The organism is Capnocytophaga sputigena (assembly GCF_900446695.1).
In the GTDB taxonomy this organism is placed as follows: Bacteria; Bacteroidota; Bacteroidia; order Flavobacteriales; family Flavobacteriaceae; genus Capnocytophaga; species Capnocytophaga sputigena.
In genome coordinates this window covers 403,700-461,370 of the sequence record NZ_UAVP01000007.1, presented here as the reverse complement: position 1 = coordinate 461,370, position 57,671 = coordinate 403,700, and the positions used below count along the sequence as shown (strand labels likewise).

55 protein-coding genes (2 of these 55 running past the window's edge) are annotated in these 57,671 nt (G+C 38.4%); 42 read left to right on the top strand and 13 right to left on the bottom strand.

The genetic code is table 11. The features are described from left to right. The 4 genes from DR017_RS06025 to lpdA all read right to left on the bottom strand — a co-directional run. Positions 1-653: the 5' portion of a BamA/OMP85 family outer membrane protein gene (locus DR017_RS06025; RefSeq protein WP_002677574.1), read on the bottom strand. Its footprint begins 1,879 nt before the window's first position; 653 of the gene's 2,532 nt are visible here — the first part of the coding sequence; the start codon lies at positions 651-653; the stop codon falls past the left edge of the window. 4 nt (positions 654-657) lie between these two features. Then, positions 658-1,380 (bottom strand): undecaprenyl pyrophosphate synthase, encoded by a 723-nt coding sequence (gene uppS / locus DR017_RS06020; RefSeq protein WP_002677251.1) that lies wholly within the window; start codon positions 1,378-1,380, stop codon positions 658-660. A 10-nt stretch (positions 1,381-1,390) separates the two neighbouring features. Next, a complete protein-coding gene (porG, locus tag DR017_RS06015; protein WP_002677145.1) occupies positions 1,391-2,089 on the bottom strand; it encodes a type IX secretion system protein PorG in 699 nt (232 codons plus the stop codon). 296 nt (positions 2,090-2,385) lie between these two features. Then, positions 2,386-3,792, bottom strand: a complete 1,407-nt coding sequence (gene lpdA, locus DR017_RS06010) for a dihydrolipoyl dehydrogenase (protein ID WP_002677570.1) — start codon at positions 3,790-3,792, stop codon at positions 2,386-2,388. Between the two features lie 141 nt (positions 3,793-3,933). Here lpdA and prmA point away from each other — a divergent pair, with 141 nt between their 5' ends. Genes prmA through DR017_RS05995 form a run of 3 tightly spaced genes read left to right on the top strand, consistent with a single transcriptional unit; the run spans position 3,934 to position 6,959 of the window. After that, positions 3,934-4,770, top strand: a complete 837-nt coding sequence (gene prmA, locus DR017_RS06005; RefSeq protein WP_002677352.1) for a 50S ribosomal protein L11 methyltransferase — start codon at positions 3,934-3,936, stop codon at positions 4,768-4,770. Then, a complete protein-coding gene (locus tag DR017_RS06000; RefSeq protein ID WP_002677324.1) occupies positions 4,770-5,456 on the top strand; it encodes an SMUG2 DNA glycosylase family protein in 687 nt (228 codons plus the stop codon). The genes prmA and DR017_RS06000 overlap by 1 nt, the downstream gene beginning before the upstream one ends. A 3-nt stretch (positions 5,457-5,459) precedes the next feature. Beyond that, positions 5,460-6,959 (top strand): phytoene desaturase family protein, encoded by a 1,500-nt coding sequence (locus tag DR017_RS05995; RefSeq protein ID WP_002677284.1) that lies wholly within the window; start codon positions 5,460-5,462, stop codon positions 6,957-6,959. Here DR017_RS05995 and DR017_RS05990 read toward each other — a convergent pair. The 3 genes from DR017_RS05990 to metK all read right to left on the bottom strand — a co-directional run bounded on the left by DR017_RS05990 (position 6,923) and on the right by metK (position 11,080). Continuing rightward, a complete protein-coding gene (locus tag DR017_RS05990; RefSeq protein WP_002677149.1) occupies positions 6,923-8,986 on the bottom strand; it encodes a M13 family metallopeptidase in 2,064 nt (687 codons plus the stop codon). The genes DR017_RS05995 and DR017_RS05990 overlap by 37 nt on opposite strands. Before the next feature lie 135 nt (positions 8,987-9,121). Next, entirely contained in the window at positions 9,122-9,700 is a 579-nt protein-coding gene (locus DR017_RS05985) for a flavin reductase family protein (RefSeq protein ID WP_002677385.1), read from the bottom strand. A gap of 132 nt (positions 9,701-9,832) precedes the next feature. Beyond that, the gene (gene metK, locus DR017_RS05980; protein WP_002677515.1) at positions 9,833-11,080 is read right to left on the bottom strand and encodes a methionine adenosyltransferase; all 1,248 of its coding nucleotides are present in this window, start codon (positions 11,078-11,080) and stop codon (positions 9,833-9,835) included. Positions 11,081-11,407: 327 nt separating this feature from the next. On the opposite strand from metK, the gene lepA reads away from it, so the two are divergent. The 18 genes from lepA (at position 11,408) to glmS (ending at position 30,229) form a co-directional block, all read left to right on the top strand. After that, positions 11,408-13,204 (top strand): translation elongation factor 4, encoded by a 1,797-nt coding sequence (lepA, locus tag DR017_RS05975; protein ID WP_002677564.1) that lies wholly within the window; start codon positions 11,408-11,410, stop codon positions 13,202-13,204. A 15-nt stretch (positions 13,205-13,219) separates the two neighbouring features. After that, positions 13,220-14,266 (top strand): hypothetical protein, encoded by a 1,047-nt coding sequence (locus DR017_RS05970; protein WP_002677197.1) that lies wholly within the window; start codon positions 13,220-13,222, stop codon positions 14,264-14,266. Positions 14,267-14,275: 9 nt separating this feature from the next. Then, complete coding sequence (locus DR017_RS05965; RefSeq protein ID WP_002677401.1) at positions 14,276-14,701, top strand: STAS-like domain-containing protein; 426 nt, start codon at positions 14,276-14,278, stop codon at positions 14,699-14,701. Continuing rightward, positions 14,677-15,174 (top strand): hypothetical protein, encoded by a 498-nt coding sequence (locus DR017_RS05960; RefSeq protein ID WP_040360606.1) that lies wholly within the window; start codon positions 14,677-14,679, stop codon positions 15,172-15,174. The genes DR017_RS05965 and DR017_RS05960 overlap by 25 nt, the downstream gene beginning before the upstream one ends. 158 nt (positions 15,175-15,332) lie before the next feature. Further along, positions 15,333-16,211, top strand: coding sequence for a hypothetical protein (locus DR017_RS05955; protein WP_002677195.1), 879 nt, complete (start codon positions 15,333-15,335; stop codon positions 16,209-16,211). Between the two features lie 37 nt (positions 16,212-16,248). Continuing rightward, entirely contained in the window at positions 16,249-16,611 is a 363-nt protein-coding gene (locus DR017_RS05950; RefSeq protein ID WP_002677606.1) for a DUF6331 family protein, read from the top strand. A gap of 71 nt (positions 16,612-16,682) precedes the next feature. After that, positions 16,683-19,085: a TonB-dependent receptor gene (locus DR017_RS05945; protein ID WP_002677580.1), complete on the top strand. Its 2,403-nt coding sequence runs from the start codon at positions 16,683-16,685 to the stop codon at positions 19,083-19,085. 109 nt (positions 19,086-19,194) lie between these two features. After that, complete coding sequence (locus DR017_RS05940) at positions 19,195-21,666, top strand: M1 family metallopeptidase (protein ID WP_002677375.1); 2,472 nt, start codon at positions 19,195-19,197, stop codon at positions 21,664-21,666. A 101-nt stretch (positions 21,667-21,767) separates the two neighbouring features. After that, on the top strand, positions 21,768-22,295 hold the full coding sequence (locus DR017_RS05935) for a GNAT family N-acetyltransferase (RefSeq protein WP_002677318.1): 528 nt from the start codon (positions 21,768-21,770) through the stop codon (positions 22,293-22,295). A gap of 2 nt (positions 22,296-22,297) precedes the next feature. Beyond that, positions 22,298-22,843 (top strand): protein adenylyltransferase Fic, encoded by a 546-nt coding sequence (gene fic, locus DR017_RS05930; RefSeq protein ID WP_002677463.1) that lies wholly within the window; start codon positions 22,298-22,300, stop codon positions 22,841-22,843. 21 nt (positions 22,844-22,864) lie between these two features. Continuing rightward, positions 22,865-23,599, top strand: coding sequence for a hypothetical protein (locus DR017_RS05925; protein ID WP_002677608.1), 735 nt, complete (start codon positions 22,865-22,867; stop codon positions 23,597-23,599). 6 nt (positions 23,600-23,605) lie between these two features. Next, positions 23,606-24,529, top strand: a complete 924-nt coding sequence (locus tag DR017_RS05920) for a DUF4300 family protein (protein ID WP_002677230.1) — start codon at positions 23,606-23,608, stop codon at positions 24,527-24,529. Positions 24,530-24,588: 59 nt separating this feature from the next. Continuing rightward, positions 24,589-25,893, top strand: a complete 1,305-nt coding sequence (gene der / locus DR017_RS05915; RefSeq protein WP_002677360.1) for a ribosome biogenesis GTPase Der — start codon at positions 24,589-24,591, stop codon at positions 25,891-25,893. A 50-nt stretch (positions 25,894-25,943) separates the two neighbouring features. Next, a complete protein-coding gene (locus DR017_RS05910; RefSeq protein ID WP_002677505.1) occupies positions 25,944-26,168 on the top strand; it encodes a hypothetical protein in 225 nt (74 codons plus the stop codon). Beyond that, positions 26,165-26,890 (top strand): ATPase, encoded by a 726-nt coding sequence (locus DR017_RS05905; protein ID WP_002677255.1) that lies wholly within the window; start codon positions 26,165-26,167, stop codon positions 26,888-26,890. Before DR017_RS05910 ends, DR017_RS05905 begins: the two co-directional genes overlap by 4 nt. Before the next feature lie 19 nt (positions 26,891-26,909). Beyond that, positions 26,910-27,887, top strand: a complete 978-nt coding sequence (locus DR017_RS05900; protein WP_002677240.1) for a D-alanine--D-alanine ligase — start codon at positions 26,910-26,912, stop codon at positions 27,885-27,887. A gap of 17 nt (positions 27,888-27,904) precedes the next feature. Further along, the gene (gene coaD / locus DR017_RS05895; RefSeq protein ID WP_002677379.1) at positions 27,905-28,357 is read left to right on the top strand and encodes a pantetheine-phosphate adenylyltransferase; all 453 of its coding nucleotides are present in this window, start codon (positions 27,905-27,907) and stop codon (positions 28,355-28,357) included. A gap of 30 nt (positions 28,358-28,387) precedes the next feature. Beyond that, entirely contained in the window at positions 28,388-30,229 is a 1,842-nt protein-coding gene (glmS, locus tag DR017_RS05890) for a glutamine--fructose-6-phosphate transaminase (isomerizing) (protein WP_002677496.1), read from the top strand. A gap of 59 nt (positions 30,230-30,288) precedes the next feature. On the opposite strand, the gene DR017_RS05885 is transcribed toward glmS, so the two are convergent. Further along, entirely contained in the window at positions 30,289-30,648 is a 360-nt protein-coding gene (locus DR017_RS05885; RefSeq protein ID WP_002677595.1) for a DUF6567 family protein, read from the bottom strand. A gap of 452 nt (positions 30,649-31,100) precedes the next feature. Between DR017_RS05885 and DR017_RS05880 the strand changes: the two genes are divergently transcribed. The 19 genes from DR017_RS05880 (at position 31,101) to metG (ending at position 51,271) form a co-directional block, all read left to right on the top strand. Then, positions 31,101-32,873, top strand: a complete 1,773-nt coding sequence (locus DR017_RS05880; RefSeq protein WP_002677307.1) for an AMP-dependent synthetase/ligase — start codon at positions 31,101-31,103, stop codon at positions 32,871-32,873. Next, complete coding sequence (locus DR017_RS05875; RefSeq protein ID WP_002677418.1) at positions 32,870-33,796, top strand: bifunctional riboflavin kinase/FAD synthetase; 927 nt, start codon at positions 32,870-32,872, stop codon at positions 33,794-33,796. The genes DR017_RS05880 and DR017_RS05875 overlap by 4 nt, the downstream gene beginning before the upstream one ends. Then, positions 33,759-34,199 carry a deoxycytidylate deaminase gene (locus tag DR017_RS05870; protein WP_002677567.1) on the top strand — a complete coding sequence of 147 codons (441 nt, stop codon included), beginning with the start codon at positions 33,759-33,761 and terminating at the stop codon, positions 34,197-34,199. Before DR017_RS05875 ends, DR017_RS05870 begins: the two co-directional genes overlap by 38 nt. A gap of 99 nt (positions 34,200-34,298) precedes the next feature. After that, positions 34,299-34,568, top strand: a complete 270-nt coding sequence (rpsO, locus tag DR017_RS05865) for a 30S ribosomal protein S15 (protein ID WP_002677173.1) — start codon at positions 34,299-34,301, stop codon at positions 34,566-34,568. 115 nt (positions 34,569-34,683) lie between these two features. Next, the gene (locus DR017_RS05860; protein ID WP_002677475.1) at positions 34,684-36,918 is read left to right on the top strand and encodes a polyribonucleotide nucleotidyltransferase; all 2,235 of its coding nucleotides are present in this window, start codon (positions 34,684-34,686) and stop codon (positions 36,916-36,918) included. Positions 36,919-37,043: 125 nt separating this feature from the next. After that, positions 37,044-37,463, top strand: coding sequence for an HXXEE domain-containing protein (locus tag DR017_RS05855; RefSeq protein WP_002677317.1), 420 nt, complete (start codon positions 37,044-37,046; stop codon positions 37,461-37,463). Between the two features lie 6 nt (positions 37,464-37,469). Beyond that, positions 37,470-37,622: a hypothetical protein gene (locus DR017_RS14105; protein ID WP_002677359.1), complete on the top strand. Its 153-nt coding sequence runs from the start codon at positions 37,470-37,472 to the stop codon at positions 37,620-37,622. 12 nt (positions 37,623-37,634) lie between these two features. Next, on the top strand, positions 37,635-38,660 hold the full coding sequence (gene mltG / locus DR017_RS05850; RefSeq protein WP_002677575.1) for an endolytic transglycosylase MltG: 1,026 nt from the start codon (positions 37,635-37,637) through the stop codon (positions 38,658-38,660). Between the two features lie 8 nt (positions 38,661-38,668). Then, positions 38,669-39,052 carry a hypothetical protein gene (locus DR017_RS05845; RefSeq protein WP_002677468.1) on the top strand — a complete coding sequence of 128 codons (384 nt, stop codon included), beginning with the start codon at positions 38,669-38,671 and terminating at the stop codon, positions 39,050-39,052. 8 nt (positions 39,053-39,060) lie between these two features. Beyond that, a complete protein-coding gene (locus DR017_RS05840; protein WP_002677294.1) occupies positions 39,061-39,600 on the top strand; it encodes a hypothetical protein in 540 nt (179 codons plus the stop codon). A gap of 46 nt (positions 39,601-39,646) precedes the next feature. Continuing rightward, positions 39,647-40,582 (top strand): phospholipase D-like domain-containing protein, encoded by a 936-nt coding sequence (locus tag DR017_RS05835; RefSeq protein ID WP_002677445.1) that lies wholly within the window; start codon positions 39,647-39,649, stop codon positions 40,580-40,582. A 10-nt stretch (positions 40,583-40,592) separates the two neighbouring features. Continuing rightward, on the top strand, positions 40,593-41,708 hold the full coding sequence (locus tag DR017_RS05830) for a DUF8184 family protein (RefSeq protein WP_002677553.1): 1,116 nt from the start codon (positions 40,593-40,595) through the stop codon (positions 41,706-41,708). A 62-nt stretch (positions 41,709-41,770) separates the two neighbouring features. After that, positions 41,771-42,823: a hypothetical protein gene (locus DR017_RS05825; RefSeq protein ID WP_002677151.1), complete on the top strand. Its 1,053-nt coding sequence runs from the start codon at positions 41,771-41,773 to the stop codon at positions 42,821-42,823. 143 nt (positions 42,824-42,966) lie between these two features. Beyond that, positions 42,967-44,445, top strand: coding sequence for a YfcC family protein (locus tag DR017_RS05820; protein ID WP_002677342.1), 1,479 nt, complete (start codon positions 42,967-42,969; stop codon positions 44,443-44,445). A gap of 13 nt (positions 44,446-44,458) precedes the next feature. Then, the gene (locus DR017_RS05815; RefSeq protein ID WP_002677143.1) at positions 44,459-45,085 is read left to right on the top strand and encodes a rhomboid family intramembrane serine protease; all 627 of its coding nucleotides are present in this window, start codon (positions 44,459-44,461) and stop codon (positions 45,083-45,085) included. Between the two features lie 4 nt (positions 45,086-45,089). Further along, on the top strand, positions 45,090-45,455 hold the full coding sequence (locus DR017_RS05810; protein WP_002677560.1) for a hypothetical protein: 366 nt from the start codon (positions 45,090-45,092) through the stop codon (positions 45,453-45,455). A 13-nt stretch (positions 45,456-45,468) separates the two neighbouring features. Then, positions 45,469-46,269, top strand: coding sequence for a hypothetical protein (locus DR017_RS05805; protein ID WP_002677486.1), 801 nt, complete (start codon positions 45,469-45,471; stop codon positions 46,267-46,269). A 130-nt stretch (positions 46,270-46,399) separates the two neighbouring features. Continuing rightward, a complete protein-coding gene (locus tag DR017_RS05800) occupies positions 46,400-49,129 on the top strand; it encodes a PD-(D/E)XK nuclease family protein (RefSeq protein ID WP_002677587.1) in 2,730 nt (909 codons plus the stop codon). Positions 49,130-49,204: 75 nt separating this feature from the next. After that, positions 49,205-51,271: a methionine--tRNA ligase gene (gene metG, locus DR017_RS05795; RefSeq protein WP_002677283.1), complete on the top strand. Its 2,067-nt coding sequence runs from the start codon at positions 49,205-49,207 to the stop codon at positions 51,269-51,271. Positions 51,272-51,348: 77 nt separating this feature from the next. Here the strand turns inward: metG and serC are convergent, their stop codons facing one another. Genes serC through DR017_RS05780 form a run of 3 tightly spaced genes read right to left on the bottom strand, consistent with a single transcriptional unit; the run spans position 51,349 to position 53,671 of the window. Then, complete coding sequence (serC, locus tag DR017_RS05790; protein ID WP_002677403.1) at positions 51,349-52,410, bottom strand: 3-phosphoserine/phosphohydroxythreonine transaminase; 1,062 nt, start codon at positions 52,408-52,410, stop codon at positions 51,349-51,351. Beyond that, on the bottom strand, positions 52,397-53,362 hold the full coding sequence (locus tag DR017_RS05785) for a D-2-hydroxyacid dehydrogenase (protein WP_002677343.1): 966 nt from the start codon (positions 53,360-53,362) through the stop codon (positions 52,397-52,399). Before DR017_RS05785 ends, serC begins: the two co-directional genes overlap by 14 nt. A gap of 27 nt (positions 53,363-53,389) precedes the next feature. Continuing rightward, on the bottom strand, positions 53,390-53,671 hold the full coding sequence (locus DR017_RS05780; RefSeq protein WP_002677435.1) for a GNAT family N-acetyltransferase: 282 nt from the start codon (positions 53,669-53,671) through the stop codon (positions 53,390-53,392). Positions 53,672-53,829: 158 nt separating this feature from the next. Here DR017_RS05780 and DR017_RS05775 point away from each other — a divergent pair, with 158 nt between their 5' ends. Continuing rightward, the gene (locus DR017_RS05775; protein WP_002677617.1) at positions 53,830-54,498 is read left to right on the top strand and encodes an alpha/beta fold hydrolase; all 669 of its coding nucleotides are present in this window, start codon (positions 53,830-53,832) and stop codon (positions 54,496-54,498) included. 3 nt (positions 54,499-54,501) lie between these two features. Here the strand turns inward: DR017_RS05775 and mraY are convergent, their stop codons facing one another. Both mraY and DR017_RS05765 read right to left on the bottom strand, forming a co-directional pair. Continuing rightward, positions 54,502-55,740 (bottom strand): phospho-N-acetylmuramoyl-pentapeptide-transferase, encoded by a 1,239-nt coding sequence (gene mraY / locus DR017_RS05770; RefSeq protein WP_002677282.1) that lies wholly within the window; start codon positions 55,738-55,740, stop codon positions 54,502-54,504. A gap of 204 nt (positions 55,741-55,944) precedes the next feature. Then, the gene (locus tag DR017_RS05765; RefSeq protein ID WP_040360614.1) at positions 55,945-56,643 is read right to left on the bottom strand and encodes a hypothetical protein; all 699 of its coding nucleotides are present in this window, start codon (positions 56,641-56,643) and stop codon (positions 55,945-55,947) included. Between the two features lie 145 nt (positions 56,644-56,788). Between DR017_RS05765 and DR017_RS05760 the strand changes: the two genes are divergently transcribed. Further along, positions 56,789-57,671, top strand: partial view of an ABC transporter permease gene (locus tag DR017_RS05760; RefSeq protein ID WP_002677519.1) — the 5' portion only. 374 nt of this gene lie beyond the right edge of the window; the window shows 883 of its 1,257 coding nt (coding positions 1-883); its start codon is at positions 56,789-56,791; the stop codon falls past the right edge of the window.

The window sequence follows — 57,671 nt, the reverse complement described above, 5'->3', positions numbered from 1 at the left end:
TGTATTTGTTTGGTTTTTTTGAGTTTTTTACGCAATTTGGCTGAACTGAACTGCTGGTTACCTTCAAAAACTATTTTATCTACTTTTACCTTACTACCTTTATCAATATGGATAAGCATATCCACTCCGTTTGCATCGGTAGTATCTACCTTAGTATCAATAGTTACTTTAGTATTTAGATAGCCATCTTTTCGGTATTTATTGGTGATATAGTTTCGGGTATTAGCAATCAAACTCTCATTCACTTTTGCACCTTTCTTAATATCGGCATCTTTGAGGAGGGTTTCACCTTTTTTCTGTCCAATACCTGATACTTTTACATTTACAAGGGAAGGAGTTTCTTTAATGGCTAATTCTAAAAATACTGTATCACCCTCTACCCTTTTGATATAGATATTGATATCGCTAAACAACTTATAACTCCATAATTTATGGATAATCGCACTGAATTTCTCACTAGGGATTTCAATTACATCTCCTACCTTCAAACCAGAAGTAGTGAGGATCGTTTGTTCGTTATAACGTTTGGCACCAGTAACTTCGATGCCGCCTATGGTGTATTTTTTTCCTTGTCCTAATGATATTCTTTCTTCTTGTGCATTCACAAGGCTTACCAAAGCCAAAAAGGCGAGTAATATAATTTTTTTCAGCATAGTTTTACGTAAGTTGTTCGCTTGTTTTTCCAAATCGTCTTTCTCTATTTTGATAATTGAGGAGAGCATCCTCTAAGTGTTTTTTTGTAAAATCTGGCCATAGTACCTCAGCAAAATAGAGTTCGGCATAGGCTATTTGCCATAACAAAAAGTTACTAATACGATATTCTCCACTGGTGCGGATGAGCAAATCTACATCGGGCAAATTATTAGTGTACAAATGTTGTTGTAGTGTTTGCTCAGTGATAGCATCGGCAGTTAATTCGCCGTCTTTCACCTTAGTAGCAATCTGTTTTACAGCGGTAAGCAATTCCTCTCGCGACCCATAGCTAAGGGCTAAAGTGAGGGTAACTCCGGTGTTGTGTTTTAGTTTATCAATAGTAGCGAGCAATGTTTCACGAGCTTTGGGTGGAAAGCGGTCTAAATTGCCTATAGTGTTCAATTTCACATTGTTTTTCAGCAAACTATCCACCTCTTTTTTTAAGAACTTCACTAATAATTCCATCAAGGCTTTTACTTCTAAAGCAGGACGATTCCAGTTTTCAGTAGAAAAAGCGTACAAGGTAAGATAAGGAATTTTGTGTTCTACACAATATTCGACTACCTGCCTTACAGTTTGTACTCCTTTTTCGTGACCAAAAGCCCTGAGCAAACCTTGTTTTTTTGCCCAGCGCCCATTGCCGTCCATTATAATAGCCAAGTGTTTCGGGTATTTGGTTATTTCCATTTAAATTTCACTAATTTCTACAATAACAAGGCCATTCTCCAAAAGTGTAAGTAAGTGTAAGTCCAGAAAGGGTATACCAATCATAACTTCTACCTATATTACCAAATATAAAAGGACGGTTTTTAGGAGCTGTACCATCTAAATTATTAGTAAAGGTAAAATGAAACATCACCTCACCTGCCAAAACCAATCGGTTTGTAATTTTAGCTTTTACACCAAAAGCTACAGGGACTGCAAAGTCGAAATCTCGTCGAGAAGTATCGATAGCATCTGTAGGTTTAGGATAAGCGGGATCAAAATACAAATCGTCATGCCAAAAGCCTGTAATACCTCCGAAAATATAAGGTGTAATAGGACGATCGAGCAAATTTTTGATTTTGTAGCTAAAGAAATGCCACTCAACTCCTGCGGTCATATCAGTAACATCTGTACGGAAAGAAAACTGACGATTGCGTTTTCCTGGTATATCCGATTGTGCATCATTACCGCTGAGGGCAGTTTTAGTTATCTGCACACGAGCAGACATACGTTCGTGGAAGTTCCATTTGAACAATCCACCAAAAGCAAACTCGTTAGGGTACACGTAGTGAGTGCGACCAATATCAGCAATGGGGTTACTTCCTCCTAAGAAGACACCTAACTCATATCGCTGTGCTGAGGCGAATTGCGCCACTAATACTATAAATAGGATGTGTAATTTTTTGTACATATATACTATTCTATGCAAGGCGCAAATATAGGTGTTTTATATGACATAACACTCATTATTTGTTATTTTTTATTTTATTTAACATTTCTACTTTTCTGAAAAATGTAGTTATTAAGCTGATTTTTAATCATATATAAAACAAATCACTCCTCCACAAAAAAATCGCACTATAAGGATGTATCCACCAAGATTGTGCCAAAATAGCAAAATTGGTATATAAAAATAACTTTGCCAAAGGTCATAGCATTACAAGCAATTAGTTTTGGCAAAGTTTTGTTAGTTATTAACCATCTGATTTATGCGTGAATAGCACGATTTTCGGTTGCTGCTAAGGCAGCTTCTTTTACAGCCTCGGTGAAAGTAGGGTGTGCGTGGCAAATACGAGCAATATCTTCAGCGCTAGCACGAAACTCCATAGCTGTAACAGCTTCTGCTATCATATCGGCTGCACGAGCTCCAATGATATGCACTCCTAACACTTCATCAGTTTGAGTATCAGCTAAAATCTTGACAAAGCCATCGGTATCCATACTGGCACGAGCACGCCCCAAAGCACGAAAAGCAAACTGACCTACTTTATAAGCAACTCCATCGGCTTTGAGTTGTTCTTCAGATTTTCCTACTGAGGCAACTTCAGGCCACGTATAAACCACCCCTGGTATGAGATTATAGTTGATATGAGGTTTTTGTCCGGCGAGTTGTTCCACTACCAATACCCCCTCTTCTTCAGCTTTATGAGCGAGCATAGCCCCTCGTACCACATCGCCTATAGCATAGATATTAGGCACATTAGTTTGCAAGTGATCGTTTACTACTACCCTACCCCGTTCGTCTTTTTGTACGCCAGCAGCTTCAAGATTAAGCTCACGAGTATAAGGAAGACGACCGACGGCTACCAAGCAGTAATCACCTTCTAAACTAATAGTTTCCCCTTTAGGAGAGATTGCTTTTACAGTTACTATATTACCGTCGCGAGTAACTTCGGTTACTTTATGGCTTGTATAGATGTTAAAACCTTGTTTTTTAAGCACTTTAGTGAGTTCACGCCCTAAACCTCTATCCATTGTAGGGATAATACTATCGGTGTATTCGACTACTGATACTTTAGCCCCAAGGCGGCTGTACACTTGTCCTAATTCCAAACCTATCACCCCACCCCCTATTACGATAAGGTGTTTAGGTACTTCTTTAAGTTTGAGAGCTTCGGTAGAGGTAATCACACGTTCTTTATCAAGTTTGATAAAAGGTAAAGTTGCAGGTTTAGAGCCTGTAGCGATGATGGTATATTTTGTTGTTATAGTTTCGGAAGTTCCATCTGAAGCTGTTATTTTTAGTTCCGTAGGTGATTCAAAACTACCAACTCCTGTAAAAACATCAACTTTATTTTTTTCCATCAAGAATTTCACTCCTGCACAGGTCTGTTCTACCACAGTAGCCTTGCGATCTATCATTTTCTCTAAGCTAAATTTTACCTCTCCAGCAATTTCGATGCCGTGAGCCTCAAGATGTTGTGTTACTTCCTCGTAATGATGAGAGGAATCGAGTAGGGCTTTAGATGGAATACAACCTACATTGAGGCAAGTACCTCCCAGAGTATTGTACTTTTCTATAAGGGCAGTTTTGAAGCCCAATTGTCCAGCGCGAATAGCAGCCACATAGCCTCCTGGACCTGAACCAATGATTACAATGTCGTACATTTTCATAATAGTTACTATTTAATTGTCAATCTGTTTTTTCAATTCTATTGTACACCCCGCAAAGATATAACTTTTTTCTTATTTATCACTTTCTTTTTGCAATTATTTCTTATTTTTGCGCTCTAAATAGATTTTACCCTTCATTAAATGAATTACATAGAATACACTTTTACCATTACCCCTATAGGTATTGCTTCTGAAATATTAGTTGCTGAACTCGCTGAAGTAGGCTTTGAGAGTTTTGTAGACACTGAAACTGGTTTGCAAGCTTATATACAAGAACCTCTTTGGAATGCTAATATACTCTCTGACATACAAATACTTCATAGCGAGGAGTTCCAAATTACCTACACATATCAAACTATTGAACAGGTGAATTGGAATGAGGAATGGGAAAAACACTTTGAGCCTATCACGGTAGATGATAAGTGTACTGTACGCGCTACCTTCCACCCAGAAGCACATACCCCTTATGAGATTGTAATTGACCCTAAGATGAGTTTTGGCACTGGACATCACGAGACTACTTATATGATGTTGCAATTCCTTCTAAAGGAAGAGCTCAAAGGCAAAAAAGTGCTCGATATGGGTTGTGGCACGAGCGTACTCGCTATTATGGCAGCCAAACGCGGTGCTACTGAGGTACTCGCCATTGATGTAGACGAATGGTGTGTAGAGAACTCTATAGAAAACGTAGAACGCAATGGTTGTAAGCACATCAAAGTAGAGCTGGGAGATGCTTCTTCATTGGCTGATGAAAAGGATTTTGACCTTATTATTGCGAATATCAACCGCAATATTCTCTTGAACGATATACCGCAGTATGTGCCAGCTCTCAAAGCAGGAGGTACCCTCTTGCTCAGTGGTTTTTACAAGGAAGATATACCTCTTATCCGCGAAAAAGCAGCAACATACGGTTTGCAATACATCGAGAACTTAGAGCGCAACAATTGGGTAGCGGTGAAATTCAAAAAACAAGCCTAATGAATACTTTTGCCGATAGAGTTATTAATTTCAACACACATTTAGCGTACAACCAATCCTTGCCTAAGGGTTTTGATGTGCTAAATCCTTATATGGATAATCCTGAAACTATGGAGGTAATGCGTGCTTTTTACCACAAATTCTACAACGATAACCGCCAGCGGAAATTCATTATAGGTATCAATCCCAGCCGACACGGTGCAGGAGTTACTGGTGTTCCTTTTACTGATACCAAGCGATTAGAAAGTGAGTGTGGTATTGCAATGAAGTCAGCGCATACACACGAAATATCATCTGTTTTTATGTATGATATGATACAGCAATATGGCGGAGTAGCTAAATTCTACAATGATTTTTATATCAACTCTCCTTTCCCTTTGGCTATTGTGCGAAAAGCCTCTGACGGCAAGTGGCTCAATGCTAATTATTACGATGAGGAGGTACTTTTTAAGTCAGTAAAGGACTATATGATAGCAACTCTCAAAAAGCACATCGCCTTAGGAGTAGATACTCAAAAGGTATTTGTGTTAGGTAAAAAGAACGCTACTTTCTTACAAAAATTGAATAAAGAAGCTACTTTATTTGGTGAAATGGTAGTATTAGAGCACCCTCGCTTTATTCAACAGTATAAATCAAAAGAAAAACAGTTGTATATCGATAAGTTTTTGACGAGTTTTGGAATATAGACAATGAAGCAATACGATGTTTTGGTGATAGGTAGCGGACTTTCGGGGCTCTTTTCGGCTTTGCTCTTGGCTAAAGCAGGAAAGAAAGTGTGCGTGTTGGAGAAAAACCAGCAGTACGGAGGTAATTTGCAGACTTTTGTGCGCAATAATACCCTGTTTGATACAGGAGTGCATTACATAGGAAGTCTCGCAGAAGGTCAGGTACTATATGAGTATTTTAAAGATGTGGGTATTGCCGCTCATCTTTCCTTAGAACGTCTTGACATAAACGGCTACGACCGCATTTGTTTTGGCGATACACCTAACATAATATATCCTCACGCTCAGGGGTATGAGAACTTTGTAAAACAACTCCTCTCCTATTTCCCTAATGAAAAGAAAGCCTTAGAAGAGTACGCCCACACAATGCAATCTATTTGCGATAAGTTTCCTCTCTACCACCATAAACAAGCAGTAGCCGATTACGATGTACATACACTTTCCTTAAAACTCTTAGATTTCCTTAATAGTATTACCAATAATGAACGACTCAAAGCCGTGCTATTGGGCTCTAACTTTCTCTATGGAGGCGCTGATGAGCAGACACCTTTATACGTACACGCACTTTCGATTAATTCGTATATAGAAAGTGCGTGGCGACTCACACAAGGAGGTAGCCAAATCACTGACTTGCTCATTGAAAAACTACGCCAGTACGGTGCTGACCTTTTCAACCAAAGAGAGGTCATAGGATTTGAATACAGTGAGGGGAATAGTATCAACACAGTACTCACCAAGCAAGGAGAGCGGTTTACTGCAAAACAAATCATCTCGGCTATAGATGTAAAGCAACTACTCAACATCACAGGCAAAACACCTTTTAAGCCTTCTTTTTGCAAACGCGTGCAGGGCTTACAACCTACAGTTGCTGCCTTTTCATTGCATTTGGTACTCAAACCAAATGCTTTTCGCTACTTGCCTTATAATGTGTATTGGTTTAAGAATAATAACAGTGTTTACCATGCTACTAATTACCCTACTAACGACTTCCCGATTTCGTATATGCTCTCTATGAATCCACCAAAGGACAGCAGGGAGTATACTAATAATGTTACTATCCTTACCTATATGAACACCAATGAATTGCATCGCTGGCAAGATAGTTTTACTACTAACACTGAGGGTAACCCAAGAGGCAACCAATATGAAGTTTTCAAGCAACAACGCGCTATGGATTTATTAGATGTAGTTGCTCAACAATTTCCTACACTCAAAAGTGCTATTGCTCATTACTACACCTCTACCCCACTTACTTACCGCGATTATATAGGCAACCCCACGGGAGCATTGTACGGCTACAAAAAAAACGCTAACCATATAATAGAAAGCGTTTTTATGCCACAAACTCACATCAAGAATTTGTATGTTACAGGGCAGAGTGTTGCAATGCACGGATTAGTAGGTGTTACTATCAGTGCGGTGCTCACCTACCAAATTTTGACGCGGTCTTCAGGTTTTTTATAGAGTTTATCACCTTCTTTTACATCAAAGGCTTTATACCAAGCATCTACATTCACAAGCGGACCGAATGAACGGAAATATCCTGGACTGTGAGGGTCGGTTTTTACTTGATTTGTAAGGTATTTATCAGTAGAAAGCGTACGCCATACAGTACCCCAAGAGATAAAGAAACGTTGATCTTGAGTGAAGTTGCTTATTTTATCTACATTGCCTTTGTCCTTTAAGTACATTTGCAAAGCATCAAAAGCGATATTCACCCCACCGAGGTCGGCTATGTTTTCACCACTGGTGAAAGTACCATTTACAAATACACCTTTTACAGGTTCGTATTGGTCGTATTGTTTAGCAAGGGCTTTGGTAGCGTTCTCAAAGTTCTTTTTATCTTCAGGAGTCCACCAATTTTTTAGATTACCATCACCGTCAAATTCAGCACCACTATCGTCAAATCCGTGTGTCATTTCGTGACCTATTACAGCACCAATACCACCGAAGTTCACCGCAGGGTCGGCTTCAAAATTAAAGAAAGGAGGTTGTAAGATAGCCGCAGGGAACACAATTTCATTATACAACGGATTGTAATACGCATTCACTGTTTGAGGCGACATACCCCATTTAGTTTTATCTACAGGCTTGCCTACTTTTTCCAAACTCTTTTGGTAAGCCCATTCACTCACGCGTTGCAAGTTAGCAAAATACACCGTTTTAGCAGCCGGTTCAATGGTCAATTTAGAGTAGTCTTCCCATTTATCAGGGTAACCTACTTTCACTGTAAATTTATTCAGTTTAGCCAAAGCCTTTTCTTTAGTAGCATCTGACATCCAAGTTACATCTTTGATATGCTGTGCAAAGCTCTTTTTGAGATAGTCTACCAAAGTAACCATTTCTTCTTTAGCTTTAGGTGGAAAATACTTTTCTACATACAATTTACCAAAGGCTTCACCCAAAATACCATTGATAACGCTTAGAGCGCGTTTGTTCATCGGACGTTGTTCTTGTTGTCCTTGTAACTCTTTGCTATAGAAGTTAAAAGAAAGCTCATCGAGTTCTTTGGTAAGGTTGCTCGCATTATCAGCTACTAATTGATATTTGAGATAATCTTTGATAAGAGGCAAGTTCTTTTCGTTGATAAACTTATCGTATTGTTTGTACAAACGAATTTCAGAAACAACCACTTTATCAGTGTTCACCCCTACGTTTTTAAGAAGTTGAGGCAAGTTTATATTCTTCACCAACTTGCTGAGCTCAGCCATTGTTTGAGGGTTGTAGCTAAGATTAGGATTGCGATCTTCCTCATTGGTGAGCATTAGTTTGGCTATAGAGCGCTCAAAATCTACCATTTGTTTAGCTTTTTCAGCTGCTTTATCGTCTTTGAGCACTTTGAAGATAGCCATTACATAATCTTGATACTTTTGTAAAGCCTCAGTATTCTCCTTGTTGTCTTTTTGATAGTAATCGCGCCCCATACCGATACTAAAGTTACCGAGATACACAGTATTCATATTAGAATCTTTCATATCGGCATATACACCCCAAGCACAAATAGGGTTTTCACCCTCAGGGGTTACCTCTTCTAGATATTTTTGAAGATCTGCAAGAGTTTTGATATTATCAATTTTAGTAAGAAGTCCCTCAATAGGTTTGAGCCCTTCGGCATCGCGTTTTTTCCAATCGATAAACGATTCATAGAGGTCTTTTATTTTCTGACCTTCAGTACCTTGAGCAAAGTTTTCTTTGAGGAGGTTATCCAAGATAAGCAAGCAATTCTCATCGGTTTTCTCACGGAGGATATGAAAAGAGCCCCACGTAGGTTTATCAGCTGGTATTTTGGCAGTTTTAGCCCAAGTGCCGTTCACATAATTGTAGAAATCATCTTGCGGACGCACCGTAGTGTCCATTTCAGCAAGGGAAAGCCCCTTGTCAGCATTTTTGTCTGTCATTGCATTTTCTGATTTTTTGTTATTTCCGCCACAAGCCACGATGAGTGCTGCCGACGAAAACAACAGTGCGGTTTTTACTGTTTTTCTCATCATCTTGTATAATGTTTTTGTTTAATGAAGCAAAGATAAAAAATAATTAGCAAATAACAATAATGAATATAAAAAAAGCTTTGCTAAACCTTGTAAGAGTTTTGCAAAGCTTTCTTTTTTCTTACCTTAGATAAGCCATTATCTGATACCAAAATTTACTCCTTTGTGTTCTCCCAATCCATAATAATGCTTGAAGTTATAGATAAGTGGTTCCCACTCTAATGGATTGATTTTGTCTCCCTCCATCACCAAATAGTCTTCAGCGTGTACTTGTACTATTTCCAACTCTACAATTGCATACGTATCGCGGTCATTCACTTGTTTTACTATAGCTTCTGCTTGCATAGGGCACTCGGCAATGCGCGGAGGACGTACTTTTTCTGAGGGTAATTGGGTAAATCCTCCAATACTAAACTTGTCGTTTGTATATGTGTATTTATCCTTTTTCACATCAGGCACAGGGTTTTGAGCGGTATAAGGACCTATTGTATCTACTTGCTCCCACATAGCCGCTGTAGGAAAATTGAATACCACTTCAGGCACTTCCATTACATTATGATAGACTTTGTTCAATTTAACAAGGGCTATTACAGCATTTGTACCTATAGTAAAACTACACGAAATAGGAGTTACATTAGCTTTTCCTTCTTTATCTATCGTGCTGAGAAGCACTATAGGAAAGCCATAATAAAACATATTGGGTAAAAAAGATTTCATACTATTTTTTATTTGATAGCACAAAGGTAAGAAAAAAATAACAATGAACAATGAAAAGAATAAAAAAAACTTTGCCAAAGTTTCAATTTTGGCAAAGTTTATCACTCGTAATTTATAATTTGTAACTCGTAATTAAAAAAATGCTGCTTTTACTTTTTCAACGAAATCTAATTTTTCCCAAGTAAAGAGCTCTACTTCTATCGTTTTCGTCTTGTGATAAGGCGATGAGAATACTTTGGTTACAACCTCAGGAGTACGCCCCATATGTCCGTAAGAAGCTGTCTCGCTGTAGATAGGATTGCGCAATTTTAGGCGTTGTTCTATATCATACGGACGCAATGGGAAGATTTCTTGTATTTTTTTAGCTATTTCACCATCAGTGAGGTTCACTTTGGCAGTACCATAAGTATTTACATACACACCTGTAGGCTCAGCTACCCCTATGGCATAACTCACTTGTACCAATATTTCATCGGCAACGCCTGCTGCTACTAAGTTTTTGGCGATGTGACGCATAGCATACGCCGCACTGCGGTCTACCTTACTCGGGTCTTTACCAGAGAATGCTCCCCCACCGTGTGCTCCTTTACCACCGTAAGTATCTACAATAATTTTGCGACCAGTAAGCCCTGTATCGCCGTGAGGACCTCCAATCACAAAAATACCTGTAGGGTTGATGTGATAAATAATTTTATCGTCAAAGAAAGGTGCGTATTGAGGATACTTTTTAATCACACGCGGAATGAGAATTTTCACGATATCCTCTTTAATTTTTTGGAGCATTTTCTTTTCGGTATTAAAGTCGTCGTGCTGGGTTGAAATCACAATAGTGTTCACACGCACCGGCTTGTTGTCATCGCTATACTCAAGAGTTACCTGACTTTTAGCATCGGGGCGCAAATAGGTAATCTCCTTGTTTTCACGGCGCAATGCAGCCAATTCTCTCAACAAAGCGTGTGAAAGGTCTAAAGCGAGTGGCATATAATTTTCGGTTTCGTTTACTGCATAACCAAACATCATTCCTTGGTCGCCAGCACCTTGTTCTTCAGGTTTTCCACGATCTACTCCTTGATTGATATCGGGTGATTGTTCGTGAATAGCCGAAAGTACCCCACACGATTTGGCTTCAAACATATAGTCGCTTTTGGTATAGCCAATTTTCTCAATCACGTTGCGCGCGATTTGTTGTACATCGATGTAAGTGTTTGATTTTACTTCGCCAGCCAATATAACCTGACCGGTAGTTACTAATGTCTCGCAAGCCACTTTAGAGTGGGGGTCGAAAGCGAGGAAGTTGTCAATAAGTGCATCGCTAATTTGGTCAGCGATTTTGTCTGGATGTCCTTCTGAAACGGACTCAGAGGTAAATAAATATCCCATTGATAATTATGATTTAGCAGGGGACGCCATTGTAAAGAAGAACTGTTTTAGCATTTTTTGGGGAGTGCCCCCAAGAGGTTGCAATCAGTACAAATTTGTCCTCTTTGTTATTAATTGGCGGCAAAATTACAAAATAAAAAACAATAGACAAATAACAACGAACAATTTTTAGTTACCAAAGCTCAGACTTCTCTGAAATCCTATCTTCTTCTAAATTTGCTAGTTCACTAATTATTTACTACCTTTGCGCCCTTAATTACTGATAGTTGTGGGATTTACCTTGTACTAACAACAATCAACTAAATAGCTAACGACTAATTTATTATAATGAAAAACATACGTAATTTCTGCATTATTGCACATATCGACCACGGCAAGAGTACTTTAGCCGACCGTTTACTCGACTTTACCCAAACCGTTACTGAACGCGAAAAACAAGACCAACTTTTAGACAATATGGACTTGGAGCGCGAGCGCGGTATTACTATCAAAAGCCACGCTATCCAAATGGAATATGTGTACAAAGGCGAAAAATATATTCTCAACCTTATTGATACCCCAGGTCACGTGGATTTCTCTTATGAGGTATCCCGTTCCATCGCTGCTTGCGAGGGGGCTCTTCTCATCGTAGATGCTGCGCAAAGCATTCAGGCACAAACGATTTCTAACCTCTACTTGGCTCTCGAAAACGACCTTGAAATCATTCCCGTACTCAACAAAATAGACCTACCGAGTGCTAACCCCGAGGAGGTGAAAGATGATATTGTAGATCTTCTCGGTTGCTCGCCCGATGACATTATCCCTGCCAGTGGTAAAACAGGCTTGGGCGTAGAGGCAATTTTGGAGGCGATTATCGAGCGTATTCCTGCCCCTACTGGCGACCCTAAAGCCCCACTACAAGCGTTGATATTCGACTCGGTGTACAACTCATTCCGCGGAGTGGAAACCTACTTCCGTGTAATGAATGGTGAAATACGCAAGGGACAGAAAATCAAATTTATGTCCAACGGCAAAATCTATGATGCCGACGAGGTGGGAACCCTCAAACTCAACCAAGTACCCAAGCAGGTAATTAGCACTGGTGATGTGGGGTACCTTATCACCGGTATCAAAGATGCGCGTGAGGTGAAAGTGGGTGACACGATTACCTCGGCAGTAGACGGTTGCAAAGAAGCTATTGACGGCTTTGAGAACGTAAAACCAATGGTATTTGCAGGAATTTATCCGGTAGACACCGAAGATTACGAAGAGTTGCGTGCCTCAATGGAAAAACTTCAACTAAACGATGCTTCCTTAGTGTTTACTCCTGAAAGCTCTGCTGCTTTGGGCTTTGGTTTCCGCTGTGGCTTCTTAGGAATGTTGCACTTAGAAATCGTACAAGAACGCTTGGAACGCGAGTTTGGTATGACCGTGATTACCACCGTGCCCAACGTAAGTTACCACGCTTTTACCAAAAAAGAACCCGAAAAAGCGATTATTGTAAATAACCCTTCTGACCTCCCTGACCCTTCTAAATTAGACCGCGTGGAAGAGCCGTATATCAAGGCGAGCATCATCACCAAATCGGATTTTATAGGTCAGGTGATGTCGCTCTGTATTGAAAAACGCGGTGTTATCACCAATCAGCACTACCTCACCCCTGAGCGTGTGGAGCTGAACTTTGATATGCCACTTGCTGAAATCGTATTCGACTTCTACGACCGACTAAAAACGGTGAGCAAGGGCTATGCTTCATTCGACTATTCGCCTATTGGGATGCGTGCTTCTAACCTCGTAAAGGTGGATATTCTTATCAACTCACAATCGGTAGATGCGCTCTCTGCCCTTATCCACGCCGATAATGCTTATAATATAGGTAAGAAGATGTGCGAGAAACTCCGCGAACTGATACCGCGTCAGCAGTTCGATATCCCGATACAGGCAGCCATTGGGGCTAAAATCATCTCTCGCGAGACTATTAAAGCCTTGCGTAAGGACGTTACCGCTAAATGTTACGGAGGGGATATCTCGCGTAAGCGCAAGCTCTTAGAGAAGCAAAAAGCCGGTAAAAAACGTATGCGCCAAGTGGGGAACGTCGAAATCCCACAGAGTGCATTTATGGCGGTGTTGAAACTGAATGACTAGTGAAAATATATAAAAATGAAAAAAATATCTACTACATTAAAATATAAAAAAATACTTATTAAGAGAGCTAGAAAGAGTTTAAAAAGAAGAAAGAAAAAAAGAAAAAAGTTATTTTTTAAAAAGTTTAAAAAACTAAATCAAAAGGAAAACATAGAAAAAATAATTTCTATAATAGCTCCGAAAGATTTTAGAATAATAGAAAATACAGAAGAATGTTTGCTTTTTTTCAGGAAAATAAGAAGTGATGAATCTGTTTTAAGAAGTGATAAAATTAATTTAATTAGATTTTCATTAAAGCAAGTGGAATCCATAGATTATGGAGCTATTAGTATTTTAACAGCAATAAGTGATGATTTAAAAAGTAAAAATATTATATTACAAGGAGACTTCCCTGATAATTATCCTTGTAGAAAATTCTTAGTAGAATCTGGATTTCTTAATCACATGTATGATCAATATAATAAACCTTTTCCTAAATCTAAAGAATCTGACTTAATATTTTTTGAAAAAGGTAAAAATGTTTTATCAGAAGAGAATAGTAGAAAAATAACAACTCTTATGAAGAATATTGTAAAACATTTAACAGGACAAGAAGGTAATCTATTATATATAAAATCAATTATATTAGAAATATGTGGAAATTCTATAGAATGGAGTGGTACTAATGAAAAACAATGGCTTTTAGGAATTAAATATGAAAATAACAAAACTATATTTACAGTAACAGATGTAGGAAAAGGAATTTTAAATACTTTACATAGAAAGTTTGGTAAGAAAATTGCTGATAAACTATTTCTAAGGTCTGAGAATGAAATTTTAGAAAGAGCATTTGATAAAAAATATGACTCTTCTTCTGGAGAGAGTAATAGAAATAAAGGATTACCATCTATAAAAACTCAATTTGAAGAAGGAAAGATATTAAATTTAAAAGTTTTGACTAATAATGTTATTTTACATTTTGATAATAAAAATAACTCAAAAACTTTTGTAAAAGGTTCTCCAAGATTTAAAGGAACTTTTTATCAATGGGAAATAAATAAAGATTGTATAAAAAATAAATAAAGTAAAAAGATGAATATTAGTATTAAAGATTTTTCAGAATATCCAGGACTTCGTCACTGCTCAATTAGTGAAAAATCAGGAGAAGAATTTTATCATTCTGTTTTAAATAATTCTTTTAAAGAAGCATATGAGAAAAATGAAAAACTCATTATAAATATTGACGGAACAGCAGGATATGCCTCATCTTTCTTAGATGAAGCTTTTGGTAATTTAGTATTTGATTTTTCATTAGATATAATAAAGAAAAATATTGAAATTATCTCCAATGAAGAGCCTCATTGGAAAAATATGATAGAAGAACAAACTTATCAACAATGGGAGCAAAGAAGAATTAAAAATGAAGAACCTGTTGTAACAAAATTGCACGAAAAATGGTTCCGTTTAGTTAATAATACAATTCAATCAAAAGTATGGAAACAACCACAGATTTTTTAGAGAGAGTTTCTATATCTGATTGGATTAGTATTATAGGAATAATTATAAATTCATCTCTATCTATTTGGCTTGTTATAACTATTCAAAACCGTCTAACAAATAAAAGAGTTTTAAAAGACCATTTTATTACTGAAATTAAAGATATAAGATCTGAATATAAGATTTTTTTAAATAACTTATATTCAAACAATACTAGAGTAAAATCGGTAATACCGTGGTTTAAATTGATGAATATAAAGGTGATAGATATAATGAGAACTATAAATGAAATCTATAAAATAGATGAAAATATACTAAACCCTTATCAAAATGAATTAAGGGAACTTATTACAGAAAATGAAGATTTTATTAGTAGTTTTAATTTGGAACAAAATATTATTTTTTCTGATAACTCAAAAACAAAAATTATTGAATTTCAACAAAAAAATAATAGTTTATTTAATAGATTAATTATTGAAATAAATAAAGGTTAATTACTTATAAATATCATTTTTGAAGGAAAATCAATCTGGAAAATATAAGAGAATTAATAAATACTAAAAACTTACATTTTATACCTATAAAATACAACATAATAGAGTGTAAGAATCTGTTAAATAAAACAGTAGCTACCAATAAAACTAATTTAACTATGGGATATCATATCATCAATATTACAGAAAAAGGCTTTTTTCATCACTTCTTTGAAGATGAGGCTGAATTACTTTCTTCGGAAATAATAATCACTGAAAATTCTATTATCTATCAAGGAGATCCTACAAATATTCCCATAAAACTAAAAGAATCAAAATTTAAAAATTATTCTCAATCTTGGTTTATTGCAGGCTTAAGAGCTCAAGAACTTTTTAAAAATCAAGGTAAAGAAAATGGACTTATTTTAGAACAAATATCCCAGGATCAAAAAAGTTTTGAGCAATATATAATTTCTAAAACACCATTTGAAGCAATTAAAAGAGGGGATTTTCTAGTTAGAAATTATGGTAATATTGAGATAGAAGTAAAATGCAAAACTTTTTATAAAAAAAATAATCAAGATGTTTTCTATTTTAATTGTAACGAATTTGAAAAGCATTTCAATATGCAAAAAATAATAAATTCTCCTGTTATAATCGCAATTTATAAAAGAGAAAATAACATTTTGAAAGAAGATAACCCTTATTTTATTTCTATAAATGAGATCTATAGAAACATAGGTTTATTAAAAAAAGAAGAAAATAAAGAGATAAATACAGGTGAAAGCTATCTAATTCCTCTTAGCCTCACTGTTCAAAGTTTTGATTACATAAAAAATTTTGACAAATACGATAAAAAGTCCTATTCTGTTGAAAAAATAAGGGAAGCTCATCCTAATGCTTATGCTAAATGGGCAAAAGAAGATGATGATAAGTTAGAGTTACTCTATTGTGAAAAGACAACGGTAAAAGAATTGTGTGACATCTTTGGAAGAAATAGGGGAGCTATTTTATCCCGAATTAAAAAATTAGAGCTAAGAGAAAAATATGATATATAGTGATTCAATCATTCTATAAAAACATTAATCTCCCCCTATGCCCATCCTCATCGGCAATAACCTTTTTATCGAAGAACTCCCAGTAGATTACAATGGGAAGCTGTTAGATCTCGACCCTTATATTGCACCGCTAAATACATTTTTTGATAAGTTAGAGGTAGAATGTGTTAGGGAGTGTTGTGGTATTCAAGCGTTTTCGTTTATGCCTGAGGATATCCACAAGGCACTTGTAGGACTCTCTGCCGAAACTATTGTAACACAACTCAAAGCAATGCAAACAGCTATTGAGGAACAATGGTGGTACAACGCTGTAGGCAGCACTATTCTAAACAATAATTTCGATAGAAAAGTATTTTTGCAACTATTAGCGCATATTATAAAAACCATTGAATCACAATAAAAACACATTTATTTTGTAGAGTGTGTTTTTTTTTTACATTTGCACCATTATTCACCAACAACTATTGTACAATGAAAAGATTGAGTTTCTTATTGTGCCTACTATGCACACTCACAACCCTTTCTGCACAAACACAATACACCGTAAAAGGTTTTGTGCATAACGCTTCACTCGAAGGCATTGCCAATGTGGCTATCAAAGTATTAGATGCCGATACAAACTTTATTGTAAGTGAACCTATTACCGAAGCTAACGGTCTCTTTAGCTTTACTTCTTCCCCTCGCAAATTGCGTATTTATATTGAAGGTACTAACGACTATCTGTCGTATACAGGCGAACCTTTTCAGCTGAACAAGTCTATTGAAATGCTTGCTATCGAACTAAAAACATCAGTTGCTTTAGAAGAAGTAGTCATTACAGCTCCTCAAAAGAAAGCTGTGGTATATATGGAACAGGGCAAGATTGTGTTTTCACCTAAAAACAGTCTAACACACGCCTCTGGAACGGCTCTCGATGCGCTAAAAAGTACTCCCAATGTAGTAGTAGATAGCAAAAATCACCTGAGCATTGGCGGGAAAAGCAATGTGTTGGTGCTCATCAATGGGAAACCTACCTATATGCAACCCGACGATTTGGCGAGTTATCTGAAATCTATTCCAATGACGCAAATCAAAAAAACGGAATTATTGCTCAACCCTCCTGCCGAGTACGAGGCTCAAGGGGGAGCAGGTGCGGTGAACATCGTATTAGATAAAAAAACGGTGGAAGGTACCTTCTTCTCATTGAACAATGGGCTGTCGTATTGGTGGAATCTGCGCCAAAATACGGAACTCCAACTGCAACACAGCGTAAAAAAAGGTATTTTGCGTTTGGGTTACAATCATCAGTTAGGGCATTATGCAATGGATTACGGCAGCGAGCGCCTACAAAATGGCTTGCGTTATGAAAGTCCCACCGATGATACCGAAAAACGCAAAACTATTGCAGGACATATTGGTTATGACTATTTGCCCGATGAACAGCATACTTTAGGTGTGCAACTCTCTGCCAACACCCTATTTGGCAAAGGAACTACTAGCACAACCACTCGCTTTTTCAATGCTGCCAATGTATTGGAAAAAACATTATCAGGCTACAACGATTACTTTATGCAAAAAGCTAACCGCTACAGTGCCAATGCTTATTACACTTTTGCACCTTCCGATAACGAACGTTACCAATTAGATATAGATTATGCTTTTTTCGATGGTGGTTCAGGAAATTGGCAACCTAATACTTATCGTTCACCTGCGGGCAATGTGCTTTCTCACGAGTTATATCTTTCCGAAAACGACCGCAAAATACATATCTTCGCTATTTCTTTTCGTTCGGAATTACCGCTATGGGGTGGCAGCCTTACAGCAGGAGCTAAGTACTCACAAGTGTTTTCGGACAATAGCTTTCAGTTTTACAGACACTTGGCTACCCATAACATTATAGATGTAAACCGCTCTAATGCATTCGACTTCAAAGAGCATATTTTTGCTGTTTATGCGCAATATCACTACCCTATTACCGACCACCTGTCTGCTGAGGTAGGCGTGCGCAACGAGACTACTTTTTCTAACGGACTTTTATTGCCTATTGAGGGCAGTGGAAACAGCCAGCAAGAGCATAAAAAACACTATACTAACTTCTTCCCTACCCTGAGTTTACAATACCAATACAACGATGACTTACAGCTGTTTGCAGGCTATAGCACTCGCATCAACCGACCTGAATACCAAAATCTCAACCCGTTTGAATACCTTTTAGACGAATTGTCGTATTGGAAAGGAAATCCGTTTTTAGCTCCCGAAAAAATACAAAAAGCTACGCTTTCAGCTTCGTACAAAAAAACTTCTTTCACAATGACTTACAGTTACTCTACCGACTTTTTCAGCAGTATCAGTGAGCCTTTTCAAAACAACAAGATCATTTCAATTCCTAAAAATATAGGCAGTCAGCACCATTTGCTCTTTTCACTCTATCAAGAACTGAATTGGGGTAACGGCTGCCAAACGACCCTTACTCCTAATCTCAGTTATATAGAGAACAAAGGCACTGTTTTGGAAGGCAGTGAGTTACACCTCAATCGTTGGCAGTACAGCCTAACAATGCAAAATTACTTTCGTTTGCCTTGGCAACTCAAAGGAGAGCTCACAGCGGTTTACAATTCGCGCAGATTAGCGGGCATCAACGAAATAGCCAAATCTTCAGGCGGTATAGACCTTGGGGTACAGCGCATTTTCTTAAACAATCGCCTTACAGCTACCCTCAGTTTTACCGATATTTTCCACACCCAGCGCTGGGATAGCGAAAGCCATTTGCCTAACTTAGACCTTTATGCTTATGGCAATAGCGAAAGCCGGCAAGTCAAACTAAACCTCACTTATCAGTTTGGAAAAGCCAAAGAAGTCCATACAAACGAACTTGAAGAAGTAGGGCGATTGTAATTTTTTAGCGTTTTATTTCGCTATAATAGTAAAAAGATATATCTTTGCGGTTGAAATCATCCCTTGAAAAATAAATTATCAGTATATTTCAAGCAAATAAGATAAACCGATGAAAAGAACACTTTTTACCATCATTGCCCTATTGCTCGCGGGCTACACTTTTGCACAAACCGATACTTCGGGTAGAAGTCTTTACCGTGCAACTCCTGAAAAGAAAACTGCCTTGAAGCACACCAAGTTAAAGGTAAGTTTCAACTTTAACAACCAAACCCTCAACGGGGAAGAATGGCTCACTGCCGCCCCTTATTTTTATGCTACCGATAGCCTTATCCTCGATGCTAAGGCAATGATTATCCACAAGGTAGCCTTAGACCAAAATGGCAAACAACGTGGGCTTTCTTACAGCTATAAAAACGATTTGCTAAAAATAAAACTCAACAAAACCTACCAAAAAGATGAAGCCTACACCATCTATATCCGCTACACAGCTCAGCCTGAGAAAGTAACCGATAAGGGTAGCTTAGCGATTACTGATGCCAAAGGGCTCTACTTCATCAACCCTAAAGGAGAACCCGATAAACCTATGCGCCAAGTGTGGACACAAGGTGAAACCGAAGGTTCTTCTTGCTGGTTCCCTACTATTGACAAGCCTAACCAAAAAACAACCCAAGAAATTGAAATCACTGTGCCCGAAAGCTTTGTTACCCTTTCTAATGGTCTGCTAAAAAGCAGTGACAAGAAAGGTAATATGCGTACCGACTATTGGGTGATGGATAAACCTCACGCTCCTTACCTCTTCTTTATGGGAGCAGGAGAATTTGCCGTGGTTAAAGATACTCCTTGGCGTGGTAATGTCCCTATTGAATACTATGTTGAAAAAGAATACGAACCTGTTGCTAAACAGATATTTGGCAACACAGGCGAAATGATTACTTTCTTCTCCGAACGTTTTGGCTACGATTTCCCTTGGTCTAAATATGCCCAAATGGTAGTACGCGAATTTGTGAGTGGGGCAATGGAAAATACTACAGCCGTTAGCCACGCCGAAAGTGCTTATCAAACAGCAGGTGCTTTAGCCGACCAAAATTATTGGGAGCCTATTATTGCACACGAGTTAGCTCACCACTGGTTTGGTGATTTAGTAACTGCCGAAAGCTGGTCAAACCTCACTGTAAACGAGTCGTTTGCTAACTACAGCGAGTACTTGTGGTTGATGCACAAATACGGCAAAGATGTCGCTGAATACCACTTGAGCAACAACACCCTCCAATACCAGCACCGCCCCAACGATTTTATAAAAGATTTAGTGCGTTTTGGTTATGATTCTCGTGAAGATATGTTCGATTTAGTTTCCTACAACAAAGGAGGAGCTATTCTACACATGTTGCGCAATTATTTGGGCGATGCTGCTTTCTTTGCAGGACTTACCGATTATCTCAAAACCAATGAATACGGTACTGGCGAAGCTCACCAATTACGCCTTTCATTAGAAAAAGTAAGTGGTAAAGACCTCAACTGGTTCTTCAACCAATGGTATTTTGACAATGGTAACCCTGTGGTGAATGTAGAAAAGAGTTTCAGCAGAGGCAAACTCACCCTAAAAGTGATACAAACACAAAGTGAAGACCTCTTGTTCCAATTCCCATTGGATATAGATTTATATATCAACAATCGCGTGATGAGACACACTGTTTGGGTAGATGCTCGCAAAGAGAATGTTTTCACCTTCCCAATGAGAAAGATGCCTACTCTCGTAGACATCAACCCTGAAGGTGTAATATTGATGAATGAGCAATACCAAAAATCGTGGGCTGAGTATTTATTCCAAATGCAACACGCCAAATCACTCAAAAGCAGATTGCAAGCTGTAAGTGCCCCTATGGAACCCGATGGCAAAGATATTCTAATTGCGGCTCTTAAAGATCCTTTCTTCCAAGTGCGCATACTAGCATTGCAAAAACTTGCCAACTACGATCTCAATACCAAAGAAATGGCTATAGTTGAAAAAATTGCTTCTTCCGATCCTCAAAACTTAGCTAAATCAGCAGCAATGTGGGTATTGGCAACCTCTAAGGACAAAAAGAAATATACTCCTATATTCGAGAAAAACCTTGAATCTCCTTCAGGAGCTATCAAAAATGCTGCTATCAATGGTATAGCTCGCACCGAGCCCGCACGCGCTAAGAGTATCCTTGAAAAAGGAAGCATCAAAGATTTTGACACCGACCAATTAGCAGGATTATCAGGAGTAATTGTAGATAACCAAATGGAGCAATATCTCCCTGCAATACTTCCTTATTTCATATACTATCCTTTCTTTGAAAAAGATAACCCCGATACCGCTGCCAACTTCAAAAAAGGTTATGAATGGGCAATGCATTTAGATAATACTTCACACGTAGAATTATTAGCTAAATCACTCAAAGAAATCGCTAAAGATATGGAAAATCCTGCAGCTAAAGAGATGCTTACAAATGTCCTAGAAGAAGGTATCACTATCAAACGCGGTTTAAACCAAACTGAATCTGTGAAAAAACAAATTAAAATGTTAGAAGAGATTAAAGGAATGTTCAAGTCGTAGCACGACAAGCAATTAATTTCTTTTACATTGCACACTTTGCCAAAGTTATCTGCCCGTGCGGCTCGCACCTTTGGCAAAGTGTGTTTATAATATCTAATCTTATGGAAACACTTCACACAAAACATCTTTTGCTTCGCCCTTGGAAAGTTACTGATGCTGAAGCCTTATATACACAAGCGCACAATCCTATTATAGGCAAGCGGTGCGGTTGGAACCCTCACAAAAGTGTAGATGAGAGCCGAGAGATTATTGAGATTGTCCTTAGTAAGGCTCATAGTTTTGCTATTTGTCTACCCAATAACACACCTATTGGCAGTATAGGCTTGCTTTTGCAAGGAGAGAGCAATCTCCCTATAGGGGAAAATGAAGCCGAAATAGGCTACTGGCTTGGAGAAGACTTTTGGGGTAAGGGCTATGTTACTGAAGCTACCCTAAGGGTACTGCAATATGCTTTTGATGAGTTGCACCTTACCCAGTTATGGGCAAGCGCATACAAGGAAAATATTGCCTCACAGCAAGTACTTGAAAAATGTGGCTTCCGTTACCATCATACCCTTGAAGATTTCTTGTTTCCACTTATAGGAGAGAGACATACAAGCTTAGTATATACATTGAACAGAGAAAATTGAAGATGAAAACTCAAGAAATCGACGCACAAAGTTTGCAAAATGCCTATCGCCTTTTTGAGAGTGGGACTATAGAGCAGATAGAAGTAGGTACCACTAAAGGATTATGCGAGATACATCGCTATCTTTTTGAGGGGCTTTACGATTTTGCGGGTAAAATACGTCAGTTGAATATCAGTAAAGGAGGTTTTCGTTTTGCCAATGCGATGTTTTTGCACGCTATCCTACCCGTAATAGACCAAATGCCTGAAAATACTTTTGAAGAAATCGTAGCCAAATACGTAGAAATGAATATAGCTCACCCTTTTATGGAAGGCAATGGACGTGCTACTCGTATATGGCTCGACCTGATACTCAAAAAACGCTTAGGTAAAGTAGTGAATTGGCAACTGATAGATAAAGCTCCTTACCTCCAAGCAATGGAGCGTAGCCCTATCAACGATTTGGAATTGCGCTTTTTGTTGCAACCTGCCCTTACTGATAAAGTAAATGACCGTGAAGTAATTTTTAAAGGTATAGAACAGTCTTATTATTATGAGAGCAATATATAACTTTAATTATATCAAACAAATATGAAAAAACAAATAACCTTCTTATTGTTGTTCTGTTCTAAATTGCTCTTTTCGCAAGAGGAAAGCAAAGAAGAATTTTTCAATCAAATATATAAGGATTTTATTCCTGAAGATTATGAATATTTTTACTTAAAACCGCCCTATATACCTTCAGCTTATGAATTTGAGTATGCAAAAGAAGATTCTTTATTTAGTGATCCAGCATTATCTAAAGATGCAGAAGGTGTTATAAAGGCTATTCAGAAGCGAAAAAAAAATCCAAAATCATCGTATTGGGACTTTCAAGCATTCAAAAAAGCAAGAGAATGTTTTCAAGATAGTTTATTACCATCATTTGATAGTCAAGATTTTGTTTTTACAAAGAGAAACATAAAAGACAAAGAACGTTTTGTTCGTCCGCATACCTTTTTTGTAACTGTAAAATGGTATTGGAGTAAAAAAAGAAGAGAAAAAGAAGCTTGGAAAGTATACAAAAAATTGAAAGAACTCATTTACAGACCAGAAAAACTAGAATGTTTCACTTTTTCAGAACCCATATTCTTTGATGGAGGAAATAAAGCATATTTTAGCTTTGGTCAATTCGACAAAAAGATAGATGCCGTTTATAAAAAAGAGAATGGCATTTGGAAAAAGGATTACTATAGTTCTGTTATGTACATTTGTGGCACAGGAATAAGATATACTACTTATACTAAGGAAAAACGTTTTAAAACTAAAAAGAAAAGTCTAAAATAACATTATATGAAAAAACTTATATTAATAACAATTCTCTCATTAGGAGCAATTTCTTGTGAGCAGAAGAAAGCAACAACTGAAAAAACGAGCATTCCGCTCACTTATTCTAATTTGGTAGACACTGCTACTCAAGAAGAAGTGCAAAAAGCCCTTACAGCAGCGGGAATAGCTGAGCAAAATGTAGCCTCTTTTTTGGAGAGTGTAGCCCTTTTCAACCAAACCGTAGGCGATAAAGCAGGCTTAGTACCCAAAGGATTTGTAACTATTGATAGCCTACTACCTAAATACGATGAGGTTACTATACAAAATATTTGGACAGCTAAATACCCTATGTTTCAGGGTTATAACTGTCGTCTTACCTCTTTTACCCTCTTGCGTGATTTGATTACTTTCCCTGCAGATAAAAAGTTTGCTAGCAAAGAGGAAGACGAGGTACTTTTTATAGACCGAGAGTCTTTGCATAATACCCCTAAAAAGTTCTTTACCCCAGAGGAAGAAAACAACTTTTTTGCCCTTTTTACCGAGGTGCCCACTACTAATACTAAAGATATAAACACTCACTTACAAACAATGCAAAGTGCTTGGAAAGAACGCGGTATCAATTTCCGTTATAAAAACGACCCTACTAAGGCATCGCTTATATCGGCAGTCTTCCATTCTCAAATTACCCCAGAAGAAAACACCCTCTTTGTAGGACACGTAGGGGTATTAGTACCTTTTGAAGGCAAGCTACTCTTTATCGAAAAACTCGCTTTCCAAGAACCTTATCAAGCGATAAAATTTGCTAATCGCACTGAGCTCAGCGATTATTTAATGAACCGATATGATGTAGAATGGGAGCAACCTAATGCCATTCCGTTTATAATGGAAAACGATGCATTAATGGAAGGTTATCGCCCTAATCCGTATAAAAAAGAACAGCGTTTATAAGAAGATAATTGCCATTTGTCAATTATTTTCTATCTTTGCAAAAAATAAGAAGGTATATTATGAGTGCTATAGTAGCTGTAGTGGGACGCCCCAATGTAGGTAAATCCACTTTTTTCAACCGTTTGATAAAACGCCGTGAGGCTATCGTGGACGCTGTGAGTGGCGTTACACGCGACCGCCATTATGGTAAAACTGACTGGAATGGGGTTTCTTTTTCTGTTATAGATACAGGAGGTTACTTAGCCGGTGGTGATGATTCTTTCGAGAAAGAAATCAACAAACAAGTCGCCTTAGCCATAGACGAAGCCGATGCGATTATCTTTATGGTAAACGTAGAAGAAGGGCTTACCGGTATGGACGAAGCTGTATCCGAGATGTTGCGCAAATGCCATAAACCAATATTGGTAGCGGTAAACAAAGTGGATAGCAACAACCGTCGCAACGATATGCACGAGTTTTATGCCTTAGGCTTTGAACATCTCTATGCCCTATCAAGCGTAAATGGTAGTGGAACAGGAGAATTGCTTGACGATTTGGTAGCACTCTTACCCGTAAAAGAACCACAAGAAGAAAACACATTACCGCGCTTTGCTGTAGTGGGAAGACCTAATGCGGGTAAATCCTCCTTTATCAACGCTCTTATAGGCGAAGACCGCTATATTGTTACCGATATAGCAGGTACTACACGCGATGCTATCGATACGAAATATAACCGTTTTGGATTTGAGTTCAATTTAGTTGATACTGCAGGTATCCGCCGTAAAGCCAAAGTGAAAGAGGATTTGGAGTTCTACTCAGTGATGCGTTCTATTCGCGCCATTGAACACTCCGATGTATGTATTTTAATGCTTGATGCTACGCGAGGTTTTGAAAGCCAAGATGCTAATATCTTCTGGTTGGCACAACGCAATCGCAAAGGCATAGTAATATTGGTTAATAAATGGGATTTGGTAGAGAAGGAAAACAATACCGCTAAAGAGTACGAAGCAGTTATCCGCAAAGAAATAGAACCTTTCACCGATGTGCCTATCTTGTTTGTATCGGCATTGAACAAGCAACGTATCTACAAAGCGATAGAAACTGCGGTAGCAGTGTATAACAACCGCACTAAGCGTATCCCTACTCGCAAACTCAACGAAGTAATGTTGCCTATCATTGAGAACTATCCACCCCCTGCGATCAAAGGAAAATACATCAAGATAAAATTCTGCACCCAGTTGCCTACCCCTATGCCACAGTTTGCTTTCTTTGCGAATTTGCCACAGTATGTAAAAGACCCCTACCGACGTTTTATCGAGAACAAACTTCGTGAGAACTTCGATTTTAATGGGGTACCTATTGATGTGTATTTCAGACAGAAATAGTAAATCATTTTTTAGAACATAACAAAGCAACCACAAAGTAAAGACCTAATATGAAACAAGAAATACCTACAGAAGCCCTAAATGAAATATTTTATAATGCAATGCAAAGAGCGCGCCGTGAAAATCGCGCTTTAGGGCTTAGCAATATTACCGTAATAGATGGTGAATTGGTAGAAGAAAAACCTGATGGCACCCTTGTACCTTTAGGACAAAAAGCCCAGTTTGGAACTGTAAAGGTTAAAAAGGGTATTTATAAACTAAAAAAAGCGATATGAAACGCTTTCGTATGTTTGCAGGACCTAATGGTTCGGGAAAGTCCACTCTTATAGAAGATGTAAAAAAACATTATAACGTAGGTTATTTTGTAAATGCTGATATTATTGAAAAGCAACTAAAAACACAGGGGTTTATCAACTGTGAGGAGTATGTACCTACCCCTATCACACAATATGATTGGGAAAGTTTTCAACTAAATGCTGAAAATAAGCAAATTGATAAGCAAAAACTCCAAAGTATTGTTATCACTGATAATATCTTGGTGTTAAATACTCCAATAGATAGCTATATAGCAGCAAGTATAGCCAACTTTTTTAGACAGATATTACTGTGTACAGAAAGTACTTTTTCGTTTGAAACAGTAATGTCACACCCTTCAAAAGTTGAGTTTTTAAAGAATGTAAAAAAGCAAGGTTTTAAAACATATCTGTACTTTGTAAGCACACGCGATCCAAAAATCAATATAGAACGCATTGGGCTAAGAGTAACTAAAGGAGGTCATAATGTGTTAGAAAAGAAAGTAATAGAGCGTTATTATAGATCAATGGAATTATTGTTCGAAGCTTTTATGATAGCCGATAGAGCTTTTATTTTCGATACAACTTTTTCAGATAAACGTTCTCTCTTAATAGAGAAAAAAGGAACTGAAATGAAGATTTTGCAAGATGTTATTCCTGAATGGATACATCGCTATCTCATTGAGAAAATAGAAAATATATAAGAAAAAAATACTTGTAAAAGTGAAAAAAAATATAGCAATCATAATGGGAGGTTACTCTAATGAAGCTCCCGTTTCTTTAAAGAGTGCTGCAGTAGTAGCCAAAAACCTCAACCAAGATAAATATGTACCTTACCTCGTTCGTATTGACCGCGATAAATGGGTGTATGTAGATGCTCAAAACAACGAACATCCTATTGATAAAAACGACTTCTCGGTAACAGTAAACGGACGTAAAATTACTTTTGATGCCGTTTTCAATGCCATTCATGGCACCCCAGGTGAAGATGGCTATTTGCAAGCCTATTTTAATTTGATTGGCTTACCGCTCACAGGATGTAGTATGTATGCTTCGGCTCTTACATTCAACAAACGCGATATGCTATCAGTACTCAAACCTTTTGGCATTCTTTCAGCCCCTTCTTACTATCTCAACAAAGGTGAAAACTATAATACAGCTGATATTGTAGCCAAAGTAGGCTTGCCTTGCTTTGTGAAGGCTAATAAATCAGGGAGTAGTTTTGGAGTGTATAAAGTATATGAAGAGGCTCAACTGCCTATGTATATAGACAAAGCATTTGAAGTAGACGACGAAATCCTCATCGAAAGTTTCCTAAAAGGTACTGAAATCTCTATCGGGGTAATCAACTATCGCGGTGAAATAAAAGTACTCCCAATGACTGAAATAGTATCCGAAAACGATTTCTTCGATTATGATGCCAAATATAACGGTAAGTCACAAGAAATTACTCCTGCACGCCTTTCTGCCGAAATGACTGCTAAAATCAACGCTTTGGCAGAACGCGTATACCGATTGTTAAAAATGGAAGGCTTCAGCCGAAGTGAGTTCATCATAGTAGGCGATACACCTTATTTGCTCGAAATGAATACTACACCAGGGCTTTCAGAAGCTAGTTTACTGCCTCAACAAGCTAAAGTAGCAGGTATCAGTCTTGAAGAACTATTCGAAAGCGAAATAGAACGAGTATTGAATCACTAACCATTAATCGTTAATCATTGAAAAGAGCTTTATTCCCAGGGTCGTTCGACCCCATTACCTTAGGTCATTACGATATTATCAAACGTGCTTTAGACCTATTCGATGAAATTGTAGTTGCCATAGGTGTTAATGGCGACAAGAACTATATGTTTACGGTAGAACAACGCAAAGAGTTTATCGAAAAAGCCTTTGCCGATGAACCCAAAGTAAAAGTTACTACCTATCAAGGGCTCACAGTAGACTTTTGCAAAGAAATCGATGCGCAATTTATTCTCAGAGGTTTGCGCAACCCAGCCGACTTTGAGTTTGAGAAAGCTATTGCACATACTAACCGCAAATTATCTCAAATAGAAACTGTCTTTTTACTTACGGCAGCACGAACTTCGTTTATATCATCATCTATTGTGCGCGATGTCATTCGCAATCACGGTGATTATACCGTATTAGTGCCCGAAAGTGTAAGAGTATAAATTAATAAATAATAAAAAGAACTTAAAAATATGTGTGGAATTGTAGGTTATTTAGGCAAACGTGCCGCTTTTCCCATCGTAATTGATGGGTTAAAACGCTTAGAGTACCGTGGATACGACAGCGCAGGTTTTATCTTAAACGCTGAGAGTTTTTACGGAGAAAAAACCAAAGGCAAAGTATCCGATTTGGTAGCCAAAGCAGGGGATAATGTTCCTACTTATGGCTGTGGAATGGGGCATACCCGCTGGGCAACTCACGGAGTGCCTAACGACATCAATTCACACCCTCATCGTTCTAACTCTGGCAAAATAGCCATTGTACACAACGGTATTATTGAGAACTACGAGAGTATCAAGCAAAACCTCATCAAAGAGGGTTTTGTATTCCATTCTGATACTGATACTGAAGTATTAGTAAACTTCATCGAATACTTCAAAGAAAAAGAAAACGTCAATTTAGAGACTGCCGTGCGCTATGCCCTCAATGAGGTAGTTGGCGCTTTTGCCATTGCTGTAATGGAGGAAAGCAACCCTGAGGAAATAGTAGTAGCCCGCTTGGGTAGTCCGTTGGTAATAGGGGTAGGTGATGGAGAGTTCTTCATCGCCTCCGATGCCTCTCCTTTTATAGAGTATACCCAAAACGCTGTGTATTTAGAAGATGGCGAAATGGCTACCATTCACCTCAACCAACCGTTGAAAGTGATTAAAATAGGTAGTAACGAGCAGGTGAGTCCGTTTGTACAACAACTCAAACTCAACCTCGAAGCCATTGAAAAAGGAGGATACGACCATTTTATGCTCAAAGAAATCTATGAGCAGCCTAAGTCTATTCAAGACACGATGCGCGGTCGCCTCTTGCCCGATCATACTACCAAACTATCAGGAGTAGATAATCATTTAGAAACCTTCCTCAATGCAAAACGCATTGTTATTGTAGCGTGTGGAACTTCGTGGCACGCAGGCTTGGTAGGTGAATATCTGTTAGAAGAATATGCGCGTATTCCTGTGGAGGTAGAGTACGCCTCAGAATTCCGTTATCGCAACCCTATTATTGATAAAGGGGATATCGTCATTGCTATTTCACAATCAGGTGAGACCGCGGATACTTTGGCAGCCCTCAAATTAGCAAAAGAAAAAGGAGCTTTTATCTACGGTATTTGCAATGTGGTAGGTTCATCAATTGCGCGTATCACCCATTCAGGCACTTACACTCACGCAGGTCCTGAAATAGGGGTAGCTTCTACCAAAGCCTTTACCACCCAACTCACAGTGCTTACCCTTATCGCTTTGCATTTAGGACATAAAAAGGGTACTCTCAGTACAGAAACCTATCACCACCTTTGTAAGGAATTAGAACGCGTGCCTCAGTTGCTCGAAACGACTATCAAAACAGTCGATCACAAGGTCGCCGAGATAGCCGAAAGCTATAAAACAGCTACCAACTGCTTGTATTTAGGTCGTGGTTTTAATTTCCCTACTGCTTTGGAAGGGGCTTTAAAACTCAAAGAAATATCCTATATTCACGCCGAAGGCTATCCAGCTGCCGAGATGAAGCACGGGCCTATCGCCCTTATCGATGAGAATATGCCAGTGATATTCATTGCGCCATCTAAAGGACATTATGATAAGGTAGTTTCCAATGCACAAGAGATAAAGGCGCGCAAAGGTAAAATTATAGCTGTGGTAACCGAAGGCGATACCCAAATGGCGGGCTTAGCAAACCACGTGATTGAAATACCCGAAATCAGTGAGGCGCTTACCCCTATTTTAGCCTCAGTGCCTTTGCAATTGCTGTCTTATTATATCGCTATCAAGCGCGGATGCAATGTCGATCAACCTCGTAATTTAGCCAAATCAGTAACTGTAGAATAATTTACTAATAAAAAAGAGTCAGTTTCCAAAAAATATAAACTGACTCTTTTTTATTTTTACTACTCAGTAAACTCAATTACGTCTGCTGAAACAGTTACCGTATATTGGATGCCTACTCCTATAAAAATCCAATGTGACTCAATAGTTTCATTGATAACTGCTCTTGAAGAGCCTACCAAATTAGCATTTTGAAGCATTTTAGCTCTTGCTTTTTCCACCAAAGCACGTTTTCCGCCTCCTATAATCAATAGAAAATATTGATTAGAAGCTTCTCCCTTCACGTGTTCTACTACTTTAAAGTTATTTTTAGCCAAAACCACTTGAGTAGTATGGTTGTTTACATTGTGTGATAACTCTCTTGTTACACCACAACTCACTAACAGTAGTGCCAAAGCACTGAATAAAACAATTTTTCTCATTTGTTATTGATTTAATTTTAATATTACAAAACGAATAAGGGCAACCTTTGAGCATAAAAAAAGCGTGAATGTTTTGTTCACACTTTAAAAAGGCTCTGGTATGCCCGAAACAGGTATGTAACAAAAACAGTTCACGCCCTTATGGGGCGAGAAACCATTTGTTAATTCACCTCTGTTTCTATTGAATTTACCAGATTCTTTTTAAAAGGAATATTAACAACTTTCTCTTTAAATCTTATGCGTATTTTTCTATTCTTCTATATCTCAATTGTTTTTATTTGGTGCAAAAGTATGAATTAATTCTAAATTACAAATAATAAAAGATATTTTTTTGAGAAATAAAGTTTTTTTGTCATTCGTATTTCGTATTTCGTAATTCATTTTTCCTCATTCGTATTTCGTATTTCGTAATTATTTATTACTTTTGCCCTCTGTAACAAAAATTTAAACCAATGAATACCGTAAATCGTTTATTCGATATACCTTATTATCAACAATCTAAACACCCTTTAGAGGTCGCTTTTGCTACCAAATACAACGGTGAGTGGGCAAAAACCTCTACTGCTGAATATATCAAAAAAGCAAATACCGTAAGCCGAGGCTTATTGCGCTTAGGCATTCAAAAAAATGATAAAATAGCAGTCATTTCAAGCACTAACCGCACCGAATGGCACGTGCTCGACATCGGGATTTTACAAGTAGGCGCACAGAATGTACCTATCTATCCCACTATCAACTTAGAGGATTTCGAGTATATCCTCAACCATTCGGAATGTAAATACTGTGTCGTTTCCGATAAAGAACTATGGGAGAAAATCTCTTCTATCCAAGATAAATTGCCTCATCTAAAAACTATTTTTACCTTCAACGATGTACCTTATGCTCACCATTGGCAAGAAATCCTCGATTTAGGCGCCGATGAGAGCAATCAAGCAGAAGTGGAAGCACGCAAAGATAGCATACAGAAAGACGATTTAGCGACTATCATCTACACTTCGGGCACTACCAGCCGCCCAAAAGGGGTAATGCTCTCTCACTGGAATATCATCTCTAACATACTGAACTGCCAAGACCGTTTGCCTATTGCCGAAGGCTCTACAGCACTCAGCTTTTTGCCTGTGTGCCACGTGTTTGAGCGTATGCTCACCTATTTGTATCAGTACGATTGTCTAAGCATTTATTTTGCTGAATCTCTCGATAAAATCAGTGATAACTTACGCGAAGTAAAACCACATATCATTACGGTTGTACCCCGACTTATAGAGAAGATTTACGACAAAATCTTCGCAAAAGGTGCTGAACTCAAAGGCATTAAACGCAAACTCTTCTTTTGGGCTCTCGAATTGGGCTTCAAGTACGAACCTTATGGAGCCAATGGCGCTTGGTATCAATTCAAACTAAAATTAGCGCGCAAACTCATCTTTAGTAAATGGCGTGAAGCCTTAGGCGGACGTATACAGATGATCGTCTCAGGTAGCGCTGCTCTCTCACCGCGTTTGGCTAAGGTGTTCTCTGCCGCAGGGCTGAAAATTATGGAAGGTTATGGCCTTACCGAAACCGCTCCCGTTATTGCAGTAAACCGCGAATCCGGAAGATTTTGGAAAATAGGCACTGTAGGAAAACCTATTGTGAATGTAGATGTAAAAATCGCTGAAGACGGTGAAATACTTGTAAAAGGTGAGAATGTAATGTTGGGCTACTATAAAGACCCCGAGCAAACAGCTCAAAACATCACCGATGGTTTCTTCCACACAGGCGACATAGGCGAACTCGATGCCGATGGCTTCCTTAAAATCACCGACCGCAAAAAGGAAATCTTCAAAACTTCAGGCGGTAAGTACGTATCGCCTCAGCTGATTGAAAACCAATTGAAACTCTCTCGCTTTATTGAGAATGCGATGGTAGTAGGCGAAGGTGAAAAGATGCCTGCAGCTATCATTCAGCTCAATTTCCCATTTGTAAAAGAATGGGCGCGCCGTCACAAAGTACAATTAGGTAAAACCAACGAAGAAATCATACAAAATCAAGCGGTTCACGACCGTATTGCTAAAGAAGTCGAAAAAGTAAATAGTCATCTCGGCAAGTGGGAACAAGTAAAACTTTTTGATTTCACCCCTGATGAATGGACAATAGATGGTGGTCACCTCACCCCTACCCTCAAACTCAAACGACGTGTGATTAAAGAAAAATATATAGACATTTACAACAAGTTCTACAACAAGTGAGAGAAATAACCGATATTACTACTTTTACAACCCAGCAGCCTACGGTGCTCACCATAGGCACATTTGATGGCGTCCATTTAGGACATCAAAAAATTGTTGAAAGAGTAGTAACCACTGCACGTCAAGAGGGGCTTTTGGCTACTGTATTCACTTTTTTTCCACATCCGCGAATGGTGGTACAACACGACAAAGGCTTGAAACTCATCCACACTTTAGAAGAAAAAAAACAACTACTCCAGCAATTAGGCGTAGATTTGCTCGTTGTGCAACCTTTTAATGAGGCTTTTGCACAACTCTCTGCCGAAGAGTTTGTTAGTACTATCTTAGTAGAACACCTTAATGTAAAAAAGGTAATTATCGGTTACGACCATCGTTTTGGGCGCAATCGTACTGCTAATATAGACGATATGCGTTTATTTGGTAAAAAGTATGGATTTGCTGTAGAAGAAATATCGGTGCAAGAAGTAGATGAAGTATCGGTGAGTTCCACCAAAATCAGAGAGGCATTGAACAAAGGCGACGTGACCACTGCCGAACATTATCTCGGGACTCCTTATAGCCTCACAGGCAGGGTAGTACACGGACTTAAATTAGGGCGCACCTTAGGCTACCCTACGGCTAATATACAAGTAACCGAAGACTATAAACTCATCCCTAAAGACGGCGTATATGCCGTGTATAGCTACATTGGCGGTCGTAAAGTTTATGGAATGATGAGCATTGGCAAGAACCCTACTATCGAAGGAAAAGGAGCTTCTATTGAAGTCTATTTCTTTGACTTCAACGGCAACCTTTACGACCAGAAACTCACCATTGAGTTTGTACAATACCTACGTGAAGAACAGAAATTTGCTACTATCGACCTCCTTAAAAAACAATTACAAGATGACGAAACAGCAGCGCGCAAAGCAATTGCGGTATGACAAAGCCTATATGCGTATGGCAATGGAATGGGCTAAACTTTCCTATTCACAACGCAAGCAAGTAGGTGCTATAATGGTAAAAGACCGTATGATTATTTCTGACGGTTATAATGGTACACCCACCGGTTTTGACAACTGTTGTGAAGATGAGGAAGGCAATACTCATTGGTATGTATTGCACGCCGAAGCCAATGCGATAATGAAAGTCGCCTCATCTACCCAATCATCGGAAGGAGCTACGCTCTACATCACAATGTCGCCTTGCAAAGAATGTAGCAAACTCATCTATCAATCGGGTATCAAACGCGTGGTGTATAAGGAAGGCTATCGCGACAACGAGGGCTTAGCTTTCCTCAAAAAAGCAGGTGTAGAACTCGTCCACTTAGAAGATGTAAGTGAATAAAAAATAAAAATAAGAGCTATTTCTTTGGTAGTTAGAAAAATTTTACTACCTTTGCGCCCGAAAAAATTCGTACATAATAATCATTAAATTAATATTGGAATGTATTTAACTAAAGAAGTAAAAGCGGAAATTTTTAAAAAGTACGCAGGTTCAGAAACCAACACTGGTTCAGCAGAAGGGCAAATCGCTCTTTTTACCCTTAGAATCAATCACCTTACAGAACACTTGAAAGTAAATCGCAAAGATTTCAATACCGAGCGTTCATTGGTGAAATTGGTAGGTAAACGCAGAAGTTTGCTCGATTATTTGAAAAATAACGATATCGAGAGATACCGTGCGATTATCAAAGAGCTAAACATCAGAAAATAAGCAATACTAAGGAGGCTTTGTGCCTCCTTTTGTTTATTACAGCAGTTTTTCATTGGTTAAAAACCCTAAAGCCCACAACACAACTAATAAAAAAATTATTAATTTACAATTAACAATGATTCCAGAAGTAAAAAAAGAAATCATCGAATTAGGTGATGGTCGTACCATCACTATCGAAACTGGCAAGTTGGCTAAACAAGCCGATGGTGCTGTTGTGGTGCAAATGGGAAATGCAATGCTATTGGCTACTGTAGTATCTGCAAAAGAAATCAATCCTGAAACTGACTTTTTACCTCTTACTGTAGACTATCGTGAGAAGTTTGCAGCTGCAGGTCGTTTCCCTGGAGGCTTCTTCAAACGCGAAGCTCGCCCTAGCGATCAAGAAATCTTGACAATGCGCTTGGTAGACCGCGTATTGCGCCCTCTATTTCCTAAAGATTATCACGCTGAAACACAAGTGATGATTCAGCTTATCTCTCACGACGAGAATGTAATGCCCGATGCTTTAGCAGGTCTAGCTGCTTCTGCTTGTTTGGCAGTTTCTGACATTCCATTTGATGGTCCTATTTCCGAAGTGCGCGTAGGTCGTGTAAACGGTCAGTTTATTGTAAACCCAAGCCGTGAACAATTAGAAGCCTCTGATATTGATATTATGGTAGGTGCTTCTAAAGACTTCGTAGCAATGGTAGAAGGTGAAATGGACGAAGTGAGCGAAAAAGATATGGCTGAAGCTATCAAATTTGCACACGAAGCTATCAAACCTCATATCGAAGCACAATTGCGTTTGGCTGAAAAAGTAGGTAAAACTGAAAAACGCAGCTACGAACCTGAAGTAGAAAATGAAGAAGTAAAAGTAAAAGTATATGATTTTGCTTACAATAAATGTTATGCTATAGCCAAAGAAAACACTACTAAACAAGAACGAGGTGAGAAATTCGCGGCTGTAAAAGAAGAGTGTTTGGCACTCTTTACAGAAGAGGAATTAGAAGAGCTTACTCCTATCATCACTCGTTATTTCGGAGATGCTGAAAAAGAAGCTGTTCGTAACCTTATCTTAAACGAAAATATCCGTTTAGATGGTCGTAATACTACCCAAATACGTCCTATCTGGTGCGAAGTAGGCTACTTGCCATCTGCTCACGGTTCATCTATCTTTACACGTGGTGAAACCCAATCACTTACTACTGTTACCTTGGGAACTTCACGCGAAGCAAACGTAATTGATTTGCCTTCAGAACAAGGTGAAGAACGTTTCTACTTGCATTACAACTTCCCTCCTTTCTCTACTGGTGAAGCTCGTCCGTTACGCGGAACATCACGTCGTGAGATAGGTCACGGTAACTTGGCACAACGCGCCCTCAAACGTATGATCCCTGAGGATTGCCCTTATACCGTTCGTGTAGTTTCTGAGATTTTGGAATCTAATGGTTCATCTTCAATGGCAACTGTGTGCGCAGGTACTTTAGCCTTGATGGATGCAGGGGTACAAATGGTAAAACCTGTTTCTGGTATAGCTATGGGACTCATCACCGATGGCGAACGTTATGCAGTACTTTCTGATATCTTAGGTGATGAAGACCACTTAGGTGATATGGACTTCAAAGTAACCGGTACTGCCGATGGTATTACCGCTTGCCAAATGGACATCAAAATCAAAGGTCTTTCTTACGAAATACTCGAAAAAGCCTTAAACCAAGCCCGCGAAGGACGTATGCACATCTTAGGTAAAATCACCGATACGATTGCTCAACCTAACCCAACTGTGAAACCTCACGCTCCTAAAATCGTTAAGATGGATATGCCTAAAGAGTACATCGGAGCATTCATCGGTACAGGTGGTAAGAATATTCAAGACTTGCAAGCACGCACCAATACTACCATTGTGGTGGAAGAAGTGGGCGAATTGGGTATCGTAGAAATCTTAGGTACTGATGAAGCAGGTATCCAAGAAGCTATTGAGGCAGTAAACGCAGTAAAATTTGAACCTGTAGAAGGCGAAACTTACACTGTGAAAGTAGTGCGCTTAGTAGAGTTTGGTGCTTTTGTAGAGTTTGTACCTGGTAAAGACTCTTTGCTTCACATTTCAGAAGTATCTTGGGATAGAATCGAAAAAATAGAAGATGCTCTTAAAGAAGGTGATATCATAGAAGTGAAATACCTTGGTATCGACCCTAAAACCAAGAAAACAAGAGTATCACGCAAAGCCTTGTTGCCACGTCCACCACGCGAAGAGCGCCCTGACCGTCCTGCGAGAGAAGACCGTCCAAAATCGGATAAACCATACAATGGTAAACCTCGTAACGACCGCCCTAAAGGACACAATAATAACCAAAAACCACGTCAAGAATAGGCGTATGTTATAGAATTTTTGTATTCATAATATTTTTTAAACCGAAGATTTAGTACTTTTATAGTATAAAGTTTTCGGTTTTTCTTTTTTTTAGTATCTTTGCCTTCAGATAAAAGATTTGCAAAATGCAAACTAATAGATATATACATTTGTGGTTACCTATAATGGGACTACACGCTTTGCATCAAGTAGAAGAAAGCATTTCATTCTGGCAATGGTATATTGACTTTGTAGATAAGATACCCCAATGGTTGCAACTCCCCAGAATTGCTGAGAATGCTCATTTAGCTAATGAACACCCTGAATATTTTATAGGAGCTTCTATTGGGCAACTTACTTTGGTAGCAGTCTTTGCTTTTTTATGTCGAAAGAGCGAAAAAGCTACAAGAATTGTTCTTGGTATATACCTCGCAGGATTGACTTTCTTCTTGGTATGGCATATCTTAATAAGCTATTTCACCCATTCCTATTCACCCGTAATGGTAACCTGTCTCATAGGCGTTTATCTCATTCCAAAATGGGGGTATCAGTTGTTTAAAAGATAGAAACCAATGACTATTTCAGAAATCAAACAAACTTACAGAGCACTTAGTTTAGAAACCTTGTTGAACTTCGGTAGGTATGCTAAGCATCTACAAAATGAGATTGCTAAAGAAAAGGAATTTCGAGAAAAAGAAGACAAAACCATAGAATGGAAATTTTAAAATAAAACAACTATGAAAAAATGGATTATAGGAGCGGTTATAGCCGCTGTAGCCGTAGTAGGCTTCTTTATTTATCGCACTGTATTGGTAGGCAATACAGCCTTTCAAACCAAAGAAGAAATAGTATATATCCCTACAGGAGCTGATTTTAGCGAGGTATTACACGTGATGAGTCCGCTACTGAAAGACCCTATCTCTTTTACTCAAGTAGCCAAGCGTATGGGCTATGCTGATAAAGTAAAAGCAGGTAAATACATCATCAAAAAAGGGGCTACCAATATAGATATTGTGCGCACACTCCGCAATCGCAATACTCCTGTAAAACTCAAATTCAACAATCAGGAGCGATTAGAAGATTTTGCTGGGCGCATTGCGGCTCAAATAGAACCTGATAGCGCTACTCTAATGCGTGCTTTCTTAAACCCTAACTTCCTCAAAGAAAACGGCTTCACCGATGCTACTGCATTGGCGATGTATATTCCTAATACCTATGAGTTTTATTGGAATACCTCAGCCGAAGACTTTCGCGACCGTATGCTCAAAGAGTATGAACGTTTTTGGACGCCTGAACGCAAAGCTCTAGCCCAAAAGCAAGACCTTACACCTATAGGAGTCAGTATATTGGCTTCTATCGTACAAAAAGAAACTGCTAAAGTTGATGAGCGCCCACGCATTGCCGGAGTTTACCTCAACCGCTTGCATAGCAATATGATGCTACAAGCCGACCCTACTGCCATTTTTGGCTATAAAAACCATTTAAATGACTATACTCTTGTAGTTAAACGCGTTACAGGATTGCATACAAGTTTAGAAAATCCTTATAATACTTATAAAAATTACGGTTTGCCTATAGGTCTCATCTCTATGCCCGATATTTCGTCTATTGAGGCGGTACTCAATCCCGAACAACACGATTATTTCTTCTTTGCTGCTGATACCGAAAATTTTGGTTATCACAAGTTCTCACGTACTTTTTTACAACATTCTCAAGAAGCTAAAAAATATCACAAATGGGCTGATGAAAAAGGTGTTAAATAAAAATAATTATGAAACAGAAATTACGCAAATTAGTTCATAAAGGTCAAGAGTATTTATATCGTGTAAATACTGCTTACAACACTAAAGGAGATAATACCTCATTACTTTATGTGCGTATTTTCTTAAGTGGAGAGAAAAATACGCCCTTGTGTATTGATTTTATTACCATTGATGATGAGTTTATGGGACAACCCCTCAATGGGAACATCAATTTGTTGAATAAAACTACACAAACTGAGGATACTATCAACCTTAATGAACCTAAATACATCCCCAAACTTATTGATTGGGCAGAAACACAAGGTTGGACAGGTAGTAACAAAATATCTCCTTTAAATGGCTTGCTTTTTTTGCAATCATTGGGTTATGATACCTCTCCTTTACAAAAATAAGACAAATAATGATACAAAAAGCCTTCCCTTCTTATTTACACAAAGATGCTGATAAAATTGCAGATTTTCTACAGCAAAATGACCCTAAGAGTTTCAAAACTATAGGAACAGAATTCGTTTGCCTCAATGGAGAAGTTTTAGAGTTACCTCAAAGAGTCTATTTTGGGGAGTTCAACACTCAAAACCTGACTTTGGTTCAAGAGCAAATGCTTAATTGCTTGTATTTGTGTCATCACAACGGTCATTTAAGAGAATTTTACCTAAGAGAATTGTTAGCAGTAAAAGAAGATTTTGCCTTGCCCTTTATAGCCAAACTTTTTGGTGATTATGTGATAGAAATATTAGAAGTGCTTCACCGCGAACTACCTAATAACACTCGCTCTCTACTAAAAGACTTCTTCAATAAAAACCCACGCTTCAAACTTCGTATAGAAAGCCGTATTGCCAGTTATTGGGATTGTTTCTATAAAAATGCACACCCCAATTTCAAAAAATATATAGGATATAAATTATTCCAATCAATCACTAATAACCAACAAATTTGCTAATTTGCTAATTAACCATTACCTTTGCCTCTTAATAAAATAATATACTATGGACTTTTTAACAGGAAAACCGCTATCGGATACTATTTACGACACTCTTTTTAAGGCGGAAAAAGAACTTATCATCATTTCTCCTTATATTCAGCTGGGTGATTACCTCAAAGACAATATCTTTAAGCAACACCTCCATAACTCCAAACTGCATATTCTCATTGGCTTTGGCAAAAATGAACGCAATAAAGAGCGTAGTTTCAAAAGGGAGGAAATAGAATACTTCTTGAATTTCCCAAATATCACTATTGTTTACATTCCCGAATTGCACGGCAAGTATTATGCGAACGAAAAACAGTCGGTCATTACCTCTATGAACCTTATGGACTATTCCTTGGTAAACAATGTAGAGTTTGGCGTACTTGCCGAAAAAGCCCTCACCGACCTTGTGAACAAAAACAACTTCTTCGAGACTTCTAAAAATACTATTATGAGTGTGCTCGACAGCGGTTACACTATCTTTGCCAAACGCCCTAACTACAACAAGAAGTTTTTAGGTCTGGCAAAAGACTATGTAGGCTCTACCGTACATTTAGACTTGGTAGATGATGTACTCTCAAACAGAGCCGTGAAGCCTATCCGTTACTCTTCTTTTGTGCCTGAAAACTATGTAAATGCGGAGAACAGACAACGCACAGAAAGAGAGCCTGCACCTGAAAAAGCAGTACAAGAGGAGACTCCACAAGCTATAACACAAGAAATAGTACAACCTATTGCTCAAGCTGCTCCACAAGAAAAGAAAGGACATTGCATACGTTGTAATACAGTTATTCCTTTAGACCCACTGAGACCTCTATGCTATAGCTGTTATCAGGAGTGGGCAAAATTTGGCAATCGCTTTTATGAAGAAAAGTACTGCCATTGTTGTGGTGAAGAGAAAAAAGTAACCGTAGCAACACCTTTGTGTTATAGTTGCTATGCCAAACAATCATAAAATAAAGCAAATGTCCCAATTCATTACTCAAAAAGACCAAATCATCGCCCAAATGCGTGCAGAACTCTCAACAACTATTGAGGAAGACCGCTATTATACAGAAGAAAACATCACCGATTGTAACACATATTTGGAGGTTTTCTTGGCTAAATTAGAAAAATCTAATCAAGCCACAGACAAACAAACTTACCTCGCAGAAGCTATACAAACCCTCTGCGAGCAACTCTCTACTTTTAATAACCCAGAGGAAGAAGAAATGCCTGAATTCCTTTGGGGATTTTTGTATCTTGGCTATACCAAAGAGCTTACTGATTTTATTCGTGAAGCAGCCTTGGCGTATGGCTTTAAGCCTATCCCTACAATAATAGATTTGTATTATTGCAGGGTGGAAATAGGTAGTTTTGATTGGTTTTCAGTAGTATTAGGAGGTATAGAAGAGGAAAACTTTGCGTGTTTGGATTATGATCCTAATACACATCAATTTTATTATGATGAAAACCCTTATGGCGACCCTTTTCCTCTACCTCTTTACAATGTACAAGTAAAACCTGACTATAGCGAATTATCTTTTGAAGTGCTTTCAAGAGATAAACTTCAGCACTTCTGCTTCTTGGCACAATATCCATCGGATAAGGTGTGGATTAAAACTATTTACGATTTGCATACTGGGCAAGTACTCTTAACCAAACGTAAAAAACACTGGAGTAGTATCACATTGGTTACTGAAAATGGCAAAGTGAGTGAACTGGGGGCTACTCAGTATAATAATGAGGGGAATATTATACCTCGTGCTGAAGAGGGCGGTGGCTTTAGTGTATTTACTATGGGAATTAATGAAGAGAACAAACTACAAAGTCGCAATGAAATTGCCGATACGAAGATTCTGTTTGAAAAAACATTCTTTACCAATCCCCGTGAAGAAGAATGGCGACTTTATGAACTTCAGCATATTGCTATACAAAAAGGAGTAGTAACCATTACTTCTACTGATGTAGTTAGAACACGTGACGAAAATTGGCAACTAATAACCGGAACTATTACCCCTATAAGTCTCAGTTACGAACTGAAAAACAGCGATTTTGTATTACACTTCATTGAAGAAGTTATAAACACAATAAACCATTAAACTATGGAGACTCAACACAACTACCAATAATACTCCTCCTTAGTAAAAAATCAAAAATAAATATGTCTTTATTAGCTAAGTTTTATAACCAAATTAAAATATCTCACGAAGATATTGTTTCGGAAAGCCTTACTTACATTTTAGAAAAATCAGCAGTAGCAAAAGAAGTTATAGCTACTCAAATCCAAAGCAAGACAGGCAGTTCTATCCCTACACTGCATTATCACACTCAAATTGTTAAAGAGAATTTGGGACGTACTGACATTTCAGGCATTGATAGTCAAGGAAAAGAAAAAGTTATATTAGAAGCTAAATTCTGGGCTTCTCTCACTGAAAACCAACCTATTTCTTATTTAAAACGATTAGATAATAATGGAACATTAGTTTTCATCTGCCCATCGTTGAGAAAAGCTTCTTTGTATAAAGAGCTTTTTAGAAGAATACAGAGTGAAAAGTTACCATTTGAAGAATTTTCAAATTCATTCAAATTAAATAACCAATACATTCTTATATGGTCTTGGACAGAGATTTTAGAACTTATAAAAGCTGAACTTAAAATCCATCAAGAAACAGAATTGTTATCAGACATCGATCAAATTATTGGGCTTTGTGAGGTAGTGGATAAAAATTCATTTCTCCCATTAACAGAAAAAGACTTATCTCCAAATATAGGAAAAAAAGTAAATTCTTTCTATGAAATTGTAGATGGAGTAATTGCTGAACTAAGCAAATATGAACAGTGCAACAATGAAGGACTAACTCAGGGGGGTAAAAAAAATAGGTATTATGTATATAGAAACTATTACAATTATACCATTTCCTTTGGACTTAACTTTGAGTACTGGGCTAAAGAAGCAGACACTCCTTTTTGGTTGAAAATAGAAGAAAGAAATGACAAAATCACCAATATACACAAAGGAAAATATAGCCAATCTGAAGAATTAAAGTCCAAAATTAAAAAAATAGCATTAATAATAGGAAAAGCTATCCTTGAAGATAAAAAAGAAGGTAACTTTATTCCTATTTATCCTAAGACGGAAGAGGATAAAGATAACGTTATTAAAGATATGGTAGCTCAAATAAATGAAATTTTTACCTTACTTTTGCATCAATGAAAATGTTAAAACTATATATCACTATTCGTTTCTTTTCCCTCATTACTTTTAGCTTTGATCAAGTAACTAGTATTCAATACAACTTTCAAATAATCAATAATTTCTGTTTCTTTGGGATATAAAATCACTAAAACTAAAAACCAATGAAAAAACTAAAATTCCCTACTCCCTATACGGTACTAATGTTGGTAATTATTTTAGCTGCCAGCCTTACTTTTTTATTACCTTCGGGGGCTTATAACACCTTACAGTATAACAAAGCAAACGATACTTTTGTAATTCACACTTCCGATAGTACTTATGCACTACCTGCAACACAAGAACAGCTCAAGGATTTGGGGATCAACATTCAGTTAAGCAAATTCAAAGAAGAGAAAATACGCAAACCTATCTCAATTCCCAATACGTATGTACAGAGCCAACCGCATTATCAAGGTGTTAAATCAGTGCTCTTCGCTCCTATCAAAGGAATTTACGACACTATTGACATTATATTGTTCGTATTAGTATTAGGCGGCTTTATAGGGGTATTCAATAGTTCGGGAGCTCTAAATATGGGGGTTGGCTATTTAGCGCACAAACTCAAAGGGCGTGAGGGTGTCCTCATCATTCTGCTCACTACACTTTTGGCATTAGGAGGTACATCTTTTGGCTTAGCCGAAGAAACTTTTGTGTTCTACCCTATGATAGTTCCTATTTTCTTGGCAGCAGGTTACGACCTAATGGTACCGTTGGCTGTAATCTACATAGGTGCCAACATAGGTACATTGGCATCAACTACCAATCCATTTGCAGTGATTATCGCTTCCGATGCCGCTGGGGTAGATTGGACATCGGGATTGAGTATTCGCATCATAGCTTTGGTTTTGTGTGTTGTGATAAGCATTATTTATATTATCCGCTATGCCGAAAAAGTGCGTAAACACCCCGAAAAATCAATTGTATATGGAGTAGCTATCCCCGAAATATATGCTTCTAACAGCTCCGAACCTACCACTTCACTCAAATTTTCTACCAAAATAGAGCTCTTAGTATTTGCACTCTCTTTTGTGATTATGATTATAGGCGTATCGCAGTGGGAATGGGATTTTATGGATATGACTGCACTCTTTTTGGTAGCAGCCATTGCTATTGCATTGTTGCAACGCTGTAGTGAACAGCAATTTATTACTCAATTTATGGCAGGAGCCCGTGATTTATTGGGCGTTGCTTTTATCATTGGGATAGCCAGAGGGGTATCGTTTATATTGAACGACGGACAAATATCGGGTACTATTCTGCATTACGCTACCGACCTTGTGCAAGGAATGTCGCCTATGGTCTTTCTGCCAATGCTAATGCTTATTTTTGGGCTACTGAGTTTGTTTATAGCTTCCTCCTCCGGAATGGCAGTGCTCACGATGCCTATTATAGGGGCATTAGCTTCAGTTGTAGGAGTAGAAGGACATAGTGTGGTGAGTGCCTACCTCTTTGGAATGGGAATAATGGCTTTTATCACCCCTACCGGACTCATATTGCCTTCACTAGCAATGGTAAATATCAACTACAAACAGTGGTTACGCTTCATCTCACCACTAGCACTCATTCTTATAGTAGTACTCACTATTTTATTATGGATTTAAAAATACAAAACTTATGAATATCACTTTTATCATTATTCTTGTTGCTACAATTGCAATAAGTTATCACGGCTTCAACAACCCTACTTTCTTCAACCGCTACAAATTTAATGTAGGAGCGGTGCAAAAAGGCGATTATGTGCGCCTGTTATCTTCTGGTTTCCTACACGCCGATTGGCAACACCTCATTTTTAATATGATTTCACTCTATTTCTTTCAAGATGTGATTATCGGTTCTATGGGTAACCTACTATTTTTGCTCATCTATTTTGGATCAATGCTACTGGGGAGTATCTTTAGTTTGCGTATCTATAAACATCAACCCTATTACTCTGCCATAGGAGCCTCGGGAGCTGTATCGGGGATTATCTTTGCAGCTATTGCTCTATATCCTAAAACATTGAGTGTAAACTTCTTACCGGGTTGGCTCTTTGGAGCATTGTACTTTGGCTATTCAGTATTTATGATGTTCAACCCACAAAAAGGTGACAACTTAGGGCACACAGCTCACTTAGGGGGTGCGCTCTTTGGTCTGGCAGTAGTAGTAGTTTATGCCCCTGAGATAGTGATACAACACGCTTTCTATTTGGGAGTTATGGCATTGCCGTTGGGCTATATGGGAGTACGGTTGTTAAAAAAGTAATAAGATGAGAGTCTTTTTAAAATGCAAAAATTGTGGGTATGAAAATTCTTGTGCTACTGAGGCCACAAGTCGTGTAGAGTTTGCAATGCAAGAAGGAGAATACAAGAAAATCACTTGCAAAAACTGCAATTATTCTCATCAATATCAGCCTAACGATTTTTACGCCAAAACTTCAAAAGTACCACAAATTATAGCTCTGAGTTCTTTTATAGTGGGAATGACATTGCTAATATATAGCTATATTACCAGTTTTGATGGTATAGGCTGGGGAATGCTTATTCTTATCCCTTCAATAATATACATCTTTTTTATAAAAGAAGAAACTCGCCGTGTAAGTGGTTTTAACCGAATTTCATTTCGTAGAAAATAATTAAAATAACCTTATGTATATTTCTATTATTATAATAGCAATTATTCTCACTTATTACTTTGTAAAGCGGTTTCGCCCTCAATCCAGTATTTTTACTTATCTTATCTTTTTTGCAATAGTATCCCCTATTACTTTAGCTGGAACATTGCTCCCGATAACCGTTGTTCAATATATAAAAGACTTAAACCAAAGTGAAACTTACAACGCTAAAATCGTAGATTTTGTATATGAAACAAGAGAGAAAACAGATAGTAACGACCATACAATAGAAGTTACCGTAAAAGTACCTGTGTTTCAGTTAGTAACCTCACAAGGAGATACAATTACAAAGGAAGCTGTGCATTACAATAGTTCATATTCCTACAAGGAGGAAACAATGTATTGCAAAGTAAACTACAATCCCTCTACAGGAAATGTGTTTATAACAGATAGAGGATTCTATAAAATGCTATCTGTAATGATTTTCTTTGCCTTGTTTTTTGATTTTCTCCTTGTGGGAATTGTGCTTTACGCCTTGGGTAAAGATATGACGCGTTACAAGCAAATGCTGAGGATTGTAGTTTTTCGTATCACTATTCCAATGGGAATACTTGGCTTTGCTGCAGTCCTTTTGTTTGCTGCCTATGAAGAAAGTGATATGTCCTTATTTGCCAAAATAGCTTGTATTGGTTTTGGAGTACTCCTTTTATTAGCTTCTATAGGTTTAATAATACTATCCAACTCTAAAAACAAAAACAGAAATAGAAAGAGAAACAGCAACAACCCTCAAAACAACCAACGCTCTCATCCATCTTTTTTAGAATTCAGAAATTAAAATATAAAAAACTTTATACAAAGCTGATTTACAACTATATTTACAAATTGTCCCTCTTCTGGAAAGCTAACGAGTGCTCACTATTAGATATTTGGAGGACAAATTGTTAATTGTCAATTGTTAATTGATTATGAGTTATTTACAAGAAGTTATTACCGATGTTTTAGAAAACTATCCCAATAAGATAGAGCGCCTTGTGTTTGTTACTACAGGGAAACGCCCTGCGCTCTTCCTCAAAAAACACTTTGCCGAGCAGGTAAAGCACGCTACTATTGCCCCTGAGTTCATCGGTATAGCCGACCTATTTACGCGTATTTCAGGGGTACAGTCTATCAGCAATTTGCCTTTGCTTTTTGAGTTTTACGATTGCTACACAAAAACTTGTAAAGACACCCCCGATAGCTTTGAAGAGTTCCTCAGCTGGGGACAAACGGCTCTCAAAGATTTTAGCGAAATCGACCAGTATTTAGTAAACCCCGATAAGATTTTTCCTTATATCCACGCCCTCAAAGAAGCCGAACACTGGTCGGGTATGGACGAGCTTAGCGAGATGCAGAAAAAGCACTTAGCTTTCTGGAATAGCCTCGGCGATTACTATTTCGCTCTCAACAGCAAACTCACCGAAATGGGTAAAGGTTATGGCGGTTTCATCGCTAAAAAAGCTGTTGAAAAACTCCCCAAATACCTGCAAACACACACTAATACTATTCATATATTCGTCGGTTTTAACGCCCTTTCCAAAGCAGAACAGCACGTGATTCAATCTATATTAATGGATATAGGTGGTGAAATTTATTGGGATGGCGATACTTATTTTTTGAACAACCCTACTCACGATGCAGGGTTCTTCTTGCGCAAATATACTAACAGTTGGCGCTATTACCAAACTCATAAACCTAAGTTCATACAAAGCAATTACGAAAAAGAAAAAGAACTCTATCTCACGGGAGTACCCAAAAGTATCAATCAGGCGCATAGTGTAGCCGAACTACTCAAAAACACGCCTACCAAAGCATTGGAAAAAACCGCCCTCATCATCGCCGATGAGAATCTGCTCATCCCCGTACTGCAAGCTGTACAACCCAAAACAAGTGTGAACATCACGATGGGTTACCCTTTGCAACAAACGCCTCTCAACGACCTTTTTGTCGCCTATTTCCGCTTGCATCTCTCCAAAAGTTTTTACCATAAAGATATACTGAACTTGCTCTCTCAACCTTTCTTGCACACCTTGCTAAAAGAAGAAGTGGTGCGCCATATTTCGCAGTATATCAAAACGCACAACCTCACCTATATCACCCGTAAAAAGCTATTCGAGTCGGTAGATGAATCCGAACACGAGATGCTTACTTTGCTATTCCCCGATGCCAAAGGCAAGGCACTCATCACTACCCTTATCGACAATGCTATTACGCTTATCTATCGCCTAAAAGCACAAATAGACCCTGAGAGCAATACTCACCTACTCACTCAAGAGTATGCTTATCGCTTCTTTCAGTTATTCAATCAGTTGAAGCAGTTGCAAGAACAATACGGCTATATCGATTCGGTGAAAACGCTTTATCATTTCTATTTAGATGTCTTACAGAAGAGTTCGCTCAATTTCCGCGGTGAGCCTTTGGAAGGCTTGCAAGTTATGGGGGTGCTGGAAAGCCGTAGTTTGGATTTCGACCGCGTGATTATCACCTCAGTAAACGAAGGGGTACTTCCGTTAGGCAAAAGTGGTGATTCGCTTATTCCTTACGATGTGAAACACGTGTTAGAACTACCTACTTTCAAGGAACGCGATGCCGTGTATAGCTATAACTTCTACCGCATTTTGCAGCGTGCCAAGCAAGTACACTTGTTTTACGACACCGAGATGGACAGCCTGAAAAGCAAAGAAAAAAGTAGGTTTATCCTCCAATTGTTAGCTGAGAAAATCCCCACCCACAAGGTGATACACCAAATCAAAGCTCCTAAAGTATATCCAGCCATATTGCGACCGCTTACCATCGAAAAAACAACTGCTGTAATCGATGCGCTAAAAGTCCTTGCCGAGAAAGGCATTTCACCTTCAGCACTAACTACTTACATCCGCAATCCGCTCACTTTCTACGAGCAACAAGTACTGCATATATACGAAGAAAAAGAGGTAGAAGAAACTGTTGAAGCACGTACTTTTGGAAATATCGTTCACGGCACTTTGGAAGATTTGTACACACCTTTCTTAAACGAAATACTCACCGAAGAGCACATCAAAAAAATGCAACCTTTGGTACTCCCTACTATCGAAAAACGCTTTGAAGAAGAGTATAGAAGTACTGATTTTAGAACAGGAAAAAACTGGCTCATCTTCAATGTAATAGAAAAGTATGTACGCAGTTTTTTAGCTTTAGAACTCAACGAAATAAAAAGTGGTACCGAAATTATTCCTCTCTATTTAGAACAGAAAATAAAGATACCTTTCCAAGCTCCTCACCTCCCCTTCCCTATCTATTTCAAGGGGATTATCGACCGTGTAGATAGGCGCAATGGGGTATTGCACATTATTGACTACAAAACGGGTATTGTAGAGGAAACCGATGTGCGCATCAAAGATTGGAATAACCTCATTACCGATATTAAGTACGGCAAAGCCTTCCAGCTGCTCACTTATGCTTATATGATTACCAAACACCTAAATATCAATAAAAAAATGATAGTTGCGAACCTATCATTCAAGCGTTTGCAAAAAGGTCTTTTGCCTTTCCACACCTATATCGACAAGGAGAAAGATTACGATGTAACCGCTAAAACTCTCGCTTTGTACAGTGAATACACTGAAGAACTATTGCGCGAAATCTTTGATATCAATACCCCTTTCTATGAAAAATCCTAACAATTAGCTAATTGACAAATTGGCTAATTGACAAATTATTCGTAATTTTGCGACTTGTAATTCAAAACTCAAAAAATGTCTAAACGTTATACCATTACAGCGGCTTTACCCTATACGAACGGGCCTATCCATATTGGTCACTTGGCGGGAGTATATGTGCCAGCCGATATTTTTGCACGCTATCAACGATTGAAAAACAACGATGTAGCCTTTATTTGCGGAAGTGATGAACACGGAGTAGCAATCTCTATCAAAGCTAAAAAAGAAGGTACTACCCCTCAGGCTATTATCGATAAATACCACGCGATTATCAAGCAATCGTTTGCCGATTTTGGCATTTCATTCGATAATTATTCGCGCACTTCTGCCCCTATTCATCACCAAACAGCTTCCGATTTCTTCAAAAAACTATATGAACAAGGTGATTTTATAGAAGAAATATCCGAACAACTCTACGACGAAGAAGCACACCAATTCCTTGCCGACCGCTTTGTGATTGGTACTTGCCCAAAATGCGGCAACCCTGAGGCTTATGGCGACCAATGTGAGCGTTGTGGTAGTTCGCTCAACGCTACCGACCTTATCGACCCTAAATCGTCAATCACAGGTAGCAAACCTACCCTAAAAGCCACCAAACACTGGTTTTTGCCCCTCAATCGCTACCAAGAGTTTCTGGAAAAATGGATATTAGAAGGTCATAAATCCGATTGGAAACCCAATGTATATGGGCAAGTGAAAAGTTGGCTCGACGACGAACTCAAACCACGTGCTGTAACTCGTGACCTCGATTGGGGAATTCCCGTACCTGTAGAAGGCGCTGAGGGCAAAGTGCTCTATGTGTGGTTTGATGCGCCTATCGGTTATATCTCATCTACTAAAGAATGGGCTGAACGCGAAGGCAAAGACTGGCGTCCTTATTGGCAAGATAAAAACACTGAATTAGTGCACTTTATAGGGAAAGATAACATCGTGTTCCACTGCATTATCTTCCCTGCAATGCTCAAAGCCGAAGGCAGCTATATATTGCCTACTAACGTTCCTGCCAATGAGTTCCTCAACTTAGAAGGCAACAAACTCTCTACCTCCAAAAACTGGGCAGTATGGTTACACGAGTACTTGCAAGATTTTCCTAATCAGCAAGATGTATTGCGCTATGCCCTTACCGCCAACGCTCCTGAAACCAAAGACAACGACTTTACGTGGAAAGACTTCCAAGCGCGCAACAACAACGAGCTTGTGGCTATCTTTGGAAATTTCATCAATCGCGTGGCTGTGCTAACGCAGAAATATTACGAAGGAGTTATACCTGCTGCAGGAGAATTCAACGACATAGACACCGAAACACTTCGCCAAATCACAGAACTTACCGAGAAAATAGAACAATCGTTAGAACGTTATCGTTTCCGTGAAGCTCAACAAGAACTGATGAATATGGCGCGCTTAGGCAATAAATATTTAGCCGATGAAGAGCCTTGGAAACTCATCAAAACCGACCCTGAACGCGTAAAAACAGTAATGTACGTCGCTTTGCAAATTGCCACCGCTTTGGCAGTTGCCAGCGAACCTTTCTTGCCTTTCACTTCTGAGAAACTGAAACGTATGTTGCAATTGGGGGCTATCACTTGGGAGGACCTAAAAACAAACGCCACCGAATTGCTAAAAGCAGGACATCGCATTGGCACTGCGGAACTCCTTTTTGAAAAAATTGAAGATGCCGTTATCGAAAAGCAATTACAACGTTTAGAGAATACCAAATTAGCTAACCAGCAAGAAGCTCAAGCCAATGCCGAAGTAACTGTTGCTCCACAAAAAGAGCTCATCAGCTACGATGATTTTGCAAAAATGGACATTCGTATTGGTACTATTTTGGAAGCTGAGAAAATGCCTAAAGCCGATAAACTCCTTATCTTAAAAGTAGATACAGGCATCGACCAGCGCACTATCGTCTCAGGAATTGCACAAAGTTTTGCTCCTGAAGAGATTATTGGCAAAAAAGTAACCGTATTAGTAAACCTTGCTCCTCGCAAGCTACGCGGTGTAGAAAGTCAAGGAATGATACTAATGGTAGAGAATAGTGAAGGCAAATACACCTTCATCAACCCTGATACCGAGGGAATTGCCAATGGTACTGAAGTAAAATAAGTTTTTTCATTGAATAAAAAGCCCCCAAGAGTATTTGCTCTTTGGGGGCTCTTTTATTGTTTCAACTAAAAAATGTATTATGCAGTGCGTTCAAATTCTTTGAGTACATCCACTAATACTTGTACACTTTCTAAAGGCAAAGCATTATAGATAGAAGCGCGATAGCCTCCTACGCTGCGGTGTCCTTTTATCCCACTGATATTCGCTTCTTTACACAAAGTATCAAAACGTTCTTTGGTGCTTTCATCGGTGAGGTTGAACACTACATTCATTAGAGAGCGGTCTTCTTTGTTAGCATAGCCTACTACTAATGGGTTGCGGTCTATTTCTCCGTAAAGCAAATCGGCTTTGGCTTGGTTGCGTTTGCCTAAGGCTTGCAATCCACCTTGTGCTTGTATCCACTCGAGTACCAATAAGTTCACATATACTGCAAAAGTAGAAGGTGTGTTGAACATACTATCATTTTTGATATGCAACTGATAGTCCATCATTGAAGGCAGCTTACGGCTTACCTTACCTAATATATCCTTCTTCACAATCACCAAAGTAGAGCCCGAAGCACCTAAATTCTTCTGTGAACCGGCATAAATCAAACTAAACTGTTTGTAGTCTAATGGGCGCGAGAAAATATCAGAACTCATATCGGCTACCAAAGGAATATCAGTTTGTGGCAAGCTGTGAAATTCAGTGCCATAGATAGTATTATTGGTAGTGATGTGCAGATAGTTAGCATCTGTAGGGACAGTTACATTTTTAGGAATGTACTTATAACCATCAGCTTTAGAGGAAGCGATTACTTCGGTATTGCCAAAGAGCGCAGCTTCTTTTTGAGCTTTGTTAGCCCAAGTTCCTGTATCTATATAAGCAGCTTTGGTTTCGAGCAGGTTGTAAGGCACCATTAGGAATTGCATACTTGCTCCCCCTTGTAAGAAGAGTGTGGTGTACGAATCATCTAAACCAGCGATTTCTAATGCCAAAGCACGCGCGCGTTCTATCACGCGTACAAACTCTGGACTGCGGTGAGATACTTCTATTACCGATAAGCCTGTCCCTTCAAAATCTAACAAGGCTTGAGAGGCTTTTTGGAATACCTCGGGAGCTAAAATAGAGGGACCTGCACTAAAATTATGCTTTTTCATTTTGTTTGTGTTCTGCTTTGTATTTTACAATAAATTCTTCAACTTGGCGTTTGAGGATGCGCCACAATTTATCTTGTGCATACTCACTTGCCCAAGCTACGTGAGGAGTATAAATCACACGAGGATGATCGGCTATTTTTAGAAGAGGATCAGTAGCCAAAGGAGGTTCGCTCTCAAATACGTCGGTAGCAAAGCCCATAATGCGGTTACTTTCAATAGCTTCGTACACTGCTTGAGGATCAACTACTGCACCGCGTGCCATATTGATGAGCAATGGTTTTTTGCGAAGTTTAGACACAAAATCTTCATTTACTAAATGTTTAGTTTCAGGGGTAAGCGGGCAGTTGAGGGAAATAATATCACTCTGTGCTAATACCTTATCAAAATCAGTATATTCTTTGCTACGTGGTGCTTTGCCTTGACGTTCAGCCCATAGCACTTTCATACCGAAGGCTTCAGCTACTTTGCTAATAGCTTTACCGATATTACCTACACCTATGATTCCTAAGGTTTTGCCGTGCAATTCAAACACTGGAGGTTCAGTAAGGCAAAAGCGACCATCTTTTTGCCAAGTGCCATCACTTACATTTGCGTGATAGGTCTTGAGAGCGCGCATAGCCGAAAGCAACATCATAAAAAAGTGTTCGGTAACACTTTCGGTAGAGTAGCCAGCTACATTTTTCACTTCTATGCCCAATGCTTTGGCTGCTTCTTTATCGATATTATCCATACCCGTAGCGGTGAGATGGATGAGCTTGAGGTTAGGCAGCTGTCTGAGGATACTCTCATCAATTTTTACCTTATTTACTATAGCTATATCAGCGGGTTTGAGGCGTTGAACAATTTCGTCGGGGGCAGTTTTTTGGAAAGCAACCCATTGGGCTACCCCTTTAGGAATATCCACATCTATGCGCTCAGAGAGCGTATTGCGGTCTAAAAATACGGCTTTCATATAATTTACAATTAATGATTAACAACTTTATATTCGGATGCCAGCGGGTAATACATCTTTATATTCCTTATTGCGTTTGAAAAAAGCAATAGCCACAGGACACACGGGCACAACCCTATATTTTTTCTGGGCTACCAGCGCTAAGACTCCTTTGAAGAACTCATCGATAAGGACTTCATCAGTCGCTTCGGGCAATAAGGTTTTGGTAAAGAATATTTTGCGCTCTTGTATAGCGTAGTCTACAAAGGCAAGTTCACCATTGATTTTGGCTTGGTACTGGCGTGAGAATTCACTATCTATTACTTCCATTGTATTGCGTTTTTTAGTTTTTTAATTAGTAATATGTATTATTCAACAAAAAGTTGTAACTTTGCTTCTGTTAGTGAAAAAATAAGAGATAAGAGGTAGATTATTACCAAATTATTTCGCTGCAAAGTTACTAATTTTTCGTAAAAAAACAATACTAAATGAATATAAAAGATAATCCTGCTATTTATTTAATGCCGGGAATGGCAGCCAGTCCTAAGATTTTTGAGCGCTTGCAATTCCCGAGTAACTGCCGTGTGCACTTGCTCGACTGGATTACTCCAGAGAAAAACGAGAGTTTAGCGCACTATGCAGGACGTATTGCTGAAGAAATTACTGAGCCTTCTCCCATACTCTTGGGAGTATCGTTTGGAGGGATTATCATACAAGAAATTGCTAAACAATGTGACAACTACAAGAAATTGATAGTTGTATCAAGTGTAAAAACACAATATGAACTGCCTAAAAAAATGCTTTTGGCGCGCTATACCAATCTGCACAAGTTATTACCTACACGCGCTATTAGCGATTTAGAATTTTGGAAGCGATTTTCATTTTCTGAAGTGCTCAGCAAACGCATTGCCTTATACGAAAAATACATCGGGATGCGCTCACCTGCCTACCTTGATTGGTCGATAGATCGCATTGTGAATTGGCAACAAAAAGAGCCTTTACCCCGCACAATTCACATTCACGGTGATAAAGACCCTGTTTTTCCTATTCAGTATATAAAAAATGCCGTTGTAGTGAAAAACGGCACTCATATTATGATTATCAATCGGTATAAATGGTTTAACGAAAATCTAAATTCTTTGATACTTGAGAATTGATAATTATCTAATTTTCAGTGTTACTATACTGATAACTGCTAAAAAGATACCTACAATGAGGAAACGCATTACGATTTTGCTTTCGTGATAACCTTTCTTTTGATAATGGTGATGCAAAGGTGACATCAAAAAGATACGTTTGCCTTCGCCATATTTTTTCTTCGTATATTTAAAATAAGCGACTTGTAATATCACCGATAAGTTTTCGATTAGGAAGATACCACAAAGGACAGGGATGAGCAATTCTTTGCGTACTGCTATAGCAATCACAGCGATAATCCCCCCTATGGTCAAACTACCCGTATCACCCATAAACACTTGAGCTGGATAGGTGTTGTACCATAAGAATCCTACCAAAGCTCCTGCAAAAGCTGCTATAAACACCGTCATTTCACCCACTCTTGGGATATACATAATATTGAGGTATTCTGAGAAGATAATATTACCCGAAATCCAAGCAAATACCCCCAAAGTCAGGACTATAATTGCCGAACTTCCCGCCGCCAGTCCATCAATACCATCAGTGAGGTTGGCACCATTAGAAACAGCTGTAACAATAAGGATAACAATAGGGATAAATATGAGCCACACATAGTGGTGATAGTTATCACCCGTCCACGCAATGAGGTCGGCATAGTCAAACTCGTTATTTTTTACAAATGGAATGGTAGTTTTAGTAGATTTTACTTCAGGGACTACTACATTATCGGTATTATTTTGGGCAACGACTTCAGTGCGCACACGCCCGATACCTGTTTTTTCGTTTTTAATAGTTACATTGCTATTGAAATAAAGGGTTGCACCTACGATAATCCCCAAGCCTACTTGTCCTAATACTTTGAAACGCCCTTTAAGACCTTCTTTATTTTTGCGGAAAGTTTTGATATAGTCGTCGATAAAGCCAATAGTTCCCATCCATACAGTTGTGATGATGAGGAGCAAGGTATAGACATTATCTAACTTTGCGAGGAGCAATACGGGAATGAGAGTTGCAAGGATGATGATAATCCCCCCCATTGTAGGTGTTCCTGCTTTTTCATTCTGACCACTAAGACCTAAATCGCGTACCGTTTCGCCTATCTGTTTGCGTTGTAAAAAACTGATAATGCGTTTCCCATAAATAGTGGAAATCAGCAGAGAGAGCATCAAAGCCAAACCTGCACGAAACGACAAATATTTATATAATCCCGACCCTGGAAAGTCGTAATATTTTTCAAGATTTTCTAATAAATGGTATAACATTTTTCAATGAACAATTAACAATTAACAATTAAAATGGGGCTTCTCCTTATTTTACTTTTTCGCCAAAAACGAAAATAACACACCTTCTTATTTTACTTTTTCGCCAAAAACGAAAATAACACACCTTCTTATTTTACTTTTTCGCCAAAAACGAAAATAACGCATCTTCTTATTTTACTTTTTCGCCAAAAACGAAAATAACAATTATTTTGTTATAATTACAATTTCACTATCACGTTTCTTTTTCTTTTTGCCTTCTGGAGCATTTACATCTATTTTTATAGTGTGTGCATCTATTTTTTGAATAAAAGGATGTTTGCCTTTTATTTTCTTTATTTTATTTTCAAAAACAAGGGTATTATTGAGTTCTATGTTGAACATTTTTTTCATTTGAGCAAGACGCTCTGCTTGTTCATCATCGTTTTTGGAATCGAAAACATTCATATCAATATGCAATTCTTTACCTTCCCATTTAAAAGATGGCAATTGTAGTGGAGTGTTTTTCTGCTTTCCTTTGTCTAAAATAGTAGTGATAGAAGCGAACTGTTCAGGAGAAAAATGACTAAAACGAAGTTCGAATCCCACTTCTTTATCGTCTTTAAACAGTCCTTTAATCATAGAGCGTTTGAGCAAAGTAGCCTCTTCTTCTGAGATAGAATCCTTGCTACCTATAGTTTTTTGAAAATCATATACCGATTGCCATTCTTTAGGAAATTTAGGCATATTCACATTTTTCAGGCTATTTTCACCTTGTTTTGCTTTAGCTTCCATAGCGAGCATCTCGCTCATATCTAAGGTCATATCAGTGGAAATAGTACCATCATTATGAAAAGTAAACACATTGGTCACACTGCAAGACTCCAAGGTGATGAACACTATAGCTAATAGAATAAATTTCATCATTTGTTATATAAGTTTAAGAAAGCAACAAATCAAGGCGCAAATGTACAAAATAATTATGAATGACGAAAAATTTTAGGATTTAGGATTTAGAAATTAGGAAATAATTGGCAAAATATCTGTATCTTTGCCCCCTATTCAAACCGTTATGTTTCAATCTATAAAAAAAGAAGCCTTATTGCTGTTGCGCGATGTGGGGGCACTTATCATTCTCTTTGCAATGCCATTGCTATTGGTAGTAACCATTACGCTATTGCAGGACGGAGCTTTTAAGAATATCAGTGAGCAGAAAACAGCCGTTTTGTTAGTGGATAACGATGGCGGTGAAATTGCCGAAAATATCAGTAAGAGTTTAGAAGGAAGTGCTTTCCAAATGGTGAAAACGCTGGATGGAAAACCTATAGGCGAAGCTATGGCGCGTGAGCAGGTACTGAAAGGCAACTACTTGCTGGCTATTGTAATTCCCGCTGAACTCTCCTCCAGCTTGCAAACTAAAGTGCAACAGAACGTTGAGACGATTATCAGCACTTTTGCAGGCGAGACCATAACGCCTACTGAAACGGCTTATACTACCAAAGAAATACGCCTCTATTTTGACCCTACTTTACAGACTTCGTTTAAAGAAAGTGTGAAGAGTGGCATTGACAAATTGCTATACCAAATAGAAAATCAGTTTATTTATAAAGCCTTTGAGAGTCAGTTAGAGGATGGGGTAAGTTTACCAAAAACAGAAGCATTAGTGAGTTTTAGAGAAATCAACCCTAATACGGCTACTGCTGCTATCCCCAACGCTACCCAGCACAACGTACCCGCGTGGGCTCTCTTTGCTATCTTCTTCATTACCATACCGCTATCGGCGAGTATTGTAAAGGAAAAAACACAAGGCACAGGACTCCGACTCTTCACGAGTCCCCTACCCTACTGGGCATTGCTCACCGCTAAAATCATTGTTTTTCTGATGATTAGCTTACTACAATTCGCTTTGATGGTAGTAATGGGGGTGTTCGTATTTCCTTATTTAGGCTTACCAA

Bases quoted from the DNA above. Each gene is read 5' to 3' on its own strand.
- uppS (WP_002677251.1), bottom strand. From the start codon at position 1,380: ATGGAAATAACCAAATACCCGAAACACTTGGCTATTATAATGGACGGC.
- porG (WP_002677145.1), bottom strand. From the start codon at position 2,089: ATGTACAAAAAATTACACATCCTATTTATAGTATTAGTGGCGCAATTC.
- lpdA (WP_002677570.1), bottom strand. From the start codon at position 3,792: ATGAAAATGTACGACATTGTAATCATTGGTTCAGGTCCAGGAGGCTAT.
- prmA (WP_002677352.1), top strand. From the start codon at position 3,934: ATGAATTACATAGAATACACTTTTACCATTACCCCTATAGGTATTGCT.
- DR017_RS06000 (WP_002677324.1), top strand. From the start codon at position 4,770: ATGAATACTTTTGCCGATAGAGTTATTAATTTCAACACACATTTAGCG.
- DR017_RS05995 (WP_002677284.1), top strand. From the start codon at position 5,460: ATGAAGCAATACGATGTTTTGGTGATAGGTAGCGGACTTTCGGGGCTC.
- DR017_RS05990 (WP_002677149.1), bottom strand. From the start codon at position 8,986: ATGATGAGAAAAACAGTAAAAACCGCACTGTTGTTTTCGTCGGCAGCA.
- DR017_RS05985 (WP_002677385.1), bottom strand. From the start codon at position 9,700: ATGAAATCTTTTTTACCCAATATGTTTTATTATGGCTTTCCTATAGTG.
- metK (WP_002677515.1), bottom strand. From the start codon at position 11,080: ATGGGATATTTATTTACCTCTGAGTCCGTTTCAGAAGGACATCCAGAC.
- lepA (WP_002677564.1), top strand. From the start codon at position 11,408: ATGAAAAACATACGTAATTTCTGCATTATTGCACATATCGACCACGGC.
- DR017_RS05970 (WP_002677197.1), top strand. From the start codon at position 13,220: ATGAAAAAAATATCTACTACATTAAAATATAAAAAAATACTTATTAAG.
- DR017_RS05965 (WP_002677401.1), top strand. From the start codon at position 14,276: ATGAATATTAGTATTAAAGATTTTTCAGAATATCCAGGACTTCGTCAC.
- DR017_RS05960 (WP_040360606.1), top strand. From the start codon at position 14,677: ATGGAAACAACCACAGATTTTTTAGAGAGAGTTTCTATATCTGATTGG.
- DR017_RS05955 (WP_002677195.1), top strand. From the start codon at position 15,333: ATGGGATATCATATCATCAATATTACAGAAAAAGGCTTTTTTCATCAC.
- DR017_RS05950 (WP_002677606.1), top strand. From the start codon at position 16,249: ATGCCCATCCTCATCGGCAATAACCTTTTTATCGAAGAACTCCCAGTA.
- DR017_RS05945 (WP_002677580.1), top strand. From the start codon at position 16,683: ATGAAAAGATTGAGTTTCTTATTGTGCCTACTATGCACACTCACAACC.
- DR017_RS05940 (WP_002677375.1), top strand. From the start codon at position 19,195: ATGAAAAGAACACTTTTTACCATCATTGCCCTATTGCTCGCGGGCTAC.
- DR017_RS05935 (WP_002677318.1), top strand. From the start codon at position 21,768: ATGGAAACACTTCACACAAAACATCTTTTGCTTCGCCCTTGGAAAGTT.
- fic (WP_002677463.1), top strand. From the start codon at position 22,298: ATGAAAACTCAAGAAATCGACGCACAAAGTTTGCAAAATGCCTATCGC.
- DR017_RS05925 (WP_002677608.1), top strand. From the start codon at position 22,865: ATGAAAAAACAAATAACCTTCTTATTGTTGTTCTGTTCTAAATTGCTC.
- DR017_RS05920 (WP_002677230.1), top strand. From the start codon at position 23,606: ATGAAAAAACTTATATTAATAACAATTCTCTCATTAGGAGCAATTTCT.
- der (WP_002677360.1), top strand. From the start codon at position 24,589: ATGAGTGCTATAGTAGCTGTAGTGGGACGCCCCAATGTAGGTAAATCC.
- DR017_RS05910 (WP_002677505.1), top strand. From the start codon at position 25,944: ATGAAACAAGAAATACCTACAGAAGCCCTAAATGAAATATTTTATAAT.
- DR017_RS05905 (WP_002677255.1), top strand. From the start codon at position 26,165: ATGAAACGCTTTCGTATGTTTGCAGGACCTAATGGTTCGGGAAAGTCC.
- glmS (WP_002677496.1), top strand. From the start codon at position 28,388: ATGTGTGGAATTGTAGGTTATTTAGGCAAACGTGCCGCTTTTCCCATC.
- DR017_RS05885 (WP_002677595.1), bottom strand. From the start codon at position 30,648: ATGAGAAAAATTGTTTTATTCAGTGCTTTGGCACTACTGTTAGTGAGT.
- DR017_RS05880 (WP_002677307.1), top strand. From the start codon at position 31,101: ATGAATACCGTAAATCGTTTATTCGATATACCTTATTATCAACAATCT.
- DR017_RS05870 (WP_002677567.1), top strand. From the start codon at position 33,759: ATGACGAAACAGCAGCGCGCAAAGCAATTGCGGTATGACAAAGCCTAT.
- rpsO (WP_002677173.1), top strand. From the start codon at position 34,299: ATGTATTTAACTAAAGAAGTAAAAGCGGAAATTTTTAAAAAGTACGCA.
- DR017_RS05860 (WP_002677475.1), top strand. From the start codon at position 34,684: ATGATTCCAGAAGTAAAAAAAGAAATCATCGAATTAGGTGATGGTCGT.
- DR017_RS05855 (WP_002677317.1), top strand. From the start codon at position 37,044: ATGCAAACTAATAGATATATACATTTGTGGTTACCTATAATGGGACTA.
- DR017_RS14105 (WP_002677359.1), top strand. From the start codon at position 37,470: ATGACTATTTCAGAAATCAAACAAACTTACAGAGCACTTAGTTTAGAA.
- mltG (WP_002677575.1), top strand. From the start codon at position 37,635: ATGAAAAAATGGATTATAGGAGCGGTTATAGCCGCTGTAGCCGTAGTA.
- DR017_RS05845 (WP_002677468.1), top strand. From the start codon at position 38,669: ATGAAACAGAAATTACGCAAATTAGTTCATAAAGGTCAAGAGTATTTA.
- DR017_RS05840 (WP_002677294.1), top strand. From the start codon at position 39,061: ATGATACAAAAAGCCTTCCCTTCTTATTTACACAAAGATGCTGATAAA.
- DR017_RS05835 (WP_002677445.1), top strand. From the start codon at position 39,647: ATGGACTTTTTAACAGGAAAACCGCTATCGGATACTATTTACGACACT.
- DR017_RS05830 (WP_002677553.1), top strand. From the start codon at position 40,593: ATGTCCCAATTCATTACTCAAAAAGACCAAATCATCGCCCAAATGCGT.
- DR017_RS05825 (WP_002677151.1), top strand. From the start codon at position 41,771: ATGTCTTTATTAGCTAAGTTTTATAACCAAATTAAAATATCTCACGAA.
- DR017_RS05820 (WP_002677342.1), top strand. From the start codon at position 42,967: ATGAAAAAACTAAAATTCCCTACTCCCTATACGGTACTAATGTTGGTA.
- DR017_RS05815 (WP_002677143.1), top strand. From the start codon at position 44,459: ATGAATATCACTTTTATCATTATTCTTGTTGCTACAATTGCAATAAGT.
- DR017_RS05810 (WP_002677560.1), top strand. From the start codon at position 45,090: ATGAGAGTCTTTTTAAAATGCAAAAATTGTGGGTATGAAAATTCTTGT.
- DR017_RS05805 (WP_002677486.1), top strand. From the start codon at position 45,469: ATGTATATTTCTATTATTATAATAGCAATTATTCTCACTTATTACTTT.
- DR017_RS05800 (WP_002677587.1), top strand. From the start codon at position 46,400: ATGAGTTATTTACAAGAAGTTATTACCGATGTTTTAGAAAACTATCCC.
- metG (WP_002677283.1), top strand. From the start codon at position 49,205: ATGTCTAAACGTTATACCATTACAGCGGCTTTACCCTATACGAACGGG.
- serC (WP_002677403.1), bottom strand. From the start codon at position 52,410: ATGAAAAAGCATAATTTTAGTGCAGGTCCCTCTATTTTAGCTCCCGAG.
- DR017_RS05785 (WP_002677343.1), bottom strand. From the start codon at position 53,362: ATGAAAGCCGTATTTTTAGACCGCAATACGCTCTCTGAGCGCATAGAT.
- DR017_RS05780 (WP_002677435.1), bottom strand. From the start codon at position 53,671: ATGGAAGTAATAGATAGTGAATTCTCACGCCAGTACCAAGCCAAAATC.
- DR017_RS05775 (WP_002677617.1), top strand. From the start codon at position 53,830: ATGAATATAAAAGATAATCCTGCTATTTATTTAATGCCGGGAATGGCA.
- mraY (WP_002677282.1), bottom strand. From the start codon at position 55,740: ATGTTATACCATTTATTAGAAAATCTTGAAAAATATTACGACTTTCCA.
- DR017_RS05765 (WP_040360614.1), bottom strand. From the start codon at position 56,643: ATGATGAAATTTATTCTATTAGCTATAGTGTTCATCACCTTGGAGTCT.